Annotated in this window: 43 protein-coding genes and 1 tRNA gene (1 of these 44 running past the window's edge); 22 read left to right on the forward strand and 22 right to left on the reverse strand. The window is 68.9% G+C overall.

Annotation, left to right across the window (positions count from 1 at the left end):
• The first annotated feature begins 28 nt into the window (after positions 1-28).
• On the forward strand, positions 29-14,947 hold the full coding sequence (locus NMI01S_RS35105) for a type I polyketide synthase (RefSeq protein WP_218021137.1): 14,919 nt from the start codon (positions 29-31) through the stop codon (positions 14,945-14,947).
• Between the two features lie 44 nt (positions 14,948-14,991).
• Here NMI01S_RS35105 and NMI01S_RS28090 read toward each other — a convergent pair whose 3' ends face one another.
• Together NMI01S_RS28090 and NMI01S_RS28095 are read right to left on the reverse strand one after the other, a co-directional pair.
• Positions 14,992-15,747 (reverse strand): thioesterase II family protein, encoded by a 756-nt coding sequence (locus NMI01S_RS28090; RefSeq protein WP_063920893.1) that lies wholly within the window; start codon positions 15,745-15,747, stop codon positions 14,992-14,994.
• Positions 15,748-15,758: 11 nt separating this feature from the next.
• A complete protein-coding gene (locus NMI01S_RS28095; protein ID WP_439956308.1) occupies positions 15,759-16,574 on the reverse strand; it encodes an NADPH-dependent oxidoreductase in 816 nt (271 codons plus the stop codon).
• 395 nt (positions 16,575-16,969) lie between these two features.
• Here NMI01S_RS28095 and NMI01S_RS28100 point away from each other — a divergent pair.
• A tRNA-Met gene (locus NMI01S_RS28100) sits at positions 16,970-17,043 on the forward strand.
• Positions 17,044-17,181: 138 nt separating this feature from the next.
• Here the strand turns inward: NMI01S_RS28100 and NMI01S_RS28105 are convergent.
• Complete coding sequence (locus NMI01S_RS28105; RefSeq protein ID WP_063001737.1) at positions 17,182-17,580, reverse strand: aromatic-ring hydroxylase C-terminal domain-containing protein; 399 nt, start codon at positions 17,578-17,580, stop codon at positions 17,182-17,184.
• A gap of 236 nt (positions 17,581-17,816) precedes the next feature.
• On the opposite strand from NMI01S_RS28105, the gene NMI01S_RS28110 reads away from it, so the two are divergent.
• Positions 17,817-18,395 carry a TetR/AcrR family transcriptional regulator gene (locus tag NMI01S_RS28110; protein WP_063001823.1) on the forward strand — a complete coding sequence of 193 codons (579 nt, stop codon included), beginning with the start codon at positions 17,817-17,819 and terminating at the stop codon, positions 18,393-18,395.
• A 62-nt stretch (positions 18,396-18,457) separates the two neighbouring features.
• Here NMI01S_RS28110 and NMI01S_RS28115 read toward each other — a convergent pair whose 3' ends face one another.
• The 5 genes from NMI01S_RS28115 to NMI01S_RS28135 all read right to left on the reverse strand — a co-directional run bounded on the left by NMI01S_RS28115 (position 18,458) and on the right by NMI01S_RS28135 (position 22,128).
• Complete coding sequence (locus NMI01S_RS28115) at positions 18,458-18,958, reverse strand: nucleoside deaminase (protein WP_063001738.1); 501 nt, start codon at positions 18,956-18,958, stop codon at positions 18,458-18,460.
• A gap of 37 nt (positions 18,959-18,995) precedes the next feature.
• Positions 18,996-19,466: a cyanase gene (gene cynS / locus NMI01S_RS28120; RefSeq protein WP_063001739.1), complete on the reverse strand. Its 471-nt coding sequence runs from the start codon at positions 19,464-19,466 to the stop codon at positions 18,996-18,998.
• A 51-nt stretch (positions 19,467-19,517) separates the two neighbouring features.
• Positions 19,518-20,108 carry a carbonic anhydrase gene (locus tag NMI01S_RS28125; RefSeq protein ID WP_063001740.1) on the reverse strand — a complete coding sequence of 197 codons (591 nt, stop codon included), beginning with the start codon at positions 20,106-20,108 and terminating at the stop codon, positions 19,518-19,520.
• A gap of 99 nt (positions 20,109-20,207) precedes the next feature.
• Positions 20,208-21,092: a transcriptional regulator CynR gene (cynR, locus tag NMI01S_RS28130; RefSeq protein ID WP_063001741.1), complete on the reverse strand. Its 885-nt coding sequence runs from the start codon at positions 21,090-21,092 to the stop codon at positions 20,208-20,210.
• Positions 21,093-21,231: 139 nt separating this feature from the next.
• Complete coding sequence (locus tag NMI01S_RS28135) at positions 21,232-22,128, reverse strand: cation efflux transmembrane domain-containing protein (RefSeq protein ID WP_063001742.1); 897 nt, start codon at positions 22,126-22,128, stop codon at positions 21,232-21,234.
• Positions 22,129-22,285: 157 nt separating this feature from the next.
• Between NMI01S_RS28135 and NMI01S_RS28140 the strand changes: the two genes are divergently transcribed.
• The gene (locus NMI01S_RS28140) at positions 22,286-23,131 is read left to right on the forward strand and encodes an NAD(P)H-binding protein (protein ID WP_063001743.1); all 846 of its coding nucleotides are present in this window, start codon (positions 22,286-22,288) and stop codon (positions 23,129-23,131) included.
• 36 nt (positions 23,132-23,167) lie between these two features.
• On the opposite strand, the gene NMI01S_RS28145 is transcribed toward NMI01S_RS28140, so the two are convergent.
• Positions 23,168-24,205, reverse strand: coding sequence for a LysR family transcriptional regulator (locus tag NMI01S_RS28145; protein ID WP_063001744.1), 1,038 nt, complete (start codon positions 24,203-24,205; stop codon positions 23,168-23,170).
• A 71-nt stretch (positions 24,206-24,276) separates the two neighbouring features.
• On the opposite strand from NMI01S_RS28145, the gene NMI01S_RS28150 reads away from it, so the two are divergent.
• Positions 24,277-24,675, forward strand: a complete 399-nt coding sequence (locus NMI01S_RS28150; RefSeq protein WP_063001745.1) for a nuclear transport factor 2 family protein — start codon at positions 24,277-24,279, stop codon at positions 24,673-24,675.
• Positions 24,676-24,691: 16 nt separating this feature from the next.
• Here NMI01S_RS28150 and NMI01S_RS28155 read toward each other — a convergent pair whose 3' ends face one another.
• From NMI01S_RS28155 to NMI01S_RS28165, 3 genes are all read right to left on the reverse strand, one after another.
• A complete protein-coding gene (locus tag NMI01S_RS28155) occupies positions 24,692-25,414 on the reverse strand; it encodes a cyclase family protein (protein ID WP_063001746.1) in 723 nt (240 codons plus the stop codon).
• A gap of 73 nt (positions 25,415-25,487) precedes the next feature.
• Positions 25,488-26,705, reverse strand: coding sequence for a cytochrome P450 family protein (locus NMI01S_RS28160; protein ID WP_063001747.1), 1,218 nt, complete (start codon positions 26,703-26,705; stop codon positions 25,488-25,490).
• A gap of 10 nt (positions 26,706-26,715) precedes the next feature.
• A complete protein-coding gene (locus NMI01S_RS28165) occupies positions 26,716-27,924 on the reverse strand; it encodes a cytochrome P450 family protein (RefSeq protein ID WP_063001748.1) in 1,209 nt (402 codons plus the stop codon).
• A gap of 368 nt (positions 27,925-28,292) precedes the next feature.
• Between NMI01S_RS28165 and NMI01S_RS28170 the strand changes: the two genes are divergently transcribed.
• Positions 28,293-28,805, forward strand: a complete 513-nt coding sequence (locus NMI01S_RS28170; protein ID WP_063001749.1) for a mycothiol transferase — start codon at positions 28,293-28,295, stop codon at positions 28,803-28,805.
• Here NMI01S_RS28170 and NMI01S_RS33805 read toward each other — a convergent pair.
• Positions 28,802-31,420 carry a cytochrome P450 gene (locus tag NMI01S_RS33805; RefSeq protein WP_245717062.1) on the reverse strand — a complete coding sequence of 873 codons (2,619 nt, stop codon included), beginning with the start codon at positions 31,418-31,420 and terminating at the stop codon, positions 28,802-28,804. The genes NMI01S_RS28170 and NMI01S_RS33805 overlap by 4 nt on opposite strands.
• Before the next feature lie 65 nt (positions 31,421-31,485).
• On the opposite strand from NMI01S_RS33805, the gene NMI01S_RS28180 reads away from it, so the two are divergent.
• Both NMI01S_RS28180 and NMI01S_RS28185 read left to right on the forward strand, forming a co-directional pair.
• Positions 31,486-32,763 (forward strand): glycosyltransferase, encoded by a 1,278-nt coding sequence (locus NMI01S_RS28180; protein ID WP_063001750.1) that lies wholly within the window; start codon positions 31,486-31,488, stop codon positions 32,761-32,763.
• A 2-nt stretch (positions 32,764-32,765) separates the two neighbouring features.
• Complete coding sequence (locus NMI01S_RS28185) at positions 32,766-33,518, forward strand: ABC transporter permease (protein ID WP_063001751.1); 753 nt, start codon at positions 32,766-32,768, stop codon at positions 33,516-33,518.
• Positions 33,519-33,661: 143 nt separating this feature from the next.
• On the opposite strand, the gene NMI01S_RS28190 is transcribed toward NMI01S_RS28185, so the two are convergent.
• A complete protein-coding gene (locus NMI01S_RS28190; RefSeq protein ID WP_063001752.1) occupies positions 33,662-34,216 on the reverse strand; it encodes a GNAT family N-acetyltransferase in 555 nt (184 codons plus the stop codon).
• A gap of 44 nt (positions 34,217-34,260) precedes the next feature.
• Positions 34,261-34,980: a hypothetical protein gene (locus NMI01S_RS28195; RefSeq protein WP_063001753.1), complete on the reverse strand. Its 720-nt coding sequence runs from the start codon at positions 34,978-34,980 to the stop codon at positions 34,261-34,263.
• Between the two features lie 239 nt (positions 34,981-35,219).
• On the opposite strand from NMI01S_RS28195, the gene NMI01S_RS28200 reads away from it, so the two are divergent.
• Genes NMI01S_RS28200 through NMI01S_RS28210 form a run of 3 tightly spaced genes read left to right on the forward strand, consistent with a single transcriptional unit; the run spans position 35,220 to position 39,571 of the window.
• Positions 35,220-35,924, forward strand: coding sequence for a response regulator transcription factor (locus tag NMI01S_RS28200; RefSeq protein WP_063001824.1), 705 nt, complete (start codon positions 35,220-35,222; stop codon positions 35,922-35,924).
• Positions 35,902-37,488 (forward strand): sensor histidine kinase, encoded by a 1,587-nt coding sequence (locus NMI01S_RS28205; protein WP_063001754.1) that lies wholly within the window; start codon positions 35,902-35,904, stop codon positions 37,486-37,488. Before NMI01S_RS28200 ends, NMI01S_RS28205 begins: the two co-directional genes overlap by 23 nt.
• Positions 37,489-37,498: 10 nt before the next feature.
• On the forward strand, positions 37,499-39,571 hold the full coding sequence (locus NMI01S_RS28210; protein WP_063920895.1) for an ArnT family glycosyltransferase: 2,073 nt from the start codon (positions 37,499-37,501) through the stop codon (positions 39,569-39,571).
• Positions 39,572-39,796: 225 nt separating this feature from the next.
• Here the strand turns inward: NMI01S_RS28210 and NMI01S_RS28215 are convergent, their stop codons facing one another.
• Both NMI01S_RS28215 and NMI01S_RS28220 read right to left on the reverse strand, forming a co-directional pair.
• A complete protein-coding gene (locus NMI01S_RS28215; RefSeq protein ID WP_063001755.1) occupies positions 39,797-40,519 on the reverse strand; it encodes an alpha/beta fold hydrolase in 723 nt (240 codons plus the stop codon).
• A 142-nt stretch (positions 40,520-40,661) separates the two neighbouring features.
• Positions 40,662-41,609 (reverse strand): erythromycin esterase family protein, encoded by a 948-nt coding sequence (locus NMI01S_RS28220; protein WP_063001756.1) that lies wholly within the window; start codon positions 41,607-41,609, stop codon positions 40,662-40,664.
• A 171-nt stretch (positions 41,610-41,780) separates the two neighbouring features.
• On the opposite strand from NMI01S_RS28220, the gene NMI01S_RS28225 reads away from it, so the two are divergent.
• Positions 41,781-43,757 carry an ArnT family glycosyltransferase gene (locus tag NMI01S_RS28225; protein WP_063001757.1) on the forward strand — a complete coding sequence of 659 codons (1,977 nt, stop codon included), beginning with the start codon at positions 41,781-41,783 and terminating at the stop codon, positions 43,755-43,757.
• 217 nt (positions 43,758-43,974) lie between these two features.
• Here NMI01S_RS28225 and NMI01S_RS28230 read toward each other — a convergent pair whose 3' ends face one another.
• Together NMI01S_RS28230 and NMI01S_RS28235 are read right to left on the reverse strand one after the other, a co-directional pair.
• Positions 43,975-44,679 carry a DUF8020 domain-containing protein gene (locus NMI01S_RS28230; RefSeq protein WP_063001758.1) on the reverse strand — a complete coding sequence of 235 codons (705 nt, stop codon included), beginning with the start codon at positions 44,677-44,679 and terminating at the stop codon, positions 43,975-43,977.
• Positions 44,680-44,817: 138 nt separating this feature from the next.
• Positions 44,818-45,447, reverse strand: coding sequence for a TetR/AcrR family transcriptional regulator (locus NMI01S_RS28235; protein ID WP_063001759.1), 630 nt, complete (start codon positions 45,445-45,447; stop codon positions 44,818-44,820).
• A gap of 150 nt (positions 45,448-45,597) precedes the next feature.
• On the opposite strand from NMI01S_RS28235, the gene NMI01S_RS28240 reads away from it, so the two are divergent.
• Genes NMI01S_RS28240 through NMI01S_RS28250 form a run of 3 tightly spaced genes read left to right on the forward strand, consistent with a single transcriptional unit; the run spans position 45,598 to position 48,712 of the window.
• Positions 45,598-46,974: a flavin-containing monooxygenase gene (locus NMI01S_RS28240; RefSeq protein ID WP_063001826.1), complete on the forward strand. Its 1,377-nt coding sequence runs from the start codon at positions 45,598-45,600 to the stop codon at positions 46,972-46,974.
• The gene (locus tag NMI01S_RS28245; RefSeq protein ID WP_063001760.1) at positions 46,971-47,909 is read left to right on the forward strand and encodes an alpha/beta hydrolase; all 939 of its coding nucleotides are present in this window, start codon (positions 46,971-46,973) and stop codon (positions 47,907-47,909) included. The genes NMI01S_RS28240 and NMI01S_RS28245 overlap by 4 nt, the downstream gene beginning before the upstream one ends.
• A gap of 59 nt (positions 47,910-47,968) precedes the next feature.
• On the forward strand, positions 47,969-48,712 hold the full coding sequence (locus NMI01S_RS28250) for an SDR family NAD(P)-dependent oxidoreductase (RefSeq protein ID WP_063001827.1): 744 nt from the start codon (positions 47,969-47,971) through the stop codon (positions 48,710-48,712).
• Here the strand turns inward: NMI01S_RS28250 and NMI01S_RS28255 are convergent.
• The 3 genes from NMI01S_RS28255 to NMI01S_RS28265 all read right to left on the reverse strand — a co-directional run bounded on the left by NMI01S_RS28255 (position 48,709) and on the right by NMI01S_RS28265 (position 51,482).
• Positions 48,709-49,137: a DUF6508 domain-containing protein gene (locus NMI01S_RS28255; RefSeq protein WP_157126412.1), complete on the reverse strand. Its 429-nt coding sequence runs from the start codon at positions 49,135-49,137 to the stop codon at positions 48,709-48,711. The two genes, NMI01S_RS28250 and NMI01S_RS28255, sit on opposite strands and share 4 nt — an antisense overlap.
• A gap of 83 nt (positions 49,138-49,220) precedes the next feature.
• Positions 49,221-50,726, reverse strand: a complete 1,506-nt coding sequence (locus tag NMI01S_RS28260) for a bifunctional phosphatase PAP2/diacylglycerol kinase family protein (RefSeq protein WP_063001762.1) — start codon at positions 50,724-50,726, stop codon at positions 49,221-49,223.
• Positions 50,727-50,774: 48 nt separating this feature from the next.
• Positions 50,775-51,482, reverse strand: coding sequence for a MerR family transcriptional regulator (locus NMI01S_RS28265; RefSeq protein ID WP_063001763.1), 708 nt, complete (start codon positions 51,480-51,482; stop codon positions 50,775-50,777).
• A 323-nt stretch (positions 51,483-51,805) separates the two neighbouring features.
• Between NMI01S_RS28265 and NMI01S_RS28270 the strand changes: the two genes are divergently transcribed.
• From NMI01S_RS28270 to NMI01S_RS28300, 7 genes are all read left to right on the forward strand, one after another.
• On the forward strand, positions 51,806-52,228 hold the full coding sequence (locus NMI01S_RS28270; RefSeq protein WP_146161363.1) for a hypothetical protein: 423 nt from the start codon (positions 51,806-51,808) through the stop codon (positions 52,226-52,228).
• Between the two features lie 45 nt (positions 52,229-52,273).
• The gene (locus tag NMI01S_RS28275; RefSeq protein WP_063001765.1) at positions 52,274-53,164 is read left to right on the forward strand and encodes an ROK family protein; all 891 of its coding nucleotides are present in this window, start codon (positions 52,274-52,276) and stop codon (positions 53,162-53,164) included.
• A 225-nt stretch (positions 53,165-53,389) separates the two neighbouring features.
• Positions 53,390-54,541: a GAF domain-containing protein gene (locus tag NMI01S_RS28280; protein WP_281186783.1), complete on the forward strand. Its 1,152-nt coding sequence runs from the start codon at positions 53,390-53,392 to the stop codon at positions 54,539-54,541.
• An 86-nt stretch (positions 54,542-54,627) separates the two neighbouring features.
• Complete coding sequence (locus tag NMI01S_RS28285) at positions 54,628-55,638, forward strand: conjugal transfer protein (protein ID WP_245717064.1); 1,011 nt, start codon at positions 54,628-54,630, stop codon at positions 55,636-55,638.
• A gap of 18 nt (positions 55,639-55,656) precedes the next feature.
• The gene (locus NMI01S_RS28290) at positions 55,657-55,926 is read left to right on the forward strand and encodes a hypothetical protein (protein ID WP_036509625.1); all 270 of its coding nucleotides are present in this window, start codon (positions 55,657-55,659) and stop codon (positions 55,924-55,926) included.
• Positions 55,916-56,443, forward strand: coding sequence for a hypothetical protein (locus NMI01S_RS28295; protein WP_063920896.1), 528 nt, complete (start codon positions 55,916-55,918; stop codon positions 56,441-56,443). The genes NMI01S_RS28290 and NMI01S_RS28295 overlap by 11 nt, the downstream gene beginning before the upstream one ends.
• On the forward strand, positions 56,443-57,671 hold the 5' portion of the coding sequence (locus NMI01S_RS28300; RefSeq protein WP_063001767.1) for an ATP-binding protein. 1,300 nt of this gene lie beyond the right edge of the window; 1,229 of the gene's 2,529 nt are visible here — the first part of the coding sequence; its start codon is at positions 56,443-56,445; its stop codon lies beyond the right edge, outside the window. Before NMI01S_RS28295 ends, NMI01S_RS28300 begins: the two co-directional genes overlap by 1 nt.

The raw sequence follows: 57,671 nt of genomic DNA on the forward strand, positions 1-57,671 counted from the left end.
CCATCTCATCCTCGAACAGGCGCAGAGCGTGGCGGCGCCGGTGGAGCCCGCACGCACCGCTCCGGCAGGCGGAATCCTGCCTTGGGTGTTGTCGGCGCGCAGTGCGCAGGCCCTCGCCGGCCAAGCCGACCGTCTCGCGACCCATATCGATGACGAGCACGATCCGATGGACATCGGCTTGTCGCTGGCGTCCACCCGGAGTGTGCTCGAGCATCGCGCCGTCGTCCTGGCGGGCGACCATGCCGAATTACTCACGAGCACAGCGGGATTGGCGGTCGGCGAGCACTCGCCGAGTGTGGTGTCGGGTCGGGTGGTGCCGGGTTCGACGGGTGTGGTGTTCTCGGGTCAGGGTGCGCAGTGGGCCGGTATGGCTGCCGGGCTGCGGGCGTTCCCGGTGTTCGCCGAACACTTCGATGTGATCGTCGGCATGCTGGAACCGCTTCTGGGACAGACAATTTCGCTGCTCGAGGCTCTGGCGGATGATGATCTGGTCGACCGTACCGTGTTCGCGCAGGCGGGTTTGTTCGCGTTCGAGGTGGCGTTGTATCGGCTGCTGGAGTCGTGGGGCTTCCGTGCGGATGTGGTGGCTGGTCATTCGATCGGTGAGGTCGCCGCTGCGCATGTCGCGGGTGTGTTGTCGCTCGAGGACGCGTGTGTGCTGGTGGCGGCACGCGGGCGACTGATGCAGGCACTGCCCGTCGGCGGGGCGATGATCGCGGTCGGTGCGTCCGAGACCGACGTGCTGACCCTGCTGAACTCCGGTGTGGTGCCGGCCGGTGACGTGTCGATCGCCGCGGTGAACGGTCCCGCGGCGGTCGTGCTCTCCGGGGCCGAGGACCAGGTCTGCGCCCTGGCCGATGCCGGTGCCGAGCGTGGTTGGCGCACGCATCGCCTGCGGGTGTCGCATGCGTTCCATTCGGCGTCGATGGAGCCGATGCTCGCCGAATTCGCGTCGGCCATCGACGGTGTGAACTTCCGACGTCCGGATGTCGCACTGGTGTCCACGGTGACCGGAGCGAGGGTGACCGATGAGATGTCGGTCCCGACGTACTGGGTGCGCCAGGTCCGGGATACGGTGCGCTTCGCCGATGCGGTGACCGCGATGGCGGCGCTGGGAGTGTCCCGCTTCGCCGAGGTCGGCCCGGATGCGGTGCTGGCCCCGATGGTCACACAAACCCTCGAACACCATGCGACACCGGTGCCCACGACGTCGGGGCCGGTCGTGGTGGCGGTGGCGCGCCGGAATCGTGCCGATGCCCGCACGGTCGCGGCCGGCGCCGCCGGACTGTTCGTCGCGGGCGCGAAGGTCGAGTGGGCCCGCTGGTACGCGGGGACCGGAGCACGGCGAATCGACCTGCCCACCTATGCCTTCCAGCGCCGGCGCTACTGGCTGGGACCGAACGCCGGCGTCGGCGGTGACCTCCGGGCGATGGGCCTGGCGGCCACCGGACATCCCCTGCTGTCGGCGGTGGTGTCGCAACCGGAGTCCGATACGGCGACGTTCACCGGCCGCCTGTCGGTGCCGGCCCATCCGTGGCTGGCCGATCACCGGGTGATGGACACGGTGCTGTTCCCCGGAACCGGCTTCGTCGAATTCGCCCTGCACGCCGGGGAACGAGTCGGTACTCCGATGCTCGACGAGTTGGTGCTGCACGCACCGCTGGTACTGCCGCACATCGGCGGAGTCGCGGTACGTGTGGTGCTCGGCGAGCCGGACGCGGCGGGCCGTCGTGCGGTCCGGATCTTCTCCTGCCCCGACCGTGATGTCGACGCGACGCCGTCGTGGACGATGCATGCCGAAGGCGTTCTCACCCCGGACGAGGCCGAGGAATTCGAATCGGTTCCCTGGCCGCCGGCCGGCGCCGCCGCTGTCGACGTCGACGGCGTCTACGACGAACTCTCGCAGCTCGGCTACGGGTACGGCCCGGAGTTTCGAGGTTTGCGAGCGGCCTGGCAGCGCGGGCGGGAACTGTTCGCCGAGATCGCGCTCCCCGACACCGGGCACGCCGACGGGTTCGGCATCCATCCGGCGCTGTTCGATGCCGCACTACACGCCGGAATCGTGCACGGCTTCCGCAGCGGCGACATCGGCGATTCCCCGGCGTTGCCGTTCATGTGGAACCGGGTGGCACTGCACGCGACCGGCGCCACGGTGCTGCGCGTGCGGATTTCACCGGACGACGACGGATTCGGTGTGCGAATCACCGACCGGCACGGGCAGCCGGTGCTGTCGGTCGGCGCTCTCGTATCGCGGCCCGTGCCCGCCGAGCGCCTGACCGCGCATCCGAGCTCGGACTCGCTGTTCGGCGTGGAGTGGATCGCCGCCGCGCCGGCGTCCGCGACGGTCGAACCGAACCGCATCGCGGTGGTGGGTTCCGGACCGAACTCCGAAGGTCGGCCACGTCATCGCGATCTCGCGGCACTGATCGCCGAACTGGACGCGGCCGAGGATACGGTCGCACCCGACGTCGTCGTTCTCGAATGCCCCGACGACGAGTCCGCACCCCCCGCCGCGGCCCGGCGGATCGCCGCCGCAGTCCTCGAGGCCGTGCAATTGTGGTTGCGCACGTCGCTTTTCGCGAGCTCTCGACTGGTCGTTGTCACCAGGCATGCCGTGTCCGTCGGCGGGCCCGAACAGGTGAATCTGGCGCAAGCGCCGGTGTGGGGTCTGGTGCGCGCCGCGCAGGCCGAGCACCCCGGCCGTTTCCAGCTCCTCGACCTGAGTCGTGACCAGGATCCCGTCGCCGCGCTGACCGCGACGGCGCCGGACGCCACCGAGCCGGAGGTTGCGGTGCGCGGGACGGACGTGCTGGTACCGCGGTTGCGCCGGCACGGCACCGGGGCGGCCGTTCCCTCGATCGCACCCGGCACCGTGCTGGTCACCGGCGGAACCGGTGGCCTCGGAGCCTTGATGGCCCGGCACCTCGTGATGAAACACGGTGTGGCGCAGCTGGTTCTGGCGTCGCGCAGCGGACTGGACGCGCCCGGCGCCGAGCAGTTGCGTGACGAACTGGTCGAGCTGGGCGCGCAGGTGCGGATCGCGGCCTGCGATGTGTCGGACCGCGAGGCGTTGGCCGCGTTGATCGACGATATTCCGGACGAGCATCCGCTGGTCGGCGTGGTGCATGCGGCGGGCGCCGCCGACAACGGACTGGTCGAATCGATCACGCCGGATCGGATCGGGCCGGTGTTCGCACCGAAGGTCGACGCGGCCTGGCATCTGCACGAGTTGACGTGTGATCGGTCGTTGTCGCTGTTCGTGGTGGTGTCGTCGGCCGGCGGTTCGGTGCTGGCGGCCGGGCAGGCGAACTATGCCGCGGCGAACGTCTTTCTGGACGCCCTGGCCGCCTACCGCCGCGCCGCAGGTCTACCCGCGACCGCCATCGACTACGGACTGTGGGCGACATCGACCGGCCTCGGTTCGATGCTGTCGGACGGGGACGTCGAGCGAATCCGGCGGCAGGGGCTTCCGCCGCTGAGCGAGACCGAAGGGCTGGAGCTGTTCGATCTGGCGATCGCCACCGAATCCGCGCAGCTGGTGGCATTGCGGATCGATCCGGCGGCCCTGCGCGACCGCGGCGACGCGCTCCCGGCGCTGCTGCGTGGCATCGTTGCCGCCCCGATACGCCGCCGGACACGAAATGAGCATCCGGAATCCGCATTCGCCGATACGCTGGCGGGTTTGTCGGAGGGGGATCGGCATGCGGTGGTGTTGGATGTGGTGCGGTCGGTGGCTGCGGGTGTGTTGGGGCATGTGTCGGTGGATGGTGTTGAGCCGGGGCGTGCTTTTTCGCAGTTGGGTTTTGATTCGTTGGGTGCGGTGGAGTTTCGGAATCGGTTGTCTGTGGCGACGGGTTTGAAGCTTCCGGCGACGTTGATTTTCGATTATCCGAATGCGGAGGTGGTGGCGGAGTTCATCGGGTCGGAGCTGGCCGGCGGGCAGGTTGTCGAGGAAGGGCCGGTCGGCCGGGTTCGGGTTGATGATGATCCGGTTGCGATTGTGGCGATGAGTTGCCGGTATCCGGGTGGTGTGGCGTCGCCGGAGGATTTGTGGCGGTTGGTCGCCGAGGGCATCGACACCACCGGGGAGTTGCCGGTCGACCGTGGCTGGGATGTCGACGGTATCTACGACCCCGAGCCCGGAAAGCCAGGCAAGACATACGCGCGCACCGGTGGATTCCTGTATTCCGCAGCCGATTTCGACGCCGACTTCTTCGGTATCAGTCCCAATGAGGCCATGGTGATGGATCCGCAGCAGCGCTTGCTGCTGGAGATCTCGTGGGAGGCGCTGGAACGGGCCGGGATCGATCCGGCCGTGCTGCGCGGCAGCGCCACCGGTGTGTTCACCGGTGTCATGTACCACGACTACGCACAGGGCACCGGCAAGGCCGGAAGCGCCGGCGGCAGTCTGGTCTCCGGTCGGATCGCCTACACGCTGGGGCTGGAAGGTCCTGCGGTGTCGGTGGATACGGCGTGTTCGTCGTCGCTGGTGGCGATGCATCTGGCCGCGCAGTCGCTGCGGTCGGGCGAATGCGATCTGGCGTTGGCCGGCGGTGTCGCGGTCATGGCCACGCCGGATATGTTCCTCGAATTCGGCAGGCAGCGTGGATTGTCGCCCGACGGCCGGTGTAAGTCGTTCGCGGATGCGGCCGATGGCGTGGGGTGGGCCGAGGGCGCGGGAATGCTCGTGCTGGAGCGGCTTTCCGATGCTCGCCGCCATGGTCATGAGGTTGTGGCGGTGTTGGCGGGTTCGGCGGTGAATCAGGACGGTGCGTCGAACGGTTTGACGGCGCCGAACGGTCCGTCGCAGCGACGGGTGATCCGGCAGGCGTTGGCCAATGCCGGTCTTTCGCCCGCCGAGGTCGACGCCGTGGAAGGCCACGGTACGGGTACGACGCTGGGTGATCCGATCGAGGCCCAAGCGCTGCTCGCCACCTATGGTCGAAATCGGGGCGCCGCCGATCCCCTGTGGTTGGGCTCGTTGAAATCGAATATCGGCCATGCTCAGGCCGCCGCGGGCGTGGGTGGTGTGATCAAGATGGTCATGGCGATGCGCCACGGCGTGCTGCCGAAGACACTGCATGTCGACCGGCCGAGTACGAAAGTCGATTGGTCCGAGGGCAGTATCCGGTTGCTGACCGAGTCGGTCGAGTGGCCGCGGGTGAATCGGCCGCGTCGCGCCGGTATCTCGTCCTTCGGACTCAGCGGCACCAACGCCCACCTCATCGTCGAACAGGCGCCGGACGTCCCGGCCTCCCTACCGGAGACCAGGACCGCTCCGGCCGGCGGGGTCCTCCCGTGGGTGATCTCGGCACGCGACGGTGCGGCCCTGGCCGAACAGGCCCGACGTCTGACCGCCCGGATCGGCGACCGGCATGCGGTCGACGTCGGTTACTCGCTCGCGACCTCGCGAGTGGTGTTCGACCACCGCGCCGTGGTGCTGGCCGCCGAACGCGACGGCCTGCGGACCGGTACTCAGGCCCTCGGGCGCGGAGAGCCCCTTCCCGGCGTGGTGTCGGGTCGGGTGGTGCCGGGTTCGACGGGTGTGGTGTTCTCGGGTCAGGGGGCGCAGTGGGCCGGTATGGCCGCGGGACTGCGTGTGTATCCGGTGTTCGCCGAGCATTTCGATGCGATCGTCAACCTGCTGGAACCCGGTCTGGGACAGACGGTTTCGCTGTCGGATGCGCTGACCGACGAGGAACTGATCGACCGGACGGTGTACGCGCAGGCGGGTCTGTTCGCCTTCGAGGTGGCGCTCTATCGTCTGCTCGAATCGTGGGGATTCCGTGCGGATGTGGTCGCAGGTCATTCGATCGGTGAGGTCGCGGCCGCACACGTAGCGGGCGTTCTGTCGCTGGCGGACGCGTGTGTGCTGGTGGCTGCGCGCGGGCGACTGATGCAGGCGCTGCCGGCGGGCGGAGCGATGGTCGCGGTGGGCACTTCCGAGGCCGCGATGCTGACGCTGCTGGATTCCGCCGGTGCGGCGGCCGGTGACGTGTCGATCGCGGCGGTGAACGGCCCGTCCTCGGTGGTGCTGTCCGGTGTCGAAGCCGATGTGCGGGCGATGGCCGATATGTGTGCCGGAAAAGGTTGGCGCACACATCGTTTGCGGGTGTCGCATGCGTTCCATTCGGCGTTGATGGAGCCGATGCTCGCCGATTTCGCCGCCGCGATGGACGCGGTGGCGTTCGGGCGTCCGACTGTGGCTGTGGTGTCGACGGTGACCGGCGCCAGGGTGACCGATGAGATGTCGGTTGCGTCGTATTGGGTGAATCAGGTTCGGGATACGGTGCGGTTCGCCGACGCGGTGACGGCGATGGCGGAGTCCGGGGTGTCCCGTTTCGCCGAGCTCGGGCCGGACGCGGTGCTGACCCCGATGGTCACCCAGACCCTCGACGCCACATCCCCGGTGGTGGCGGCGTCGTCCCGCCGCCACCAGGCGGATCCGCCGACCCTGACGGCCGCACTGGCGACCCTGTTCGTCTGCGGCGCGGACGTGAACTGGGGCGCCCTCTACTCCGGAACCGGCGCCCGGCGAATCGACTTGCCCACCTACGCGTTCCAGCGTCGGCGGTATTGGTTGTCCGACGAGCCCACGGCATCCGGTGGCGCCCGCGCGATGGGCCTGGTCGCCACGGAACATCCGCTGGTCTCGGCCGTGGTCTCCCAGCCGGACGCCGACGGTGCGGATCTCAGCGGCCGCCTGTCACTGCGGACACATCCCTGGCTGGCCGATCACGCGGTCATGGACACCGTCCTGTTCCCCGGCACCGGTCTGGTCGAACTCGCCCTGTACGCCGGTGAACAAGTCGGCTGCGCTCACCTCGAACAGTTGGTCCTGCGCGCCCCGCTGGCGCTGTCGGAAACCTCCGGCACCGCGGTGCGCGTCGTGGTCGGCGCCCGGGACGAGGCCGGTCGTCGCGCGGTGCGGATCTTCTCCCGCCGCGAGGACGACGCCGACGCCCTGCCGTCCTGGACGGTGCATGCCGAAGGCACACTCACATCCGAAAATGCCGGTGCCGCTGTCGAATTGCGGCAGTGGCCGCCTGCGGGCGCGGTCGCGGTGGACATCGACGAGGTGTACGACGCCCTCGACGCGCAGGGATACCACTACGGTCCCGCGTTCCAGGCGCTGCGCGCGGTCTGGCGAGCGACCGGCGACGTCCTCTACGCCGAGGTCGCGCTGTCCGAGACCGTCGGCTCCGACGCCCAGCGGTTCGGCATCCACCCGGCGCTGCTGGACGCGGCCCTCCATGCGTTGCGATTCGCCGACGCGCGGCCGGACGGACCGGCGTTGCCGTTCGAGTGGTCCGGAGTCACCGTATACGCGGCGGGGGCCGATGCGCTGCGGGTGCGGCTCACCCGCGTGGGGGAGCGCGGCGTAGCGCTGGATCTGGCGGATACCACGGGTGCTCCGGTGGCGACGGTGCGTCACCTCGCCTCCCGTCCTGTCGATCCCGCGCAGCTCACCACCGGCGCAGCCGTCGGCAACGCGCTGTTCCGGATCGACTGGACACCGATCGGGGTGGACGTCGCCGAAATCGCCACGGCCACATGGCCGCAACTCGGTGACGAGGTACCGCCGGTCGTGGTGCTGGACTGCCCTGCGGGCAACGATCCCGCCACGATTCACGCCGCGACACACCATGTGCTCGAGGTCCTGCGGTCCTGGACGACGAGCCGGCGATTCACCGAATCGGTCCTCGTGGTCCGGACGACCGGTGCGGTGTCGGTGGCCGGAGAGGACATCACGAATCCGGCCGGCGCCGCCGTCGGTGGCCTCGTGCGCTCCGCGCAAGCCGAGCATCCGGGTCGCATCGTTCTGGTCGACACGGATGCCGACCTCGATGATCTGCTCGGCGGCATCCTGGCCGCGGCCGAACCGCAGGTGGCCGTGCGGGCCGGACGAGTGCACGCCGCACGGCTGGTGCGGGCGGCTCCCGCCGCGGCCGCGGCCGCCGAGTTCGATCCGGACGAGACGGTGCTGGTCACCGGCGCCGGCGGGCTCCTGGCTGGGCTCTTCGCCCGGCATCTGGTCGCCACCCGCGGCGTCCGCCACCTGCTGATGCTGAGCCGGCGCGGCGAATCCGCCCCGGGTGCAGCCGCATTGCGGGCCGAACTCGGCGACCTCGGCGCCGACGTCGAATTCGCCGCCTGCGATGTCGCCGACCGCGACGCGCTGTCCGGCGTGCTGGCGGGTATACCCGCCGAGCGCCCGCTGACGGGCGTCTTCCATCTGGCCGGTGTGCTCGACGACGGCGCCGTCGCGTCGCTGACCCCGGCGCGGATGGATACGGTGCTGGGGCCCAAGGTCGATGCCGCATTCCATCTGCACGAGCTGACCGCCGACCTGCCCCTGCGGGCGTTCGTCCTGTTCAGCTCGGTGGCCGGTGCGTTCGGCAACCCCGGCCAGGGCAATTACGCCGCGGCCAACGCATATCTGGACGCGCTCGCCACGCACCGCGCCGCGACCGGTAGGTGCGGCACCTCCCTGGTGTGGGGTCTGTGGGACGGCGGTATGGCCGGGCAACTCGGCGACGTAGACCGGCACCGCATGTCCCGCTCGGGCCTGCTACCGCTCTCGGCCGATCAGGGTCTGGCGCTGTTCGACGCCGCGACCGGGATCGATGTGCCGGTGCTTGCCCGGCTCGACACCGAGAGCATTCGTCACTCCGGAAACGCCACGCCCGCACTGCTTTCCGGACTGGCGCCGGCTCGTCGCAGTGTGGCATCGGGTGCGTTCACGGCGCTGCGCGCCCGGGTCGCGAGCACTCCCGACAGCGAGCGCTTCGGGGTGCTGGTGGAGATCGTGCGCGGACAGATCGCCGCGACCCTCGGCCACGAGGACCCGAATTCGATTGCGGCGCAGCGGGCTTTCAACGAACTGGGCTTCGATTCGATCACCGCCATCGAATTCCGCAATGCCCTCAAAGCCGTCACGGGCCTGCCGCTGCCCGCCACCCTGGTGTTCGACTATCCGACGCCGGAGGCGCTGGCACGACATCTCGCCGAGGAGTTCACCGGAACCGCACGAGACAGCGAGGTCACCGCGACCCGGGCGGTCGGCGACGACCCGATCGCGGTGGTCGGCATGGCGTGCCGGTACCCCGGCGGGATCACCTCGCCCGAGGACCTCTGGGATCTGGTGCGCACCGGCGCAGACGGCATCACGACGCTCCCGGCCGACCGAGGCTGGGACATCGCCGGCATCTACGACCCGGAACCCGGCCGCGCGGGCAAGTCCTACACCAGGGAAGGCGGATTCCTGCACGGCGCAGCCGATTTCGATCCCGAGTTCTTCGGTATCGGCCCCAACGAGGCCACCATGATGGACCCCCAGCAGCGGCAGTTGCTGGAGACGACCTGGGAAGCGCTGGAGCGCGCCGGTGTCGACCCCACGATGCTGCGGGGCAGCTCGACCGGTGTCTTCGCCGGCGTGATGTACCACGACTACGCCCAGGGCAGCGGCAACAGCGCGACCGGCAGCCTGGTCTCCGGGCGGATCGCCTACACGCTGGGGCTGGAAGGTCCTGCGGTGTCGGTGGATACGGCGTGTTCGTCGTCGCTGGTGGCGTTGCATTTGGCCGCGGGTTCGTTGCGGTCGGGTGAGTGTGATCTGGCGTTGGCCGGTGGTGTGACGGTGATGGCGACGCCGGAGACGTTCGTGGAGTTCAGCCGCCAGCGTGGGTTGTCGCCCGATGGGCGGTGTAAGTCGTTCGCGGACGCGGCTGATGGTGTGGGGTGGGCCGAGGGTGTGGGTGTGCTCGTGTTGGAGCGGCTTTCGGATGCGCGGCGCAACGGCCATCGGGTTGTGGCGGTCGTCGCGGGTTCGGCGGTGAATCAGGATGGTGCGTCGAATGGTTTGACGGCGCCGAATGGTCCGTCGCAGCGGCGGGTGATTCGCCAGGCGTTGGCCAATGCGGGTTTGTCGCCGACGGATGTGGATGCGGTCGAGGCGCATGGTACGGGTACGACGTTGGGTGATCCGATCGAGGCTCAGGCGCTGCTTGCCACTTACGGTCAGGACCGTGGCGCAGATCGTCCCCTCTGGTTGGGGTCGCTCAAGTCGAATATCGGTCATGCCCAGGCTGCTGCGGGTGTGGGTGGTGTGATCAAGATGGTCATGGCGATGCGGCATGGGGTGTTGCCGAGGACGTTGCATGTGGATCGGCCGAGTACGAAGGTCGATTGGTCCGAGGGTGCTGTCGAGTTGTTGACCGAGCCGGTGCCGTGGCCGGAGGTGGGTCGTCCGCGTCGCGCGGGTGTGTCCTCGTTCGGAATCAGCGGCACCAACGCGCACGTGATCATCGAACAAGCACCGGCCACCGAGACCGCGCCGGCGGTGACCACCGTCCCGGCCGTCCTGCCGTGGCCGCTCTCCGCGCGCAACGATGACGCACTCACCGGCCAGGCGGCCCGCCTCGCTTCGCATGTGGACGCGCACGATCCGGATGCCGTGGATGTCGGCTTCTCGCTGGCGTCCACGCGTGCGGTGTTCGAGCATCGGGCCGTTGTCGTGGGCCGGGACCGTGACGGACTGCTCGCGGGAGTGCGTGCGTTGGGGGCGGGCGAGGCCGCGCCCGGTGTGGTGTCGGGTCGGGTGGTGCCGGGTTCGACGGGTGTGGTGTTCTCGGGTCAGGGGGCGCAGTGGGCCGGTATGGCCGCCGGGCTGCGGGCGTATCCGGTGTTCGCCGAGCATTTCGACCGTATCGTTTCCGAGCTGGAACCCGCTCTGGGACAGGATGTTTCGCTGGTCGCGGCGTTGGCGGACGATGACCTGGTCGACCGGACGGTGTTCGCGCAGGCGGGGTTGTTCGCGTTCGAGGTGGCGCTGTATCGGCTGCTGGAGTCGTGGGGCTTCCGTGCGGATGTGGTGGCGGGTCATTCGATCGGTGAGGTCGCGGCCGCACACGTAGCGGGCGTTCTGTCGCTGGCGGACGCGTGTGTGCTGGTGGGAGCGCGTGGTCGCCTGATGCAGGCGCTGCCGGCGGGTGGGGCGATGATCGCCGTCGGTGCGTCCGAGGCCGATGTCCTGGCCGTGCCGACCGGCGACGTCTCCATCGCCGCGGTGAACGGTCCGTCCTCGGTGGTGCTGTCCGGTGTCGAAGCCGATGTGCTGGCGGTCGCCGAGCGGTGTGCGGAAAAGGGTTGGCGCACACATCGTTTGCGGGTGTCGCATGCGTTCCATTCCGCATCGATGGAACCGATGCTGGACGAATTCGCCTCGGCGATAGGCGCTGTGACGTTCCAGCGCCCGGATATGCCGCTCGTGTCCACCGCAACCGGAACCAGAGTGACCGGCGAGATGTCGGACCCGTCCTACTGGGTGCGCCAGGTTCGCGACGCGGTGCGATTCGCCGACGCGGTCCACACGATGGCGGAATTGGGAGCGACACGCTTCGCCGAGGTCGGGCCCGACGCGGTGTTGACACCCATGGTCGCCCGAACCCTCGATGCCGCAACCACGATCGCCCTCACCACCCGCCACCACGCGGACCCGGAGACCGTGCTGACCGGGCTCGCCCGCCTGTACGTCGCGGGTGCGCCGGTGGATTGGGCCGGCTGTTACGCCGGCTCCGGAGGCACCCGGACGGATCTGCCGACCTATCACTTCCAGCACCGCCGCTTCTGGGCCACGGGCCGGCTGCACGCCGGAGAACCGTCGGCGCTCGGCCTACGGTCCACCGAGCACCCCATGCTGGGCGCGTTGGTCGCGCAGCCCGAAGGCGGCGGCGTCCGCCTCACCGGGCGGTTGTCCACGGCCACGCATCCGTGGCTGGCCGATCACGACGTCCTCGGCGTGGTGCTGCTGCCCGGAACCGGATTCGTCGAGTTGGCGGTCCACGCCGGAGAACAGGTCGGCTGTCCGGAACTGGCCGATCTCACACTGCTCGCGCCGCTGACGTTCAGCGGGCCCGGCGGAGTGCAGATCCAGGTGGTCGTGGGCGATGGTGACCAGACCGGTCACCGGCGGATCGACATCTACTCCCGCCGGGACGAGGACGATCCGGCAGTCCCGTGGACACATCACGCGCAAGGGCAGATGAGCCCGAGCGGGGAGACCGGCGAACCGGCGGACTGGGCCGATTTCGTGCAGTGGCCGCCGGTCGGCGCCACGGAGGTCACGGTGGACGGCGCGTACGACGAACTCGCCGACCACGGATACCGGTACGGTCCCGCCTTCCGCGGTCTGACGGCGGTGTGGCGGCGCGGCGACGACCTCTTCGCCGAGGTCGCGCTGCCGGAGCAGACCGCCGCACGGGGTTACGGCATGCATCCGGCCCTGCTCGACGCGGCCCTGCACGCGCTCACCGTCGGCCTGCCGCGGGGCACGGACGACGAGGACGAGCGGCAGACCCTGGTTCCGTTCACCTGGTCGTCGGTGCGTCTGTATGCCGACGGCGCCCGCCGGGCGCGGGTGCGCCTGACCGAACCCGACGAGGGCGCGGTCACGGTCGCGCTGGCCGATTCCGCCGGTGCGCCGCTGCTTTCGGTGCGGTCGCTCGCATTGCGTCCGCTCTCACCCGAACTGCTCGCGGCATCGTCTCGTCCCTCCGGCGACGCGCTGTACGAACTCGCGTGGCGGCCCGGCCCGCAGCCGCGCCCCGCGGCGGAGAATTCCTGGGCCGAGTGGGGTGCGCCGGAGCCGGCCTCGGTCCTCGTCTACCGGCCCCCGGTCGACGAGGTCGCGGTACCGGTGCGGCTGCGCACGGCTCTGCACGACACACTCCGTGTCGTTCAGGAGTTCCTGAACGACGAACGTTGTGCCGCAAGCACTCTCGCGGTCGTCACCGACTCCACCGGTGATCCGGCCGCGGCCGCGGTATGGGGCCTGGTACGCGCCGCGCAGGCGGAGAATCCGGGACGAATCGTGCTCGTGGAGGCGGACGGGAGCACCGCGACGCACGACCTCGTGGCCGCTGCGGCGACCGGTGAACCGGAACTGGCCGTCGACGCGGCCGGGATTCGGGTGCCGCGACTCGTCCGGGCCGCGGCTCCCGCGACGACGCTACCCACCGCGTGGGATTCCGAACGGACCGTCCTGATCACCGGTGGCACCGGCGGGATCGGCGGCCACCTCGCCCGGCATCTGGTGCATACGCACGGGGTGCGCCATCTGGTGCTGGCCGGTCGGCGCGGACCGGCCGCCGCCGCGGATCTCGTCGCGGAACTCGGCGCTTTCGGCGCCCGGGTTCGGGTTGCGGTGTGCGACGTCACCGACCGGGACGCGGTGCGGCAACTGCTCGACTCGATCCCCGCCGAGCATCGGCTGGGCGCGGTCGTGCACGCGGCCGGGGTCGCCGACAACGGCCTGGTCGACACCTTGACCCCGGGCCAGATCGATCACTGCCTGAGCGCCAAGGCCGATGCCGCCTGGTACCTGCACGAGCTCACCCGCGACGCCGGACTGTCCGCGTTCGTCACGATCTCCTCGGTAGCGGGGTCGATCCTGCCCGCCGGCCAGGGCGGATACGCGGCGGCGAACCTGTTCCTCGACGCGCTCGCGACCCATCGCCACGCCGAAGGCCTACCGGCCACGTCACTCGCCTACGGCATGTGGGATATCGACACCGGATTGTCGCAGTGGCTCGGCGAGGCCGACCGGCAGCGCATGCGGCGCCAAGGCTTTTCGCCGCTGCCCGCCGACGCCGCCCTCGAATTGTTCGACGCGGCACTGTCTTCCGGCCGTCCGGTGCAGGTGCCGGTGGCGATCGACCACGCCGTACTGCGTGCCCGCGACGCGGTCCCCGCACTCCTCAGGGATCTGGCCGCGAAGCCGGGACGGCGGCAACGGGTCACGACACCCGACGCCGCGGCACTGCGCAACCATCTGGCGCAGTTGGCTGAGCCTGACCGGGAACAGTGGCTGCTGACGCACATCCTCGAGCATGCCGCCCGGCTGCTCGGCCACGGCGGCACCGATGCGCTCGACCCGGAGCGGGACTTCCTCGAATCGGGATTCGACTCGCTGGCCGCCATGGAGTTGCGCGGCGCGCTCAACGCGTCCACCGGGCTGGCGCTGTCCACGGCAGCGATCTTCGACCACAAGACGCCCGCCGCGCTGGCCCGGCACCTCCGCGAGGAACTCGGCACCGCGCCCCGCCCGGTCGACAGCCCTGCGGACGTGGACGATTCCCTGTACGGGATGTTCCGGGGCGCGGTGACGACCGGTCAGGCCGGTAAGGGCTTCGCCCTGCTGCGGGCGGTAGCGGAACTGCGGGACCACTTCACCGCCGACGACCGACCGGAACGGCTGCCGGCGCCGGCCCGGCTCGCCGCGGGCTCGGCCCTGCCCCGGATCATCTGCCTCAATCCGCCGCTGGCCACCGGCGGTGCGCACCAGTACGCCCGGATCGCATCGCAGCTGCGCACCGGCCGCGACGTACTGGCGCTGCCGCTGATCGGTTTCGGTGCGGGCGAGCCACTCCCGGCGACACCGGTCGCCGCGCTCGCTGCGGCGGCGCGCGGCGTGCTGGAGGCCGCGCAGGGCGAGCCGTTCGTCCTGCTCGGGCACTCCTCGGGTGGTCTGCTGGCCTACCTGGTCACCGAATATCTGGAGGCGGCAGGCGGTCGGGCTCCCGCCGGCGTGGTCATGCTGGACGCCTACCCCGCGCACGAGGGCGCGGAATGGCTGCTGCGAGAGATGGCCGAACACATGGTCGCGAACGAGGCCACATTCGGTCGGTTCGACCAGGCCCGGCTCACCGGAATGGGCCGGTATGTGCAGGTGCTGCACGAGCTGGTGCCGGGTTCCGTCGAGACACCGGCACTGTTCGTCCAGTGTGCGCGGTCGTTCCTGGACGGCTCCGCGGAGCGTGCGGATTGGCAGACCCGGCCGTGGGACGCGACTCATACCGTCGTGCCGGTGGCGGCCGATCACTTCACGATTCTGGAGGACGGCGCGGCGGAGGTCGCCGAGGCGATCGAGGGCTGGCTCGTACGCTGACGGCGGCGACCGGGCGGGCTCGAACGCTCGCCCGGTCGTTCTCGCTACCTCGACAGCGCTCGCGAACTGTGCTGGGAAATCAACTGCGCCACCGCATCAGCATTGGCGTCGAGAAAGAAATGACCGCCGGGAAATGTGCGGGCGAGGAAATCTCCGGTGGTGTGCGAGCGCCAAGCCTCGATATCGGCGAGACTCGCATCGGCGTCGCGATCACCGGCCAGTGCGACGAGGCGGCATTCGACGGTCGCCCCCGGGGCGCAGGCGTAGGTTTCGATGGCCCGGTAGTCGTTTCTGGTGACCGTCAGGATCATCTCGCGCATTTCCGGATCCTCGAGCAGAGCTGCCGGGGTGCCGCCGTAGTTCAGGAGATGATCGGCCAGCGCGCGGTCGCTCAGCGTGTGCATCACCTCGGTGCCCTGTTGCGACGGGGCACGGCGGCCCGAGGCGAACAGTACCGCCGCCCGCGCCTCGGTCTCCCGTTCGAGGCGCAGGCAGGTTTCGAATGCGACCGCGGATCCCATGCTGTGGCCGAACAGGGAGAAATGCGATGCGTCGGCGAGCGTTTCGGTCAATTCGGTGAACAGGCCGTCGACGAGATCGGAAATGGTATCGACGAGCGGTTCACGCCGGCGGTCCTGCCGCCCGGGGTATTGCACGGCGACGACGTCGTATTCCGATCCGAGGCGTTTGGCCAACGGCCCGTACGAGATGGCGGATCCACCGGCATGGGGGAAGCAGACCACCGTGTGCGATCCGTTCTCCGGAGCGGGGGACAGACGACGCAGCCAGCTATTACCCACGAGCCGAAAGCCTACACCGACGGAAAACCCTGACGTCGCAGATGTTCTCGCAGGTGGTGCCTGCCTTTGAGACTGTCGCGGTCGGCGAGGCGGTGGAGAACGGTGGCGATCCAGCCGATCGAACGACCGTGTTCGGCATTGTATTCGGCCAGCCGGATGTCGTAATCGTCGATCACGGCATCCCCGGTGGCGTCGTAGACGTCGTGGTGCAGGACCGCGCGTTGCGGAAGCCGCGGTTTCACACCGGCGGATTCGGCCGGGTCGGGGACACCGACCGCCAGCCCGAAGGCGGCGAACACTCGGTCCGGCAGATTCAATTCGGCGGCGACGCCGTCGGGGTTGTTGCGGATACCGCCCACGAAGACGGTGCCCAGACCCAGTGATTCGGCGGCGATCACCGCGTTCTGCGCCGCGAGCGACGTATCCACGAAACCGAGGATCGTGGACTCGAGGTATTCGGTCGCGTCGACTGTCGCCTGGCGGGCCGCCGCGAGCCGTGCGATCCGGCCCAGGTCGGCCAGCCACACCAGGAACAGCGGTGCGCGGCGGATGAAATCCTGATCGCCCGCCAGCGTGGCCAGTCGATCGCGGCGCGCCGGATCCCGCACCGCGACGACGCTCCACGCCTGCAGATTCGACGAGGTCGACGCCGACTGTGCCGCCGCGACGATCGCGGTCAGCTCCTCCTCACCCACGGGCTCGTCGAGAAAGGCGCGCACCGACCGGTGCGCGAGCTGCAACTCGATCACCGAATTGGTCCGCGCCAGCGAGGTCAGCTCCGGATCGCGGTAGCGGCCGCGCACGGGATGCAGGTTCGTCGTCGTCACCCGGACAGTGTGGCGTCCCGCGCCGGGGGAGCTCCATCGTTGCGATCACCGTGCGCCGATGGACCGCCGCGGTTGTGACCTACACCGAGGCCACCTCGCTCGGCGAATGGATGGGCGGATGCGGTGTCGGCGAAACGGTTTGGCCGCGTTGACGGTTGCGCTGGCGGCCGTCGGGAGGGTGTCCACGGTGACGGCCGCACGCGCCGAGCCGCCGGGGCGCTGGGAATCGATCTACTCGACCTCGTCGCCGGGGAGCTCCGTCGTCTCGTCGGCGGTCACCCTCGCGGCGGCGCTGCCACCGGACTACCCGACACATCCCGCGGATGAGCGATTCACACCCCGCCACCAGGCGTTTTGGTTTTCTCCGGACGGTTGCGTAGGGTTGAACATACCGACGCGGGGTGGAGCAGCTCGGTAGCTCGCTGGGCTCATAACCCAGAGGTCGCAGGTTCAAATCCTGTCCCCGCTACTAGGGAGTGCGGTCCCGGAACCACTGGTTCCGGGACCGTTTTTCGTCGGTCCGCAGTCGCGAGGAAACGCCGCGCCGGCATGGGCCGGGCGCCACATCCGGGGTGGCCGTCCTGGCTGCCGGCCGAGTGTTCCCGGATCAGGGACGCACGGCCCCGGCCGGGACGCCGGGTTCCACGGGCGCGCCGAACCAGGACCTCAGTGCTGCCCGCAGGCCGGATTCCGCGGTGTCCGCGGGTTCGCCGACGGTCGCGGCCCAGGCGGTGTGCGCATCCGGGCGGATGAGGAGGGCGTCGGCGGGCCGATCAGCGGTCTCGGCGGTGCGAATCTCGATGCGGTGCTTCCATTCTCGTGCCGCCGCGCGCAGCTCCGGCCGACCGGCCAGATCGAGCAGGACGGGCCGCGCGTCCTGCAGCAGTGCGGTGCTGCCTTCGCCGGTGCGCGGAGCCAGGTTCGGCGCGAAGGCACCGGTCAAGGCGTGACCGTTCGGGTTGGGCAGCTCGTAGCGGATGTCGGCGCCGGCGATGAGGGCGCCCATGCGTCGCAGGGGCTGGTCGTCGGTCAGGCGTTACCGGGCCCCGTGCCTGCCGTGCCGGGGCCACCCGCCCTTGGAATGGGTGACTGTGCGCGGAGGCACGGGGCGCGTGACGAAGCGCCGCCGGCCGGCCTGGGCAGGGAAGGTGGTGTGGTGCTTACGCATATTGTTACCGCCTCAGATGTAGTACTCTGACCGAAGTGTTTTGAACCGTAGTACTACAGATGGAGTGGTGTCAAGTGGTGCGTACGAATCCGGAACGCCGGCAGGCGCTGCTGGACGCGTCGATCGAGGTCCTGGCCCGGGAGGGGGCGCGCGGGCTGACCTTCCGGGCGGTGGATCAGGAGGCGGGAGTCCCGGCGGGCACGGCGTCCAACTACTTCCCCAATCGGGACGCGCTGCTCGTTCAGGTCGGCCACCGCTATTACGAGCGGCTGATCCCGAGCGAGGAAGCGATGGCGAAATCGCGCGGACCGCAGACCCGCGAGACCATGACCGAACTCATGACCGAGGTGGTCGAGCGCGTCTTCCATTTCCGCACCGGCTATCTCGCGATCCTCGAACTGCGGCTGGAGGCCACTCGCCGTCCCGAACTGCAGGCGCTGCTGACCGAACGAGTGCGCGCCGATCTGGACTTCAACATCGCCAACTTCCGTGAGTCGCAGCTGCCCGGCGACGAGGACGCAGTGGTGCTGCTGTACCTCGCCTTGAACTGGCTCATCCTCGAAAGACTCACGCTCCCCGGCATTTTCGACGAGCGGCGGGCCACCGAACTGGTCCGCACGATCGTGGAGCGTGCCATCCCCGCCGCGGGTTGATCGGCATTCGTCGGGGTGAACACCACTCACGGCTACCGACGCGCCCCGTGCCGCGGGGAGAATCAGCCGCCTGTCGGTGCTCCCGCCACCCGGCGCTCGCCGTTGTTGCGTTCCTGCCAGCGGCGGTAGACGTCGACCGCGTCGGCGCGGGACTCGTGGCGCATCGGCAGGCGGCGCTGATCCCACGGCTTGGCGAATTCGTCGTAGAAGGTGTTCAGCTCGAAGTACTTCCGGTCGTCGACGTAGTGCGGAGCGTAGGCCTCGCGGGTGGTGAGGAAGACGACCTCGTCGGGGGAGCAGTAGTACAGCGCGCCCAGGCACATCGGGCACGGCAGGGCGAGGATGTAGATCGTGGCTCCGGTCAGATGTTCGGTGCCGAGGGCGGTGCAGGCCTGGCGGATCGCGAGGATCTCCGCGTGTGCGGTCGGGTCGGCGGTCTGCGCGACCAGGTTGGGGCTTTCGGCGAGAATTTCCCCGTCCTTCACGATGACCGTCGCGAACGGCCGGCCGCCCTCCTCGACGTTGCGGCGGGCCAGATCGATGGTGCGTTGCGCGAAATCCATTGCACTCCTTGATGCGTCGTGGTCGAGAACAGGGTGTTCAGAAGGGTTTGGTGGGCAGGTACTTGCCGTCCAGCGTGATCACGGCGCGTTCGCCGCCCTCCGGATCGGGCACCTTGCGCACGTCGAGCTTGAAGTTGATGGCGCTGATGATGCCGTCGCCGAACTGCTCGTGGACCAGCGCCTTGAGCGTGGTGCCGTACACCTGCAGCATTTCGTAGAAGCGGTAGATCGTCGGATCCGTCGGCACGCCACCCGGAATCGACCCGCGGGTCGGGATGGTCTGCAGCAGCGCCGCCGCCTCGTCGCCCAGCCCGAGCAGTTCGGCCACGGCTTCCGCGGACTGTTTCGGCAGGGGGTGCTGCCCGAGGATCGCCGCGGTGACGAAGGCCGTCGAATAGCCGGCGGTATCGGCGATCTGCTGCCAGGTGAGATCCTTTGCGATCTTGGCCTCGACCGCTGTCGCGGCCAGCGCCTGGCGGGCGGCCGGATCGAATTGTGCGTGCACCATAGCGGTTCTCCATTCTTTCGGCCGCCGTATCACACGGCGGCACAGGGGTTTTCAGGCGGCGATGGTCCGGTCGCATCCGGCCGGATCGATCACCGTGACGGTGCCGGTACCGATGTCGAATACCCAGCCTTCGACGGTGACGGCTCCGGTCGACAACGCCCGCGCCACCGCCGGGTGGGTGGCCAGATTTGCTTGCTGGGCAACGACATTCGCGCGAATCAGCGATGCGGTCGCCTCCGAGCCCGGGCGGGCCGCGGCGGCATCGGCATGCCGCAGCCACGCCGCGACGGTCGGCATCGCGCTCAGATCGTGGCGTTCGGCCAGCGCCGTCATCGCCCCGCAGCCCGAGTGCCCGCACACCACGATGCGTTCGACGCCCAGCACCGCGACGGCGTATTCGATACTGGCCGCTACACCGTCGGCCCCCGGGCCGTATGCGGGGACGAGATTGCCGGCGGTGCGCACGACGAACAGCTCACCGGGTTCGCTACTGGTGATCAGTTCGGGCACGACCCGTGCGTCGGAGCAGCCGATGAACAAGGTGCCGGGGGTATGCGTCGTGGTGAGCTGGGCGAACAGCTCCGCCTTGGCGGGGAAGACGGCGTCGCGGAAGTGCGTGACGCCGGTGGTGAGGTCATGCATGAAGCGCTCCGTTCGGGGTGGCTGGGGGACTGGGGCCAGCCTGCATGACCAGTAGCTATAGGGTCCAATACTTGTATCGGATCGTGACTATAGATAGAATCAATAGTCGCGTGCGGTCGCGTGGATCGCGCTGGTGAACGCGCGGGCGGCGGCCGAGTGATAGGCGGTGTGGCGCCGCAGTACTTCCACCGTGCGGATCGGCAGGGGAGGGTCCAGGGGGATCGGGTGCAGATCGGCATGTGCCCGCGTGATCGCATCGGGCAATACCGTGGCGAGCGATCCGCGCCGGACGAATTCCAGCAGCGCGCTGATCGAATTCGCCTCGACCGCGATATCCGGAGCGACGCCGCATTCGTCGAAATATCGGTCGATGTGCAGGCGCGTGGCGAAGTCCGCACTCAGCAGCCCCAGCGGGATGTCGGCGAGGGCCCCTGCCGACAGTGGTCGCGCGGCGGCGGCGAACGGATGGTCCGAGCCGACGACCAGGCCGAGTTTCTCGGTGAACAGCGCGGTGTGCTCGACCCCCGCGGCGTGCGCGCCGGCGAAGGCGATCCCGAGATCGAGCCGGTCGGCGAGCAGATCCGCCTCGATCGCATCCTGGGTCGTCTCGCGAATGGTGAGGCTGATACCCGGATGCTCGGAACGGAACCGGTGCACGAGCGGTCCGATCAGATAGGCGGTGAAGGTCGGCGTCGTCGCCACCCGCAGATGGCCGCGCGACAGATCCTGGACCTCGTGCACCGCGCGTTCGCCGGCCTCCAGATCGCGCAGTGCGAGCCGGGCATGCCGCGCATACGCCTGCCCGGCATCGGTCAGCCGGACCGTGCGGCCGGAGCGGTCGAGGAGGACGACGCCCAGCACCCGCTCGAGCTGTTTGATCTGCTGTGACAGCGTCGGCTGTGAGATGTGCAGGGATTGCGCGGCGCGGGTGAAGTTGCCGTGGTCGGCGACGGCCAGCAGATACCGGATGTGGCGCAACTCCATCGGCCGACTATAGGCCGCGCCAATGGTGATGATGGGGACGGTGTCTTGGACACTATCGCTCCCACCCGCGCAGCCGATCGTCGGCCGCATCGTCTTCGCCACGAAAACATCCGTCCGACAGCGTCATTCACGTTGCCGGTCAACTCGCCCACTCCACCCAGTGGCGATCCGCGGTGAACACCACCGACGTCGAGTGGTGGTAGTTCCGCGCGTTCAGCTGGGCCTCGATATCGGCGCGAATGGCGTCGAAGGATTCGACGGTGCGTTCGGTGGTCCGGGGATCGAGGACGAAGGCGAGTTCCAGGTCGAGGCGGCTGCCCACGCTGGAGGCGCGCACGAAGGCTGCGGCGAAGCCGTGGTCGGCGCGGACCCGGTCGCACAGTCCCTCGACGTCGGTGACCACCGAGTGCGGGGCGGCCATGGTGAGAATTTCGCGAAAGGCGGAGCGGAACAGCCGGATCGGGATCCAGAGATAGGCCAGGGACACGATGATCACCAGCGCGGGGTCGACGTAGCGCGCGATGTCGTCGCGCCCGGCGGCCTCCAACGCCACCGCCGCGCCGAATCCGGCCAGGGTGATCAGACTGAAGGCGGCGTCGCCGCCCCATTCGGCGGCCTCCGCCCGGACCAGCCCCGAACCGGAGCGTCCGGCCCGCCACAACACCAGCGCCACCAGCACGCTGAGCAGTGACGCGGTGATCGCGTACACCAGCGCGGAGACGGCCGAGACGGCCCGGCCGCCGTGCAGGATCTCGCGCACAGCGTTCACCGATCCGTAGACGCACAGTCCGCCCAGGGCGGTCGAGCGCACCACGATCGCGACCGGCTCCCAGGTCTCGCGCCCCCACGGATACGACGCGTCGGCCCCCTTCGCGACGGTCCGCTGCGCCGCCACCGATATCGCCGAAAGCGCAATGCCCACAAGGGAATACAACCCGTCGAACACGATCATCTGCGATCCCGCGGCCAGCCCCCACGCCAGCGAGACCACCACGAACACCACCGAGGCCCACATCGAGAACACGAGCGCGCGCATGCGCTCACGCTACGACCCGGCTGTCACCGGCGGACCGATTCGCCCCGGGAACCGGGTGGGTGTCGCGGCCCGCGTTCGTTCTCGGTAAATCGTCGATTGACGGACTTTCGTTAGCCGCCTAATGTTTATTCGATAGGCGGCTAATGATTGGAGTGAAATGATACTGGTAACCGGCGCGACCGGACATATCGGCCGCGAGCTCGTGGCCGAACTCGACAGAACGGGTGTGGCGATGCGCTTGTTCGTCCGAGACCCGGCGCGCGCCGCGGATCTGCCGTCCACCGCCGAACGCGTGGTGGGCGACCTGGCAGACCCGGCGGCGTTGCGGGCGGCGTGCGAGGGGATCGACTCGCTGTTCCTGCTCGTTCCGGGACTGGCGGTGGAGCCCGCGCGGCATGCGGTGGTGGCGGCGCGGCAGGCGGGGATCCGGCATCTGGTGCTGGTGTCGTCGTACAACGTGCTGGGCGATCCGATGCCGGCCATGGGGCGCTGGCACCACGAACGAGAGGTCATCGTCGGTAGCTCGGGTATGTCCGCGACGATCCTGCGTCCCGGCGGATTCATGACCAACGCCCTGGAGTGGGCGCCCGATATCCGCGCCGGCCGGCCGGTATTCGATCCGACCGGTCCCGGACGCTACGCGCCGATCGACCCCGCCGATATCGCGGCGGTGGCGGCGATCGCGCTCACCGAGCCGGGACACGACACCACCTACTGCCTCACCGGCGAGCAGACCTTCACCATCGGCGAGCAGGTCGCGGTGCTGGCCGGTGCGATCGGCCGTCCGATCGCGGTCGAAACCGCCACCACCGCCGAGGAGGCCGTCCGCTCCCGCTATCCCCAAGGGGCGCCACCGGCGCTGGCGGCGGCGATCCTGGAGGGATTCGCCCTGATGCGCGCCGACACCGTCGGCCTGCGGACCGATACGGTGCGGCGGTTGCTCGGCCGCGCACCGCGAACCTTCGCCGACTGGTGCGACCGTAACCGCGACCGATTCCGTTGACGGGCAGCGGTTTCGGTGCGGCGAGGGCGGCTCGGGTTACGGCGGCGAGTTCGTTCGCGAACCCGCGGCGATCGGGCGCAGCCGTCCCCGCATCTCGCCGGCGAGGGCCGCCGCGATATCGCGCAACGCCTCGATGAACGCATCGGTCGCCGCCGAGGCCACGGTGCTCGGTGCTACTCGGGTCGCTGCGCTCGGTGCTACTCGGGTCGCTGCGCTCGGTGCTACTCGGGTCGCTGCGCTCGGTCCTACTCGGGTCGCTGCGCTCGGTGCCATCCGCACCACCCGGGTGGGACGCACCGCCGCCGGGTGATCGATCCTGACCAACGCGATATTCGCGGGCACCACCGGCGCCGCGATACCGGGTACGACGGTGATGCCCGAACCCGCCGCGACCAGACCCAGTTTCGCGATCCAATCCCGCGCGACGAAGGCGATATCGGGTTGGTGCCGGGAATCCTGCCACGCGCCCAGGAGGGTGCTGCCGCGCTCGGTACTGCCCGCGATCCAGCGTTCGTCACGAAATTCCGCCGGAACCGCACTGACCCGCCCGGCCAGCCGGTGGTTCGACGGCACCGCGACCAGCAGCGGATCGTCGAGCAGCAATTCCACCTCCATATCGGCGGCGAGCGTGCCGGTCTCGGTGACGACGGCCAAGTCCAGCCGGCCGCGCGCCACCGCGGTGAGCAGGCGCGCAGTGGTGCCCTCGCGCAACGGCACCCGCGCCGACGTGGCTGCCACCGCTCGCGGCACCAGTGCGGCCATCGCGGTCGAGAACGCGCCGACACGCACGGTCGCGGGCGGCCCCGCGGTCAGGCGATCCAGTTGATCGCGGGTGCTGTCGAGTTCGGCCAGCACCGCTTCGGCGTGCCGGACGACGATCTGCCCGGCCGCGGTCGGGGTGACGCCGCGCGCCAGCCGGTCGAACAGAGGATGACCCGCCGCCTGTTCCATCAGCGAAATCTGCCGCGACACCGCGGATTGGGTATAGCCCAGCCGGTCCGCGGCGGCCGAGAACGAGCCGCAGCGGGCGGCCTCGCGCACGACACGCAAACCGAGGATCGTGAACTCACCCATGCGAAATACTGATATCAGAGATGCGAGATCATCGCTTGTCGCATGGGTCGGCCGTATTTAGCGTCGGCAGGGTGAGTGTGAACGAGAACAGAGCGCTGGTGCGCGACATCTTCGACCGGATGGCCGCCGGCGAGACCCGGGCGCTGAGCGATGCGATGGCTCCGGAATTTCGCTGGACCTTCCCCGGACACTGGTCGTGGTCGGGGACGTGGGAACCGAAAACTGTTGCCGTGCAGGGCCTTCTGCGCCCGCTGATGGCGCAGTTCACCGAGTATCGAATCAGCGCGGACGCCGTCCACGCCGACGGTGACCGGGTGATCGTGCAGGCCCACAGCGCCGCCACGACGGTCCGCGGCGAGCCGTACGACCAGTACTACTGCTTCGTGTTCCGGGTCGCCGCCGGGCGGCTGCTCGAGGTGACCGAATACTGTGACACCGCCCTGGTGGAGCGAGTTCTCGAACCCCTGTGACGCCGCCACCGGCCCATCAGGATTCGATCAACGCGAAGATCGACGCCGGTGACCCCGAACCGTGTTCGGTGACGAATCCGCCTACGACGACGGTGAAACCGCGGTCCGGCAGATCAGCCAGGTGGGCCAGGATTTCGAGGCTGAGGCGGTGCTCGCGGTACAGCAGCTTCGAGACCCGGAAGGTGTCATCGATGCCGATATCGGGGCTGAAGGCGTCGGTGCCGAGGGCGCCGCGGCGGCCGAGTACGCCGTGGTCGAGCAGCCAGCGCACCGCGGCCGCCGAGAAACCGGGGTGCCGAAGGCGACCGTGTTCGTCGATCGAGGCGAAAGCATCGGTGCCCCAATATCTTTCCCAGCCGGTGCGCAAGAGGACGGCGGCCTCGGTGGGGAAGGGGCCGTGCCGATCCTGCCATTCGAGCAGATCGTCGACGGTGAGTGCGTAATCGCGATCGTGTTCGGCTCGCGCGCTGATATCGATGCGGACGCCGGGCAGGACGAAATCCTCGGGAACGAGCCGATCGGCCGTCGCCGCACCGGCGGTGAAGTGGGCCGGTGCGCCCCAATGGGTTCCGGTGTGTTCACCGACGGTGACCGCCTGCAGATGGTAGCCGTGTTCGTCGAATGTGCCGATGGTGTCGATGCGCGGGGCGGGATCACCGGGATATACCGAGACGACCTCGGCGGACAGCGGATGCGACAGATTTCGCACGGCCGAATACGCCATCGGTTCGCCTCCCATGTGCGGGCACTACCCGGACGAGTTCTCGCGGTTCCGCGCGGGCACCGATGCGCCGGCGCGGAACCCGCCGACACTATCGCAGGTACACCGGAACCGAGATGTGCCCGTTGGAGATGAAACTGCCCAGCGGCTTCAGCTCGGAGGGGTCGACCGCCAGCCGCAGATCCGGAAAGCGTTCGAACAGCGCCGGCAGCGCGATCGTGGCCTCCATGCGCGCCAGCGGAGCGCCCAGGCAGTGGTGCGCGCCGTGGCCGAAGGCGAGATGTTCCTTGTTCGCCCGGTATACGTCGAACTCGGCGGTGGTCTCGCCGTGCACCTTCGGATCGCGGCAAGCCGCACCGTAGGAGGCCAGTATCGCCTCGCCCTTCGGAATCCGGACCTCGCCGACCTCGATGTCCTCGACGGCGTATCGCAGCGGCAGATGCGCCACCGGCGCCTGGTAGCGCAGCGTCTCCTCGACCAGCTCCGCCCACGGCACCCGGCCCTCGACCACATCGGCGCGCTGCTCCGGATGGCTGAGCAACGCCACGATGGCCTGGTCGATCAGGTTGAGCGTGGTCTCGTGTCCAGCGTTGATCACCAGCATCAGGGTGTCGACGAGTTCGGTCTCCGAGAGCTGGGCGCCGTCCTCGTTGCGGGTGGCGATCAGCACGCTGGTGATGTCGTCGCCCGGGTTCTTCCGGCGAAATGCCACCAATTCACCGATCAGGCGCCCCATTTCGATGAAATTCGCCTGCGCCTGCTCCGGTGTGAACGAGGTGTCGAAGAAGCCGTCGACACAGGCGTGGATGGCCGAGTCCAGATGGTCGGGCACGCCCAGCAGTTCGCTGATCACCCGGATCGGCACCGGGTAGGCGTAATTCGGACGCAGGTCCACGACCTCGCCTGGCGCGGTCGCGCTCAACCGTTCGAGCAGATCCGCCACGATCGCCTCGATCCGCGGGCGCATCGCGGTGGTGCGGCGATGCGTGAACGCCGGGGCGACCAGTTTGCGCAGCCGCCGGTGCTCGGTTCCATAGGCGGTGAACATGTTCTGCGCCGCCACCCACGGTTGCAGCGGCCACGATTCGTTGATGTCACCGTTGATATAGGCCGACCAGTGCTGGCGCGGATCCTTCGACACCCGCGGATCCGACAGCAGATTCTTCAGTACGACCGCATCGGTCACCGACCAGGCCGGCACTCCGCCCGGCAACTCCACCAGCGCCACGGGACCACGTTCCCGGATGCGCTCGTTCTCGGCCTGGATATCGGCGCCGGTCAGATCGAGCACCAGTGGTTCCTGCTTCATCGGAAGCTCCTTACACCAGATTCAACGGAGGAGATGCGGGGAAGGTGACCGGCAGCGCTGCCATCGCACGGTGGAACGGCCCGGGACGCCAGGTGATTTCGTTCGGCTCGATGGCCAGGCGCATCTCCGGTAGCGCGTCGAGCAGCTGGTCGATCGCGTCCTGCACCACCAGGTAGGCCACCGAACGAGCCGGGCAGGCGTGCGGTCCGGCGCTCCAGGCCAGATGTGAGCGGTTGCCGGTGCGGTCGCCGCCCGCGATGACCGGATCGTTGTTGCACGCGGACAGGCTGATGACGACCGGCTGATGCGCGGGCAGCCAGGCGTTGTCGATCAGGATGGGCTGGCGCGGATAGCTGATGGAGAAGTTCGCCATCGGCGGATCCTTGAACAGCACCTCGTCCAGCGCGTCGCGGGTGGAGAGGCTGCCGCCCAGCATGCCGCCGCCGAACCGGTCGTCGGTGATCATCAGCAGCAGGGTGTTGGCGATCAGGTTCTGCTGGGGCTCGATGCCCGCCCCGTAGAAGCTGATCAGGTTGTAGAGCATCTCCTCGTCGCTGAGATTGGCCGGGTGGTGGGCCAGCCGCGAGGTGACGTCGTCGCCGGGGTCGGCGCGGCGCAGGTGGATCAGCTCCATCAGCGCCTGGCTCAGATGTTCCATACCCCAGGCCGCGTTCACGGTGTCGAACAGCGCCGCCATACCGGTGGCCACTCGCTGACCGAGCTCGGCCGAACATCCCACCATGCGGTTCAGCGATTCGAAGACCAGGGGGAAGGCGTACTGCGACACCAGATCCGCCGATCCGGCTTCGCAGAAGCTGTTGATCAGCGGGACCGCGATCTTCTCCACCGTGCTGTGCAGCGCGTGCAGGTCGATGCCGTCGACGGCTGCCGTATACGCCTGCCGGTAGCGCAGGTGGACATTGCCGGCATTGCGCAGGGCGTTCGGATACCACTGCATCATCGGCCGCACCGGGCAGTCCTCGGGAATCGTGTCCTGCCACGCCCGGGGGTCGGCCGGGAAATGCTCGGGATCGTTGAGGATTCGCAACGCGGTGTGGTAGCCGATCACGAGCGTGGCCGGGACGCCGGGGGACAGCTCGATCGGGACCAGTGAACCGTAGCGGCGGCGCATCTCCCGATACGTGCCGTGCGGATCGGCGGCGAATTCCGGTGTGTCCAGCAGAATGCGGGGACCGTCGGTGTCGACCGGGGAGCCCATGTGCTGGACCGGGCAGGTGGCGGGACCGCCCGCGCCGGGGAGTGCGGACAGTGCAGAACGTGGTGTGGTCAAAAGATGTGACTCCAGAGAATGAACTGTCGAGCGCGACGAAGAATTCCGCTGTCGGTATGGTCCTACAGCGTCACCCCACATCTGTTGTAGGACAAGAGGCTTGGTTAGCCGCCCGGCCGGACATCCGTAACCGGACTGTCGACCAGGGTAGCAGGAACGTACCGAACTCTCTGTCTGTCTTCCACTCTCGGCACCCCGGTGCGGGCCGGCGGGGGAATCACCGTGAAACACCTTGTGAGCGGGGATATTGACACCGGTTCCGCCGAACTGTCGGTGCGGTGTGTTTGCATACCACCATGACGAGCACCGATCTGCTGGTAGACGCCTTCGGGCGGATCAAGGAGAACGTGCACGGCGCGGTCGCCGGGCTCACCCAGGAGGAACTGGCCGCCCGGCTGGACCCCGGGGCCAATTCCATCGCCTGGCTGATCTGGCATCTGACTCGCGTGCAGGACGACCACATCGCCGATGTGGCCGGCACCGAACAGGTGTGGACGACGGCCGGCTGGTCGCGCCGCTTCGATCTGCCCTTCGACGAGTCGGCCACCGGGTACGGCGACGATCCGGACGAGGTGGCGGCCCTCGGCGGCGTCTCGGCCGAATTGCTGCTGGGCTATCACGACGCCGTCCACGACCGCACCGTCGACTACGTCCGCACCCTCGCCGACGCCGACCTGCCGCGGATCGTCGATACCCGCTGGGATCCGCCGGTGACCCTCGGCGTGCGGCTGATCAGCGTGGTCGACGACGATATCCAGCATTCCGGGCAGGCGGCGTTCATCCGCGGGGTGCTGCTGCGCCGCCGCTAGCGCCGGTGCAGGGTCACCGGAATCGCCGACGGCGAGAGGACGAAGTCCCGGTTCGAGGCCCGCACGACGTATGCCGGATCCGGCTCGGGCCGCCACCGCGCCAGCAGCGCCGCCGAGGCGAGCGTGATCTCCAGCAGCGCGAAGTGATCGCCCAGGCAGCGCCGGCGGCCGACACCGAAGGACAGGTTCGCCTGCTTGTCGATCTCATCGGTGCGGGCGGGCGACCAGCGGTCCGGATCGAAGGCCTCGGGATTCGGGAAGTGGCGCGGATCGTGCTGGACCAGATAGGGGCTGAACATGATGGCGGTGCCGTCGGGAATGGTGAGCCCGCCGACGGTCACGGGCCCGGACGCGTTTCCGGCGCTGATCCACGGCCCCCAGAACCGAAGAGTCTCCGAGACAACCTGTTTCAGGTAGATGAGCTTGCCGATGTGTTTCGCGCGGACCGGTCCGGCGCCGACCACATCGTCGAGTTCGGCTCGCACCCGTTCGGCGATATCGGGACGCCGCATCACCTCGTGCCACAGCCAGCCGGTGAGCGAGGCCATCGACCCCACCCCACCCGCCAGCATCAGAATGGCTTCGTCGATGATGTGGTCGTCCGACAGTCGCGCACCGGTCTCGGGATCGGTATGGCGGATCAACGCCGACACCACATCGTTGAAATCCTCGTCCCGGCGGCGGTACTCGGTGATCGCGGCGCCGATCGCGGCCCGCAGGTGGCGGGCCTTGCGCTCCCAGCGCCGATTCGCGATCACCCGCAGGCGGCGGATCTGGGGCGGCAGGGCGGTGCGCAGAATGACCTGGCTCAGCAGCCACGGCACGTTGTCGCGAATCCGGTGCCGGGCCGCCGCGCTGAATTCGGCGGTGAACAGGGTCGAGGACACGGTGTCGAGAATCAGGCCGTGCGCCTCGTCCATCAGGTCGACCCGGCCTCCGGCGGGCAGCGCGGCCGACCAGGTGTCGGCCAATTCGGCCGCGGTGACCGTGTATTCGGCGAGCCGGCTCTGCCGCAGTGCGGGCGCGATCATGCGCCGGCGCAGTTTGTGTTCGGCGCCGCGCAGCACGTTCACCGAACCGCCGGCCACATCGGCGATCGCTTCCCGCAGATCGTCGCGATTCAATTCCGCGTCGCCGAGGCCGACCTCGCGCACCAGCTCCGGCGTGGTCAGCACATAGCCGGTTTTGCGGCCGAACCGGATGCGCACGATCGGGCCGAGCTCGGCGAGCGAGCTCACGAAACCCGGTGCGTCGCGCAGGGCGCGCAGGCTGTGGCCGATCAGCGGCAGGGCGCCGGGCGCGGTGGGTACCTCGGACAGCCGTCGCGGCACCGGTCGCTGTGCGGCGGGCTCGATGTCGGCCCGTGCCTGCTCATAGACCTCGACGATCGCCTCGATGCGGCCGGACTGTCGCACCGAATCGCGATGACGGGTCATCTCGGCGCGCATCGCGAGCAGCCTGCCGCGGTCGGTCGCCAACACGCCGATCGCCTCCGCCAGGGCCGCGGGGGAGGCGTCGCCGGCGCGCAGACCACCGCCCGCCGGAACGGATTCGGCCAGGTCCGGATCGCAGTACAGCACGGGCAGGCCGGTGGCGATCGCCTCGAGCAGCACCATGCCCTGGGTGTCGAAACCCCACGACGGAAACAGCAAAGCGTCCGCAGCGGCCATGGCGTCGAGGCACTGCTGCTGAGAAACTCTGCCGTGCAGCGCGATTCGATTCGAGAGCCCGTGTTCGGCGACCACCGCGGCGGCGCGCGCGGACAGCTCGCCCTCGCCGTACACGTCGAGGGTGCAGTCCGGGACGCGCCGCACCGCCTCGATCGATTCGAGCAGTCGCTTCTCCGCGGAGAGCCGCCCGCACCAGATCAACCGCAGCGGACCCTCGGTGTCGCGGGCGGCCGGGCGCCGCCGGCCGTCGAACAGTGCGTCGTCGACACCGTTGGAGATCACCCGGATCGGCCGGGTGAGGCCGTGGTCGAGCAGCAGATCCGCGAAATGGCGGGTCGGTGCGATGACCCGGTCGGCGGCCTGCGCCTGGCCCACGATGGTGTGCCACGCGTGCCGGGCCGCCGGGCTCTGCGTGCCCCGCGGCATCCGCGCGGGATGGGTGACGAAGCGGCCGTGCAGGATTCGCAGCGCGAGCGCCGAGAGGTAGGGCGCCGGCGCGGTGTGCTCGATGAAGGCGTCGTCGCGGCTCTGCGCGGTGTGCACCAGCGGAATGCGATGCCGCCGTGCGGCTTTCATCCCCGCGATCGCCACACCGTAGGTGGTGTGGGTATGGACGAGATCGACGGGGCCGCGGGCCGCGAAGGCGGCATCGATCAGCGCGGCGTTGCGCGCGGTCGGCAGCACCATCGGGAAGCCGTTCACCACCGCGCCGGCCAGGGGAGCCAGTTCCACCACCCCGTCGCCGGATGCCGCGTCCGGTGGCATCGCGGCGCCCGGCAGTGGTGCCACGAACAGCGTCACCCGATGTCCGGCGCGTTCGAGGCCGTGGCGCAACGCCGCCACCGCGGTCTGCACCCCGCCCAGCGTCGCCGGGTGATAGTCCATGAACATGGCGATGTGCACGCCCGGCACGTTACCCACGCGCCCGGTTGTTCGATATCCCATAGTGTCCCCATCGGGTTTCTCGGCCGAAAGTGTTGCGCTCTCGGGAAAAGGGGAGATAACTCGACATGAGAATCGCCATTCCGCTGACCGGCACCCGCGGCGACGTGCAACCGGTGCTGGCCCTGGGGCTGGAATTGCGGCGCCGCGGCCACGACGTGGTGCTGGGCGCGCCGCCGAATCTGGTCGATTTCACCACCTCGGCGGGGCTCGCCGCGCGCCCCTGCGGGCCCGATGTGCAGCAGCTCTACAGCTCCGAGGACGGGCAGCGGGCCCTCGCCGCGGGCAATACGCTGCGGCTGATGCAGCTGGTCGCCCGGCAGATGGCCGACTATGCCGATCGGATGAACCGCGAGGTGGTCGAGGTGTGTGCGGGCGCCGACCTGATCGTCGCGAGCACCGTCACCGAGGACCGGGCCTGCTCGGTCGCCGAGGCGATGGATGTGCCGCTGGTGAGCCTGCACTACTACCCGGCGCGGGCGAACGGGGTCTATCCCTTTCCGGGTGCGCTGCCGGCGAACTGGGCGCCGCCCGCGCCGGTGAATCGCGTGACGTGGGCGGTAGCGGAGAATCTGCGGCGCATCGTGTTCATGCGCTATCTGAACGATCTGCGCGGCATGCTCGGTCTGCCGAAGTCGCGGGCGAGTATCGCGGCGGTGCTGGCGCGGCGGCGGGTCCCCGAAGTGCAGATCTACGATCCGGCGCTGGTGCCCGGGCTGCCGGCGCAGTGGGACGGCCGGCGCCCGTTCACCGGCTTCCTGACGCTGGATCAGCAGACCCGGCACGCGGTGGGCGAACTCGGCGACGACCACACCGACATCCTGTCCTGGGTGCACGCGGGGCAGGCGCCGGTGTTCTTCGGATTCGGCAGTATGCCGATCAGCGATCCCGCCGCCGTCCTGGCCATGGTGCGCGAGGTGTCGCGGCGGCTCGGCGTGCGGGCATTGGTGAGTGCCGGCTGGAGCGGTATGGAAACCGCTCGTACACAGGGTGATTCGACGGTGAAGGTGGTCGGTCCGTTCGCCTACGACCTGGTGTTCCCGTATTGCGCGGCCGCGGTGCATCACGGCGGGATCGGCACGCTGTTCGAAAGTCTGCGGGCCGGTCTGCCGACGTTGGTATGTTCGGTGTCGTTCGAACAGCCGATGTGGGGCGGGCAGGTGGACCGGCTCGGACTCGGCGCACATCTGCGCTTCACCGACCTCACCACCGAACGACTCCTTCGCGGCGTGACCACGCTGCTGGAACCCGAACGCCGCGCTCGCGCAGGGCGATTCGCGGCCACGTTGCGCACCGAGGGCGCCGCCGCGCATGCCGCCGATATCGTCGAGGCGGCAGCCCGGTGAGGATGATCGCCGCGGATTCGGCGGTGATGTTCCGCCGGTGCGCCCGGCACACCCTGCGCAGTCCGGACACGCTGATCATCTCGCTGCTCATGCCGATCCTGGTGATGCTGCTGTTCACCTACGTCTTCGGCGGCGCGATCGACGTCGGCGGTTCCTATCTCGACTACGTGGTGCCCGGAATCATGTTGTTGTGCACCGGATTCGGCGCGTCCATCACCGCGACCGCGGTCTCGGCGGATATGACCAGAGGCAGTATCGACCGGTTCCGGACGCTGCCGATGTTCCGGCAGGCGATCCTCGCCGGTCACGTCGGCGAAGGGGTGGCGCGCAACCTCGCCGCCATCGCGATCGCGGTGGCCGTGGCCGTCCTGCTCGGCTATCGCCCGCACGCGGACGCGCTGGGCTGGCTGGGGGCGCTGGCCATGATCATGCTGTTCGTGGTGGCGATCTGCTGGATCGCGGTCGCGCTCGGGCTGGTGGCGAGGAATCCCGAAGCGGCCGGCGGGATGACCTACGCGATCATGTTCATCCCCTACATCAGCAGCGCGTTCGTGCAGACCTCCACCATGCCCGGCTGGCTGCGCGGCTTCGCCGACTATCAACCCGCCACACCCGTCGTCGACACCGTGCGCGGCCTGCTGAACTCGAGCGGGACCGGCGCAAGCGCTGCATCGGCCCTCGTCTGGTGTGCGGGCCTCGCGATACTCGGTTTCGGCGCGGCCAGTGCGATATTCGATCGGCTCTCCCAGCGATAGGCGACCACGGTTCGGTGCGGGCGGTGTGCGTCGACCGCGTGCCGGACGACGGCCGTGCATCCGGTGCCGGGGCCCTCGGCAGTGCGTCGGCGATGCGGCAGGGACGGATCGGATAACGTCGGGCCGCGGTGAGTCCGCCCGGCTCAGTGCGCGCTGCGGTTGTCGCCCGCGAGGCGGCCGCGCCGGATCAACGCTCGTTTGGCGCCCGGTGCGATCGGCGGCAGCGGCGCCTCCGAATCCTGTTCCGGCTCAGCGGGATTAGGCCGGACGAACAAGGTGACCGAGGCGGCCGGACTGAATCCGCTGCGGGTCATCAACGTGGCCGAGGCGGTGTTGCTCTGCTCCACGTCGGTCACGATGCGCCGGGCCCCCCGCGCGAACAACGCCTCCGAACAGATATCCACCAGTCGCCGCGCCAGTCCGCGCCCCTGCATATCCGGTGCCACCGCGACCCATTCGAGGTATCCCCAGTCGTCCCGGAGTTCGAATTCCATGGATCCGAGGACGAATCCCACCACCCGATCCGAATCCAATGCCACCCAGCAGGCGTTGTCGGCCGAATCGAGGTGCTCGGCCACCGACGTCAACGACCACGACGTGTAGGGCTTGACGTCGGTGTCGAACACCTCGTGCCCCAGATCCAATACCTGCCGTAAATGCCCCAGACCCATGGGCACGATCACCGCATCGCTGTCCATTCGCTCAGTTTGCCAGAGGTGTGCCGGACGGCCGGAGTGTGAAATCAGCCGTTGGGCTGATTCGGAGCGCCGTCCATCGGCGGTGCCATGCCGGGGCCGCCGCCCTGTCCGGGAGCCGCACCACCCGGACCGGGACCGTTCTGCCCCGGATCACCGCCCTGCGCCATCCCGCCGAATCGGCTCGACCGTCCGGTGCGGCCACCCATCTGAGCGGATTCGGTGCCGCTCGTGATCGCCGTCGCGGTCGCGGTCCCGTTCGCCTCCGTGCCCTGAATGCGCACGGTGTCACCGACTTTCACCTCCGAATGCTGGGTGGTGCCGGAAATCGTGTAGGTCTGGCTGAAGTTGTCGGCGCTCTTCGCGGTGATCGAGGTGTCCGAGACCGCGGTCACCGTGCCCGTCTGGGTGATCTCGGTGGTGTAGCCGCCGTTACCGTCGGAGATCACGAACTGGCCGTGCAGGCTCGCGCCCGTCGTGCCCATACCGCCGGGACCCGAGGCATTGCGCCCGCCACCCCAGCTGGTCCCGGGGCCACCCGGCCCGCCCGGACCGCCGTTGTGCTCACTGCCGCCGGAATGGGTGGCCGCGTAGACGACGCCGCCCCCGGCCGCCGCGATCACCGCGGCGATGCCGACCGCGGCCAGCGACTTCTTCGTCGACCAGGTGGCGGCCGGCTGGGTGTGCGGTGCGCCCCAGGTGTGTTCCGGCTCGGCCGGAGGCGGTGGGGTGGGCTCGGCCGGCGGCTGTGAGGTGGACTCCGTCATCGCGTACTCCTTGTCGTCGAAGACGATCGCGGGACGTCGATGCCGCGATCGCGTTGCTCGGTCAACCCTGCGGTGCGAAGCTGGGTCTGCGCTGTGGACTCGTTCGGTACTCGCTGTGGTGCGCGGGTCACGACCGCCGCACTCACAGCCGACCCCCAGACACGCCACAGCGGACGCATAGCGGCCGTCCCCAGACTGGGGTCATGACCACCACGAACACTCCGGCCGAACGCGTCGTGATGCGCCGCGCGGACGGCAGCCCCGTGACCGTCCTCGTCGTCGACGACGAACCGGTGCTCGCGGAGATGGTGTCGATGGCGCTGCGTTACGAAGGCTGGCAGGTCGTCACCGCCGCCGACGGCCGCACCGCGGTGACCGCCGCGCGCCAGAACCGCCCCGACGTGGTGGTTCTCGACGTGATGCTGCCCGATATGACGGGGCTCGAGGTGCTGGCGAAGCTGCGCCGCGATCTGCCGTATCTGCCGGTGCTGCTGCTGACCGCGAAGGATTCGGTCGAGGACCGCATCGCCGGGCTCACCGCCGGCGGCGACGACTACGTCACCAAACCGTTCAGCATCGAAGAGGTCGTCCTGCGCCTGCGCGCGCTGCTGCGCCGCACCGGCATCACCACCGTCGACAACGACGCTCAGATCGTGGTGGGTGATCTGATGCTCGACGAGGACAGCCACGAGGTGACCCGCGCGGGCGAACCGATCACGTTGACGTCCACGGAATTCGAACTGCTGCGCTATTTCATGCGCAATCCCCGCCGCGTGCTGAGCAAGGCGCAGATCCTGGACCGGGTCTGGAGCTACGACTTCGGCGGACGCTCCAATATCGTCGAGCTCTATGTCTCCTATCTGCGCAAGAAGATCGACAGCGGGCGCGAACCGATGATCCACACGCTGCGCGGCGCCGGATATGTCCTCAAACCCGCCGGCTGAGGCCGGGCCGCGGCCCCGCCGGTGGTGGTCGGCGCGCGGCTGGTCGCTGCGGGCGCGACTGCTCGTCGGGCAATTGCTGTTGCTGGTGGTCGTGGTCGTAGGTATCGGCGCCGCAACGGAATTCGCGTTGCAGCAGTTTCTCGTCCATCAGCTCGACACCGAGTTGGCCGATGTGCAGAAGCGTTCCCTCGGCGAGGCCGGTGGTGGCCCGAGTCTGGGCCCGCCACCCGGCGCTCAGGACCACGGCAACCGGCCACCACCCCCGAACCACGGCGGTCCGGGACCGGATTTCCTCGACCGCCGCGGCATCCAGGCCGATACCGTCGGCGCCAGTATCGACGGCACCGAGATCACCGCCGCCAAAATCGATGCCGACGGGACCCAGACGCGCCTGTCGGCGGCCGCCCAGCGGCAGCTGGCCGAGGTGTCGTCGGACGGCACTCCCGTCACCGTCGATCTCGACGGGCAGGGCTCCTATCGGGTGGTCGCGAATTCGACCTGGTCTGGAGCCACGGTGGTGACCGGTATGCCGTTGACCGCGGTCCATGCCACGTTGATGCGGGTCCTGCTGATCCTGGTGGTGGTCACCGCGGTGGTGTTCGTCATCGCGATCACCGTGGGCATCTGGGTGATCCGCCGCGCACTCGCGCCGCTGGACCGTGTGGCCGCCACCGCCTCCCGGGTGGCCGATCTGCGGCTCGATCGGGGCGAGGTCGAATTGCCGGTGCGGGTTCCGGCCGACGACGCCGATCCGCGCACCGAGGTCGGACAGCTCGGCTCCGCGGTCAACCGCATGCTCGATCACATCGACAGCGCCTTGTCGGCCCGCCACGCCAGTGAGACGCGGGTGCGGCAGTTCCTCGCCGACGCCAGTCACGAACTGCGCACCCCACTGGCCGCGATCCGCGGCTATGCCGAACTGGCACAACGGAAACGGGCCGAGGTGCCCGGCGACGTCGCCAATGCGATGAGCCGGGTGGATTCGGAATCGCGGCGGATGACGGCCCTGGTCGAGGACATGCTGCTGCTGGCCCGGCTCGATTCCGGGCGCGGCCTCGAACACGAGCCGGTGGACGTGACGCGGCTGACCGTCGACGCGGTGAGCGACGCCCATATCGCGGGCCCGGACCACCGGTGGGATCTGGATCTGCCGGACGAACCGGTCGTCGTCACCGGTGATGCGGCGCGACTGCACCAGGTGCTGGCCAACCTGCTCACCAACGCGCGGGTGCATACCGGACCCGGCACCACGGTCACGGTCTCGCTGGGGCGCGAGGCCGGCGGCGGCGCGATCTGGCGGGTCGCCGACAACGGTCCCGGCATCCCCGCGGCACTGCAACCGGAGGTGTTCGAGCGGTTCGCGCGCGGCGATTCCTCACGCTCGCGGCGGGCCGGAAGCAGCGGTCTGGGTTTGGCGATCGTCGCGGCCGTGGTGAAATCGCACGGCGGCACGATCAGCCTCGACAGTGCCCCGGGCCATACCGTCTTCACCGTCCGGCTGCCGGATCAGTCCTCACAGCAGGCACACAGCGAAGCCCCAGGCGGCAACCACCTCGGTCGATGACGATCGACGTATGACGACGACTGTGCTGGACACGCCCCCGATCGCGGTGACCGAACCGCCACCGCCGCGGACCGCGAGCCCGCGGTGGCGGCAGCTGTCGCTGGTGGCGCTGCTGGCGGCCACCGCGCTGCTGTACGTGTGGGATCTCGGTGCCGGCGGTTGGGCCAACGAGTTCTATGCCGCGGCCGTACAGGCCGGATCGCAGAGCTGGAAGGCGATGCTGTTCGGATCCAGCGATGCCGCCAACGCGATCACCGTGGACAAGACGCCCGGCGCGCTGTGGGTCATGGACATCTCCGCGCGCGTCTTCGGCTTCAACTCGTGGAGTCTGCTGGTACCGCAGGCGGTGGAGGGCGTGGCCGCCGTCGCCGTGTTGTACGCGGGGGTGCGGCGGGTCGCCGGTCACTGGCCCGGCATCCTGGCCGGCGCGGTGCTGGCGCTCACGCCGGCCGCGGCGCTGATGTTCCGCTTCGACAATCCGGATGCCCTGCTCGTGCTGTTGCTGACCGCCGCCGCCTACTGCGTGCTGCGCTCCATCGAAAAGGGCAGTGCCGCATGGTGGTTGCCATTGGCGGGGGTGGCCGTCGGATTCGGATTCCTGGCGAAGATGATGCAGGCGTTCATCGTGCTGCCGGTGTTCGCGGTGGTGTATCTGCTCGCGGCCCAGGTGCCGTGGAAAACCAGGGTTGTCCGCTCCGTGTCGGCCGTGCTCGCGATGGTGGTGTCCGCGGGCTGGTATCTGGCCGTCGTCGCGCTGTGGCCGGTCTCCTCGCGGCCCTTCATCGGCGGTTCCCAGCACAACAGCGTGCTCGAATTGACCTTGGGCTACAACGGTTTCGGCCGGCTCACCGGTGACGAGGTCGGTGGGCTGGGCAATATGAACCACGACGTCGGCTGGGCGCGGCTGTTCGGCTCCCAAATGGGCGGCCAGATCTCCTGGTTGATCCCCGCGGCGCTGATCCTCGGTGTGGCCGGTCTGTGGCTCACCCGCCGCGCACCCCGCACCGACCCGGCGCGCGCGGCGCTGCTGCTGTGGCTGGGCTGGCTGGTGCTCACCGGCGGGATCTTCAGCTTCGCGAGCGGCATCCTGCACCCCTACTACACGGTGGCGCTGGCCCCGGCCGTCGCCGGCAGTGTGGCGATCGGCGCCCGGCAACTGTGGTTGCGGCGCAACGACCTTCGCGCGACCGCCGTACTGTCGGGCACGCTGGTGGTGACGACCGTCCTGGCCTGCATCCTGCTGGCGCGCACCAGCGAGTGGAATCCGTGGCTGCGTCCCGTCATCGCGGTGGTCGGTGTGGGCGCGGCGGCGCTGCTGCTGGTCGTCTCCCGGTTGCCGCGGGCACTCGGTGCGGCGGTGGTGGCCGTCGCGCTGGCCGCCGGACTGGCAGGACCGACCGCCTACGCGGTGGCGACGGCGTCGACTCCGCACACCGGGGCGATCCCGTCCGCCGGGCCGTCCAGCGGGCGCTTCGCCGGGATGCCGCCGGGTGGTGCGCCCGGTGGACAGGGTGGAAATGCCTCCGGCAGTGGGCGAACCGGGCCCACGAACGGCGCGCAGCCGGGGTCTGCCGCCGGTGGTTCGCAATCGTCGCCCGGCGCGCAAACCGACACCGGAACCAGCCAATCCGGCACGGGGAACAGCCAATTCGGTGCGACGCCCGGTGGGCAATCCACGAGCGGTGCGACTGCGCACGCGGGCGGACCGATGGGCGGGCTCCTGGGCGGTATCACCGTCGGCTCGAATCTGGCTGCGGCACTGAGCGACAACGCCGGCGCCTACACCTGGGTAGCCGCCGCGGTCGGCTCCAACAGTGCCGCCGCCTACCAACTCGCGACCGGCGACCCGGTGATGGCGGTCGGCGGATTCAACGGCACCGATCCGTCGCCGACCCTGGCGCAGTTCCAGCAGTACGTCGCCCAGCACGAGATCCACTACTTCATCGGCGGTGAAGGTATGGCCGGAATGCGCGGTGCCGCAGGCGGCGGCAGCCACGAGGCCTCCGACATCGCCCAGTGGGTAGCGACGAACTTCGCCGCCCGGACCATCGACGCAGTGACGGTCTACGACCTGACCGCCTGAACTCCGGCCGCGGGTTGCCGCATTCCGTGACGGATGCGGCCATCCGCGGCCGGACGCCTATATCGGCCGGACGATGCGACTGGTCACCGCCGGAGCGAGTCGGCCGGTGTTCGTCCGGGCGGCCCGTTCGTGCACGATGTGGCCGGCAATGCGGATGAAGGGCGATGCGCTTGCGCGTGCTGGTAGTGATTCGCATGCCGTGTGCCGGGTGGTCCTGCGTGCGGGTCAGGACAGTTCGGCGAGGGCGCCGGAGATGACCGCGACCACCTCGTCGGGGTGGGTGTGCATGACCAGGTGCGGAGCGTCGAGTTCGACGACCTTGCGCAGGCCGGCCCGCTGGTAGCCGAAGCGTTCGACGTCGGGATTGATGGTGTGGTCGGCGGCGGAGACGATGCCCCAGCCCGGTGTGGTCTTCCATGCCGCGACCGACGCGGGCTCGGCGAATGCGGATGCCGCCAGCGGGCGCTGCGAGACGGCGAACACCCGCGCCCGGGCCGGATCGACTCCCGCTGCGAAAACTGCCGGAAAGGCGTCGATCTCGACCGACACGTCCGTGCCCGGCTCGGCACCCTCGACGGGGAACGGGGAGTAGACCAGATGAGCGGCCAGGTCGGAATCCGGGAAGCCGCCCTGCAGTTGGCCGAGACTTTCCCCTTCCTCGAGAGCGTAACCGGCGACATAGACCAGCCCGACGACATTCTCGGCCGCACCGGCGACGGTGATGACCGCGCCGCCGTAGGAGTGACCGGCCAGCAGCACCGGACCGTCGATACTCTCGGCCACCGTGCGGACGGACGCCGCGTCCGCGGCCAGGCTGCGGTTGTACACCGGCGGCACGAGCACCGGAATGCCCTGTGCGAGTAATCCTTCGGTGACGGGCGCCCAACTGGCGGCGTCGGCGAACGCGCCGTGGACCAGAATCACGGTCGGGGTGCTGGAGGCGGACATGGGGTTTTCCTTTCGGTGGAAACTCGTCACACCGGATCTGGCGTGCGTGTCGAGTCTCGGCCGATCGAACGCCGTGCGCCCCTCGGTGCAGGTCGCGAATCCCTCGGATCAGGACACCGCCACCGCCGTCTCATCCACGGTGTCACCCGAGTGGCCGAATGGACGTCACCGTCCGGTGGTGGACGACGAGGTCGAACCATTCGCCGAGAGACCCGCCCGAGAGGTGGAACGCGTCATCGTTCTCCGAGGCGTACACGGGCCCGATCAAACGAGTCTTCGCGGGCTCGGTGAGCCAGGTGCGCACCGAGTCCGGGCCCGGGGTGCGTAGATCCAGCAGATAGGCATCCAGATCGACGCGGCCGAGTACGGCTTCGGCGAAGTCGGCCGGCGGAGACGGGAAGGTGTGGGCGGTCGAGCCGTGGTCGAAGGTCATGCCCACCGAGACATATCCGGCGCCATAACGCTGCCGGAGATGGCTGCCGGCGCTGCGGCGGGTGACCCGGTGATCGCCGAGCAGCACAGTTCGCGCCGCCGCGTCGACCGTGTGCGTCGTCCCGCCCCAGTAGACCACTTTGTGACCGGTGCGTTCCTGCCAGCGGATCACATTGTCGGCCAGCATCTTTTCGATGTCGCCGAGGTCGCCCGACTGCGCCGTCACGTGCCGATCGGCTTCCGGATGGGCGATCCGCACCGGATCGCCCGGATGCTGCCGGTTGTATAGACGCACCCATTCCACGACGTCGAGCAGTTCCTCGGTGCGCCAGAACGATCGGGCCGCCGCCAGCAGGGCGCGCGGATCACCGGCCCCGGTGCGCACGTACGTGTCGATCGCGGTGCTGGTCGCGTCGTCACCTTCCAGCACCAGGCTGCGAAACCCCAGGTACTCCACGAGATAGCGGAGCATGCGGTGGGCGAGGACGGACAGTTCGTGGGTGTCGCGGGTCGACATGCCCAGCGCGACGACGGTGGCGGGACCGGCCATCTCCCGCAGCGGCGCCAGATCGGTCACCGGCCCGCTCGGGTCCGACACGGTCAGGGGATGAGCGTGCCGCTCGATCCACAGTGTTACGGCGCTCGTGGAAGTCGTCATGCGACCACCGTCTTACCTCGAGTGTGGTTCAGGTCAAGTCGTACCGCTCGTTCCGGTTCTTCCCTCACAGTCGGCGCATAGGTTCGGCAAAGAGCCGACCCACCTCCGGACGCGATCCTCGATGCAACGGCCGCGGCAGACAGCCCGGCGAGCGAGGCGGAGGAGAACCGTATGACGATCACAGAGGCGCCGCGCCGGCAGGCCGAGCCGACCGGGTCGCCACCGCAGCCCGCGCGGTGGGGAGCTCTCTTGTCGGGCCCTTCCGACCAACCGCGATGGGCGCGGCCCGGGCTACTGGTGCTGCTCGGCGCGACCGCGTTGCTGTACCTGTGGGGTCTGAGCGCGTCCGGATGGGCCAACGACTTCTATGCCGCCGCGGTGCAGGCCGGCACGCAGAGCTGGAAGGCGCTGCTGTTCGGATCGCTCGACTCCGGTAACGCCATCACCGTCGACAAACCGCCCGCCGCGCTGTGGGTGATGGGCTTGTCCGGTCGGCTGCTCGGATTCGGTTCCTTCTCGCTGCTGCTGCCGCAGGCGCTGATGGGTGTGGCGTCGGTCGGGCTGGTGTACGGGGCGGTGCGGCGCTGGAGCGGTCCGGCGGCCGGTCTGATCGCGGGTGCGGCGCTGGCGCTGACTCCCGTCGCGGCGCTGATGTTCCGGTTCGACAACCCGGACGCTCTGCTGGTCCTGCTGCTGGTCGCGGCGGCCTATTGCACCGTCCGCGCCACCGAGAAGGGCAGTGGCCGCTGGCTGGCGGCGGCCGGGGTGGCGGTCGGTTTCGGCTTCCTCACCAAGATGATGCAGGCCTTCCTGGTGTTGCCCGCGCTGGGCCTGGTGTTCCTCGTCGCCGCGCCGATCGCGTTGCGCGCCCGGATTCTCAAACTCCTGGGAGCTGTTGTCGCCCTGATTATCTCGGGCGGTTGGTTCGTCGCACTGGTGAGCCTGTGGCCCGCCGATTCGCGCCCCTACATCGGCGGCTCCACCGACAACAGCCTGCTCGAACTCGCCCTGGGTTACAACGGTCTCGGCCGTGTGATGGGCGGCGAGGGCAACGGCGGTGGCCCCGGTGGCGGCGGCAACACCGGATTCGGTGGCAGCACCGGCATCACCCGCCTGTTCGGCGACTCGATGGGCACCGAGATCTCATGGCTGCTCCCGGCGGCGCTGATCGGGCTGGTGGCCGGCCTGTGGTTCACCCGGCGCACCCCCCGCACCGGACGCATCCGCGCGGGCCTGCTTCTCTGGGGCGGCTGGCTGCTGGTCACCGGCATGGTCTTCAGTTTCATGCAGGGCACCATTCACCCCTACTACACCGTGGCCTTGGCGCCGGCGATCGCCGCGCTGGTCGGCATCGCGGCGGTGGAACTGTGGCGCGGACGTGAGTTTCGTTCGGCGCGTGCGGCATTGGGTCTGATGCTGGCGGCGACCGGCGTCTGGAACTTCGTCCTGCTGGATCGCACACCCGGCTGGTATCCGGCGCTGCGCTGGATCGTGCTGGTCGGCTCGATCGTGGTCGCGGCGATCCTCATCGCCGGCGCGCACGCCCTCGGCAAGATGACCCTGGTGGTCGCCGCGGCCGGACTGCTGTTCGGATTCGCCGGTAGCACCGCCTACGCCCTGGAGACCGCGGCGACCCCGCACAGCGGGTCGATTCCGACCTCCGGGCCCAACAGCGGCCACGGCATGGGCGGGTTGGGTGGCATGCCTCCCGGCGGAAACTCCGGGCGTGCGCCCGGCAGTGCCGACTCCACGGGCTCATCGACCGGCACGCGCAACAGCGGTCCCGGTGGAGGCGCCTCCGACAACACCGCCCTGAGGGAACTGCTGAAGAGTGCGACCAACCGCTGGGCGGCGGCCACGGTCGGCTCGCAATCGGCGGGCAGTCTCGAATTGTCCACCGGCACATCGATCATGGCGATCGGCGGTTTCACCGGCAGCGACAACTCGCCCACCCTGGCCCAATTCCAGGACTACGTGAACAACGGTGACATCCACTACTTCTTCGCGGGCGGCGGCCCGGGCGGCCGCGGCGGCCCGGGCGGCGGTTCCGGCAGCGCGAGCGAGATCACCAGCTGGGTCGAATCCCATTACACCGCGATAACTGTGGGCGGGACGACCGTCTACGACCTGACCCAACCCACCAGCTGACGACGGAATCGGGCCCCGCGATCGATCGCGGGGCCCGATTCGCGTTCGGCGACTTTACTTCGAAACACCCGCCCGCTCAACCGAATTCGAGTGCCGTCCAGGGGATGGCGATCGGAAAGGGATGGTCGAGGCGAACCGTGCTGTTCAGCGCCGCGGCGGGTGGTTGTCCGGGGCGCAGGGGGCGTGTGCGGCGGTTCGCTCACGGCCGATCGCTGCCTCAGTTGCTGTCGTTGTCGTGGGTGTGCTGTTCGTACGGCTGATTCATGGTGTGCTGGAACTTGATTGCCGAGGCGATGCCGACGGGGACGCCGAGGAGGGCGGCGCCGAGAATGGCGCCCATACCGCCGAGGACGCCCGCTCCGGCCAGGCAGCCGGCGATGAGGGTGAGTCCCGCGGCGTCGAGGACGGGAGCGCCGAATACCGCGCCCGCTACGGCGCCGACTCCGCAGCCGACCGCGAGGCCGATGAGGCCGCCGGTCATCGTTCCGACGCTGGTGGCCAGGCCGAATTCGTTGATGGCCGCCTGGATCGCGGCATCGAAACGTTCGGTCTGCGGATCGCCGTCGATGTTGTCCAGGTGCAGTTCCGGCGTGGCGGCGCGGGCCGCTGCGCGCACCTCCGGCGCGGCGTGCGTGGCGGCCAGAGCCTTCGGCTCGACCGCGAATTCGGGGACTCCAGCGACCGTGGCGCCGGAGGCGTCGCGCACCTGGAATTGCCCTCCCGCGGTGACGAGGGTGGCGGTGGCGGTCTCGATCACCACGGACTGATCCGTGGTGGAACCGGTGTACTGCACGCCAGGCAAGATCTCGGTGCTCAGGACGTGATCTGCCGGCGTGGGGGCGGCCGATGCGATAGCCGATCCGGCGCCCAACGCGCTCACCACCGTCATCGCCGTGACGGTCATGCGGGTGATCTTGTTCATCTGATCTCTGTTCCGTTCTGTGTTCTGCGCAGCGCTCGATGGAGCGGGCTCAGACATTAACGGAAATGATTTCCATTTTCCATTCGGCAGGGGGAGCCGAGTGGCGTGAAGTGGGCGCGGCAGCGCCGAATGTCCTGGTCAGGTCGTGCGGCGGCTCCGCTGGGAAGTGCCGCCGGGAGCGTGGCGCAGAGCGGGCAGAAGGTAGGTGTTCAGGTGGTGCGACACCGCGGTGGGGTCGTCGGGGTCGATGGTGTCGCCGGGGACGGTGCCGAGGCTGATCAGGATCCGGGCCACCCACTCGGCGACTTCGTCCAGGTCGTGTCCGGGATGTACTTCGCCGCGCTCGGCGGCGCGATCGATGTAGGGGCGCCAGAACGCGGCCAGGGCGGGGACGAGGGCGGTGACGCCGGCGCCCGCGCAGGCCGCGAACTCCTCGGGTTCGGAGGAGCGCAGGCGCATGAGCAGCGCGCCCGGGTCGTCGTAGGCGCCGCGGCCGATGCGCACGCCGATGGTGAGTTGTTCGGCGAAGGTGTCGATGCGGTCGAGTTCGGCGCGCGCGTCGCTCCACCAGGTGTCGGTGAGCCGCACGATCGCGGCGCCGATCAGCGCGGGTTTGTCCGGGAAGTGCCGGTACAGCCAGGCGCGCGAGACGCCCGCCTCCTCGGCCACCTCCATCATCGTGGTGGCTCGAATTCCCTTGGCGGCCAGTAATTTCTGTGTCGCCTCCAAGAGCCGGTCGACCACCGTCGTGGTTGTCGTCTCGCTCATCCGCCGCCCCTTTCGCCGCACACCCGCACCGGTCCGCTGCCGACCGGTTTCGGGAAAACCCTAGCAATGTGTGGACAGATCTGAGAATGTGTCTACTAGTAGACACTATCAAGAATCTGTCTACACGCCCATGGCGTGAAAGGAGTGGTGATGTATCAACCGCGTACCGCGGTCATCGGCGCCGGGATCAGCGGTCTGACCGCCGGCAAGATGCTCGGCGACTACGGGGTGCCGTATGTGTGCTTCGAATCCTCGGACCGAGTCGGCGGCAACTGGGCCTTCGGCAATCCGAACGGGCACAGCAGCGCATATCGCTCCCTGCACATCGACACCTCCAAACATCAGCTGTCGTTCCGCGACTTCCCGATGCCCGAGGAATTCCCGGACTTCCCGCACCACACCCAGATCAAGCAGTATCTCGACGATTACTGTGCCGCCTTCGATCTCTACCGTTCCATCGAATTCGGCAACGGTGTGGAACACGCGCGGCGCCTGCCGGGTGGCGGCTGGGAGTTGCATACCCAGCGAAACGAGGTGCGCCACTTCGATTTCCTGGTCGTCGCCAACGGTCATCACTGGGATCCGCGCTATCCGGAATTCCCGGGTGAATTCACCGGCCGCACCATGCACGCCCATCACTACATCGATCCGCGCACCCCGATGGACTTCTCCGATCAGCGCATCCTGGTGGTCGGACTGGGTAACAGTGCCGCCGATATCGCGGTGGAACTGTCGTCGAAAGCGCTGGGCAACAAGCTGACGTTGTCCACCCGCTCCGGCGCCTGGATCGTGCCGAAATACATCGCCGGTAAGCCGGCCGACAAGTACTACCGCACCAGCCCGTACATCCCGTTCTCCTGGCAGCGCAAGGTCGCGCAATGGGGACAGCCGCTGACGGCGGGGCGGCCGGAGAACTACGGCCTGCCCAAGCCGAATCACAAATTCTTCGAGGCGCATCCGACCCAGTCGGTGGAACTGCCGCTGCGGCTGGGTTCGGGCGATGTGATCCCGAAACCGAATATCGACCGATTCGACGGCGCCACCGTGCATTTCGCGGACGGCACCGCCGACGATTTCGACATCATCATCTACGCCACCGGCTACAACATCACCTTCCCGTTCTTCGACCCGGAGTTCATCAGCGCTCCGGACAACAAGATCGACCTGTACAAGCGGATGTTCCTGCCCGGGATCGAGGATCTGGCCTTCGCTGGATTCGCTCAGTCCACCCCGACTTTGTTTCCGTTCGTCGAATGTCAGGCGCGACTGATCGGAGCGTATGCGGTGGGCCGCTACCGGTTGCCGTCCGCGCCGGAGATGCGGCGGGTGATCGTCGCCGAACAGCAGCACTACACCGGCCATATGGTGCCCAGCGCCCGGCACACCCAGCAGGTGGACTACTTCCTCTACGAGCACGATATGCGGGCCCGCGAGATTCCGGCCGGCGCCGAACGAGCGCGGGTGGCGGGGCCACCACCGTGGGCGCGGGTGGCGGAGGCGGATCGACCGGTGGGAGTGGCGCAGTGACGACGTATCGGCAGGTCGACTTCACCTCCGGCGGAACCACCTGTGACGCATGGTTTTTCGAGGGCGCGGCGGACGGCCCGTTCGACGGTCCCGAGGGCCGGCCGGTCGTGGTGATGGCACACGGATTCGGTGGGACGAAGGATTCCGGATTGGAACCGTTCGCGCAGCGCCTCGCCGCGGCCGGACTCGCCGTATTCGCCTTCGACTACTGTGGTTTCGGCGCCTCCGCCGGTGAACCTCGGCAGCGGGTCTCGATGGCCGCGCAGGCCGAGGACTACCGTGCCGCCCTGTCCGCGGCCGCGCGACAGCCCGGTGTGGATCCGAATCGCCTGGTGGCATGGGGCATCTCACTGGCCGGTGGCCATGCCCTCACTGTCTCCGCGGATCGCTCCGACATCTGCGCGGTCGTGGCTCTGGTCCCGCTGGTGAACGGATTGGCCGCGGGCCGAGTCGCTTTCGCGCAGGTCGGCGCGGCGGCGATCGCGAAATCCACGGTGTCGAGCGTGCGCAGCGCCCTGGCCGGGCGGTTCGGCGGCAATCGGGTGATGATGCCGCTGGTCGGCAGGCCCGGCGAGCATGCCGCTCTGACCGCGGACGGCTATTACGAGAGCTATACCGCACTGGCCGGTCCGACCTGGCGCAACGAGGTCGACGCGGCGATCGGGCTGGAACTGGGCAACTACCGCGCCGATCGGCGAGCCGCGCGCATCACCGCGCCGGTGCTGATGCAGATCGCCGACTTCGACCGGGCCGCGCCGGCCCACGCGGCGGCCAAGGCCGCCTTCGCGGCACGTGCCGAGGTGCGCCATTATCCGTGCGACCACTTCGACATCTTCGCCGGCAACGAGTGGTTCGAGCCCGCCGTCGACCATCAGGTGCACTTCCTGACCCGCCATCTCGCCGCGCAGCGCGCGACCACCCGGGAGGCGCAGTGATGAGCACACCCGGCGCCGCGGCGAACGTACCCGAAGCCGCGGCGGGCACACGCGGCGCGATGGTGATCGGCGGTGGCTCGGGCATCGGCCGCGCCACCGGACATGCGTTGGCGCGCGACGGTTTTCGTGTCGTGGTCGCGGATGTGAATCTCGAGGCGGCACGGACGGTGGCGGCGGAGATCGGCGGTGTGGCGAGCGCGGTGGCGCTCGACGTCACCGACGAGGCCTCGGTGGCGGCCGGCTTCGACGCGGCCGGCGACCTCCACGCGGTGGTGAACTGCGCGGGGCTGTCACTGCCCGGCCCGATCACCGAACTCGAACTGGCGCACTGGAAGACGACCGTCGACGTCTGCCTCACCGGATCGTTCCTGGCGATCAAGTACGCGGGCCGCCACCTGGCCGACGGCGGATCCATCACCTGCATCGCCTCCCTCAACGGCCGCCAGCCCGGCACCGGAATGGCCGGTTACTGCTCGGCCAAGGCGGGTGTGCTGATGCTGGTGGAGGTCGCGGCGCTGGAGTTGGCCGAGCGCGGCATCCGGGTGAACGCGATCAGTCCGGGCCTGGTCGACACCCCGCTCGTCGCCGGTATCGCGTATGTGCCGGGGTTGACCGAGGAGTACCTCGAGAACACCCCGCTCGGGCGCAGCGGCCGGCCCGAGGAGATCGCCGAGATGGCGGCCTTCCTGGCCTCCGATCGGGCGAGCTGGATGACCGGTGCGGCCATCGATCTCAACGGCGGCGCACATCTGAAGCGCTATCCCGACGTCCTCGCCCGAGTGCGCGCGCTGGCCGAGGGTTAACGTCCCGCGTGCGGGTAGGTGTGCTGGTGCAGGCGGTGCAGTAACGCCTGCATCAGCCCCGACTCGAGGGCCGACGCCAGCGTGCCCTCGGTGAAGCGGTCCGCGCGGACCAGCAGGGTGAGATACTGCAAGCACTGCTGGGCCGTGCAGGTCGCCAGCGCCGCACGGTCGCGGCGCTGGATCGCCTGTTGCCCTTCTTCCCAAGCGCCCCAATTGAAGTGGGCCAGCAGCAGATGCCGATCGACCAGGAAGCGCACCACCTCGTCCAGTACCGGCGCCTTCCGTGACCGGGCTGCGGCGGCGGTGCCGGAGGCGGCTTTGTCGACCCGGCACACCAGATCGGTGAGCACTCCGCGATCGTGTGCGGTGAGCCGCGCCAGTGCGGCCTCGGCCGATTCGACCGTCATGGGATTGGCCTGCGTCACGATCCGACACCTCCGTCATGTGAAAACTAGGGATTTCATACCATGAGGTGTGTACTTCTTCGCGGCGCAGTCTCCGGTGCCGGCTAGCGGCGGGGCCTCGAATCGCGGTCGGCAACCCGGAATACCGGCAGTGTCGCCGGATCACCGATGAACTCGAAAGACGTACCGCGCGTGTCGACTTCGCCGTCGGTGGCCAGCGAAATCGGCGGGCCGTCCACGCGAACCCGCAACTTGTCCGCACGCCGATGGACGTAGGTGGGCGAATCGCCGAGGGTTCCGGTGAGCGAGGCCCAGATCAGCCGCGACCGCGAGAACCGCCGATCGGCCCGCAGATACCGGATATCGAGGCCCGCGCCGTGCAGATCGGTTCGGGCCGTGGGTACTTGGTCGCCGGGGCGGTAGGTTCCGTTGCCCACGAACAACATCCACACCGAGGCCGGCTCGCCGTCGATGGTGGCGCGCAGCGGCTGGGCGCGCACGAGCACGCAGACCATCGCCACCGCGGCGGCCGGCCATTTGCCGATGCGATGTTCCCAGCGTTCGCGCAGCCGGACGAAATCCGGATAACCGCCGAGGCTCGCGGTATTCACCAGCGTGCGTTCGCTGCCGTCGTCCAGGCGCACCCGCGCGGTGTCGGCGAGCGCCAGCTGGCCGGAGGAGAGCGCGATCACGGTGGCGGCGATATCCTCGACCCCCACATCGCGCGCGAAATGGTTCAGGGTGCCGCCCGGGAAGACGGCCAGCGGGAGCCCGTGCCGCACAGCCGCTTCCGCGACCGCCGAGACCGTGCCGTCCCCGCCCAGAACGCCGAGCGCGCGAATCGAGCCGGATCGCACCCGGGTGTCGATCTCGGCGTCCAGGTCGATGTCGTCGCCGAGTTCGAGCAGGACCACCTCCGGCAGCTTCCGGATCAGATCGGCCAGGAGTCCGCCGCCGTCGCCGCTACCGGCATTCGGATTCGCGACCAACAGCAGGCCCTCGCCGCCGATCAGGGGTTCGATCCGCTGTGCCGGGCCGACCGTCGCGGGTTCGTCGCGACGCACCGCCCACCACCGCCTGGTGCCCACCGCGACGGCGGCGCCGAGTGCCGCGCCGGCGAACACGTCGGTGGGCCAGTGCACGCCCACATGGACCCGCGAATACGCGACCGCCGCCGCCACCGGTGCCGCCGCGACCGCCAGCGCCGGCGATTCCAGCGCCACTCCGGTGACGAAGGCCGCCGCCGAGGCGGCGTGGCCGGAGGGGAACGACGAGGAGATCGGCGGCGAGATCAGGCGCCGCATCTGCGGCACCGCCTCGGCAGGGGGCCGGCGCCGCGGGAACAGTGGTTTGCCGACGCCGTTGGCCAGCCCGCTCGCGATGCCGACGGCGACGAGCCCGCGCGCCCCGGCACGGCGCTGGGCCGTGGTCCCGAAGGCGATGGCACCCACGCCCGCCGCGATCCACAGCCGATTGGCATTGGCGGCGTGGCTCAGCGAGCGCAGCACGGTATCGGCGGCACTGGGCCGCATCCGCGCGCTGCGGTCGACCAGTCGCCGATCCAGCGTGTTGATTCCGCGAACTCGCCGCGGGACGAGAGGCCTGCGCATTCCCAGAGCCTACCGGCCCGGTGCGCCGGACACAGCGAACAACCGGACTTATCGGGCGGGCTCGTTGGGCGCGGGCAGTTCGGCGTGCCGGGCGAAGGCCTGGTCGATGAGTTCGGAGGCGGCGCGGGTGACGATCAGGCGGGCGATGGCCACCTCGGTTTCCAGCCGCGCGCGGTCCTTGCTGTCGCGCTGGGAGCGCTCGTAGGCCTGCCCGGCCAGGCAGTAGAACAATTCGGTGGCATAGCGGTCGGCGATCTGGTTGCAGTCCGCGCGCAGCCGCTCGACGAGCTGGAAGGCGGTGGTGTCGGGCACCCCGCTGTCGATGAGGCGCGCGGCGAGGTCGCCGCAGCGCGGATTGGCGACCCGATAGGCATCCAAGGGGTCGGAACTGCCGGCCAGTGCCTGTTTGACGTAGTCGGGCAGATCCGCGAGCGGATCGTCGTTGTTCGGCTTCTCCTGTGCGGCAACGGGTTCGCGCTCGCCCGGAGCGTCGCTGACCCCGAGGACGTCGGCGAGCCCGTCGCCACGATCCCATGCCTCGAGCAGTTCGCGGATCCCGTTGAGCTTCATACCCCGGCTGAGCAGCCGGCTGATCGTGTGCAGCCGCTCCAGGTGATCGGATCCGTAGTAGCCGATGCGGCCCCGGACTTCCGGTGACGGCAACAGCCCCCGTTCGTGGTACACGCGGACACTGCGCACGGTGGTGTCTGCTGCCCGCGCCAGCTCGTCGATCGTGTACTCCGAGTGCACAGCCATACCTCTTAGGAAATCACAACTTACCCCGTAGAAAAACGGACCGTACAAAAACGTCCCGTTAAGTGACGATACATCCGTGCAACGACTTGGTCAATGTGCCGTTAAATAGCGGCGGAAGTGGTTGCTGCCGACCAAATCGTGGGTTAACGTGCCGAGTACAGCAGTTCGCTGCTGGTTGCCGGGGACTGTTGAGCAGCCCCGATGCCCGCCCGACCATGGGCCACGTCTGCGAACCACACGGTGATTGCACACGTGGGTCCTCGGCATCCCCGGAGACGGAAATGAGCACAATTCACTCGCGTCGGCTTCCCCTCGGATCCCCTGTGCCGACCGCACTTTCACCTCTACCCGCGCCGTCGGCGACGGTGCGCTCGGCGCACCGGCCACCCTGCGCGGACGGCCCCGACGACTGGGATCTCGACGTGGGCAACCCCGAATCCTGGCGTGCCGCGGTGCGGATCTGTTCCGGCTGCCCGCTGCTGACCGAATGTTCGCAGCTCGCACAGACTCTCATCACGCGCGGTGACGGCCCCCGCGCGATGATCTGGGCCGGAGTCGCCTACGACAGCGCGGGCAAGATCGTGGAGAACCTGGATCGCCACCGCACCGCCCCGATCGACCACAAACGCCCGCTGCGCATCATCCGTACCGGCGCGCGGCCGGTCTGTGCCGAACCCGCGCCGCCCACACCGCGGCGGCGTATCGTGCTCGGGCATCGGCTGCGGCCGACCGGGATCGGTGCGTGACGAACGCGCCGATGGATGGAAACGATTGTGGCGGTGGGTGACTGAATGACGGTTCTGGCTCTGCAGATCGGTGCGGACGGCTTCGCGGCGTGCCGGGTGGCCGACGATGTCGAGGAAGACGACGTCCGTCGCGTTCCGATACCGGTCACCGGCACCTGGGAAGTGTGCCGCGACCTGCTCGTCGAGGCGGCCGAGGGCCAGGACGTCACCGCGGTCGGAATCGCGTCGCCGGGCCCGATCGACATGTCCGCCGGTGTGGTGGCGCCCGTCGAGATACCCGAGTGGCGAACCGGTTTCGCGTTGACGCAAGCGGTGGGCAAACTGTTCCCGGCGGCGAATGTGCAGATCGGTCTCGACGGGGTCTGTATGTCGCTGGCCGAGCGCAACTTCGGCGCGACCAGTGACGTCATGGACGCGCTGTCGGTGCTGGTCTCCGACCGGATCACCGCGGGTGTATCGGTCGGCGGGTTCTCCGTCGTCGGGCGCACCGGCAACGCGGGACATTTCGGCCACGTGCTCGTTCCGGGCTTCGACGACCCCTGTGAATGCGGTGGTCGTGGCTGTGTCGAGGCCGTGGCCGGTGGCCGGTCGCTGCTTCGCTGGGCGCGGGCCCAGGGCTTCGGCGGCACGACGGTGGCCGAACTGAACGCCGCGGCGGCGGACGGGGATTCCGTGGCCACCGAGGGGTTGCAGCGGGCGGGTACCGCACTGGGCCGGGCCGTCGCCTCGGTGGCGCCCCTGCTCGACTTCGACCTGGTGGTGCTGGGCGGCACGGTGTCCAAAGCCGGTCCGGCCCTGTGGAAACCGTTGAACGCGGCGGTGGCGACGCACGCCCGCATCGGCTTTCTCACCGGGCTGCGGGTGATCCCGTCGGAGATCGACGACATCGGCGTGCTGGCCGGCGCCGGGGTGCTCGGCATCATGGCCGGCGGCTGAACCGGACCGTCCTCGTACCGAAGAGCCGATACCGGAGCTCGTTTCGTCCTATGGTGGGATGAAGTGCTCCGGTCGGTTTGTTATGCCTTCGGTCGGCTCACCTGCTACCTGCGGAAATGCCGAACCCTGTTGATTGAACCGCTATCTAACGGTACATTAAACAGGTAACGAGCTGACTCGTCGGAGTCAGATCCCCCGGAGGAACGGCTGGTACGGGCGAGCGCGATGCGAAGCGACGCAGTAATCCCATGGATAACCATTGAGACGTTGATGCCGGACGTGATGACGGTGGCATCGGTGGGGGAGACGCCGCGTGAGTTCGCGAGCTGGCAGCGGGTCGTGCAGCGGGTGCTGACGAAGATGCCGGCCGTATACGACAGCCTCACCACCGCGCGGCTGGCCGATGCGCTGTATTCGGCGCGGGACCGGGCCGAGGAGGTGGATCTGCGGATCCCGACCCGGGCCGGACAACACGAACTGAAGCTGCGGCCGGTCTTCGGCCCGGCCGGCGATGTGCACGGCCTGCGGCTGTGGATCGGACCGGCCGCGGCCACGGTCGCCGAGCCGCGTCCCGCGGTCGGCGCGATCTGGGATCTGGACTCCCAGACCGTGCAGCAGCCCAGCGGAATCACCCGGTTACCCGGCGTGGACGTGCAGGAATACGTGCCCCGGATGTCGATCGCCGAGGTGTTCCACCGCATGACGGCCTTCGATCGCCACTCGGAAGTGCTCGATCTGCTCTACGAGCCCAAGGCCGGCGCCAAGATGCAATTCGACGTGGCGGTGCCGCACAACTCCGGCAGGCCCGGCCGCTGGCGGGTGACCATCCGCGCGCGCGACGACGACCGCACCCGCGGCGCGTGGTGGCTGATCGAGGATGTGTCCTCCGATGATCAGCCCGCGACGTGGTCGACGCTCGAGCGCGTCGGGCTGCGCGAGGCGCATCGACGAGCCGGAACCCATCTGGCGGTCATCGAACTCGAGCACACCAGCATCTCGCACTGGCTCACCGATCCGGCGCCGTGGATGCGCTGGGACTACCTGTTCCGCCCGGTGGATGTCTTCCATCCCGACGACCGCGGCCGGCTGATCGAACTCAGCGGCCGGCTGGCGGCCGGGGACACGGCCGGAGTGACCGTGCGAGCCCTCAATTACGGCGGCGGCTACACGCCGACCTCGATGCTGCTGTATCCGTATCCGGGATATTCGACGCGGCAGCTGGCCATCGCGCAACTGGTTCGGGTCGCCGACGACGTCCCGATGATGGAACCGCATCGCGAGGCGTTCGCGGCGCGGCACCATCGGGTGCCGATCGGTTACGACGATCAACTCCAGCACCGGCTCGCCTTTCGCATGAATCGCAGTCCGGTGTATTGACGCCCGCGCCGGTATCGCCGGCGGAGTTCCCATCCGGGGGAATAGGTGAAACGGGTAACGTGGTGCAGCTCTCTACCATTTCGAGAGTGCGGACATCGGCTGGCAGACGGGCGGATTCGGGCGAGGAGTTACTTCGCCGGATGGCCGCTCGCCGCCGCCGCGACAACGCCGTATTCGCCGTCCTCGCCGTGCTGGCGGTCCTCGGTGGCGGGCACGCGGTACTGAGCTGGTTCGCCACACCGCCGCCGGGGCCTTCCGACGCCACGACCACCACGATCGTCGGAAATGCGCAATTGGCGGAATCGTTCGCGCAGGAATTCGTGGTGACCTATCTGTCGGCGACGAACGGGCAGCAGGAGAAGCTCGCCGAATTCGTCGACGCACAGCAGATGACACTCCCGTCGACACCGCGGCAGGTCTCCGATCCCATCGTCGTCTTCGCCTCGCGCAGCATCGGCAACAGCAGTTTGGACGTCTGGGCGGTGACGGTATCGGTCCGCGTCGCGAAAACCGGTGCGGCGGGCGGACTTCGCGAGTATTACCGCGTTCCGGTCTCGGTCGCCGCCGACGGCCGCCGCCGCGCGCTGGCACTCCCGTCGGCGGTCGGCGCGCCCGGCCGCGGCAACGATCTGGTGCTGAACTACGAGATCTCCTGCGGCACCGAGACGCCGCTGGCGCAGGTGGCATCCGGATTCCTGGCCGCCTACCTCACCGGCTCCGGCGACGTGGCCCGCTATGTCGCGCCCAACTCCGGGATCGCGGCCCTGCAACCGGCCCCGTACACGGCCGTCGAGACGACCACGGTGTCGTCGGAGGACGCGAGCTGTGGTGCGAGCGCGAACTCGGCGAAAGTGCTGGCCACGATCAATCCGAAGGCCGGCGCCGGCGCCGCCCCGACACTGGCCTATCCGCTCACGATGATCCGCAACTCGGGACAGTGGCAGGTGCAATCCATGGATGCCCTTCCGGCCCTGCGCAACCCGATGGCGGTCGTCTCCGGCGCACAGACGCAGGACTCCGCCAAGGCGTCCGCTTCCGGCACTCCGACCACCGCACCGTCGACCGCGGTCTCGGTCCCACCGGCGACACAGAACTGATCCGGAAAGGACGGCGTCATGGGAAGTCAACTCGGCTACATCCTCTTCAACATCCTGCAATTCGTGCGCTGGGCAGGCATCATCATCATCGCGATCGCGGGTATGACGCTGCTCATCTCCGAGGGGGTGAAATCGAAACTGTCCCCCGGAAAGGTGCTCGGCGTCGCGGCGTCGGCCATCGTGGCGGCGATCCTGTTCTGGATCCTGCCGACCGTGGTGAACTACGCCCGGGTGGACTCCAACCGCATCGTGCCGGACCAGCCCGTCGGCGGGGTGTATGGCCACTGAGCTGATCAAGGTCTACACGCCGATCAAACGTGTCCCGATCATGATCGGCAAGGCCCAGAACGGGCAGAAGCTTCCGTTCGGGCCGTACACCCTGCCGCAGATCATCTCCGGTGTGGTGGTGATCCTGGTGGCCTCCGTCCTGGCGATGGCGTTGCCGATCAACCCGGCGGTGACCTTCTTGATCGGGGTGGCCCTGACCGTCGCCGTGGTGTTCGGCATCGGCCTGATTCCGTACACCGGTGTGCGGCTGACGTCCCGCGTGATGTGGGTGGGACGGTTGATCCTGATTCGAAAGCCGGTGTCCGCCTCCGGAATTCCGGTGACCCCCGACTCCGCGCGGCACACGATGTACGTCGAGGAGAGCATCGTGGTGATCCTGCCCGATCGACGGGCCGACGCCGTGGAGCCACAACCACGGCGGACCCGTGCGCTGCCCGGGAATGTGCTCGACAGATGGAGTAGGACGTTGGCGAAGGTGAGCGACAACGACAGTGTGCCGGCCGGGGAGCGTGGCTGATGGCATTCGTTCGCGATCTACAACCGACCGCGGCGGTGCGCGGGAATCTCCAGTTCACGCACGCCGGACTGGTGACCGCCACCTATTTCATCAATCCCCTCGGCTACGGACTGCGCCGATCGGGTGATAAACACAACGTGAAGTCCGCGCACCACGCGCTGGTGAACAGCCTGCCCGCCGGTTCGCTGCTGCTGGGCATTCAGGCCCGGCTCAATACGCTCGACGTCCTGAGCAAAATGGTCGAGGGCGTGGACCTCGACGAATGCGAGGACTACGCCCTCGAGGTGGTCGCCTCCTACGAACGGGTGCAGGCGATTCTTCCGCAGACGCGGATATTCCTGCTGAGCATTCCGGTGGGCAATGCCGGCGCCGGGATCTCCGGGCTTTCCCGGATGTGGCGCAGTGGTTCCACGGCGGTCGACGTCTCGTCGATTTCGCGAGAGGCGCTCGACCAGTACGACGAGAAGGCCAACGAGATTTTGTCCCGCATCGGCGGTGACTTCGATCCGGTTCCGGTGCCGGCCGCGATATTCCAGTGGTTGTGGGAGCATTACCTTTCGCGTGGTGCAGCGGGTGATCCGGTCGCGCCCACGCGGGCGGGAGTGATCGACGACGCCACCGCCGCGGTGTTTCGCTCCGCCGCCCTCGACGAGGGGGCCCAGGCCGACAGCAGCCGCCGCGTGCGCCCGTCGTTCGTACCGGTGATCAAGGTGGTGCAGCCCGACTACGAATTCCGCCCGTCCTATCAGGCCATGCTCACACCGCACGCATTCCCCTACGGCGGCATGCCTTTTCCCGGTGGCAGCGAATTCCTCGGTGTGCTCGAAGGAATGGACGACGTCACGGTCGACTGGGCGATGCGGGTATCGACCAAGCCGGCCGAATCCGTGCTCAAGAGCAACGAACTGAATCTGCGCCGCCTCGGCGAACAGATGGATCAGCGTGACCAGGAGATCTCGTTCGCGCAGAACACGCTGATGTCCAAGGCGGCGATGCTCGCCGAGTACAACAATCACTTCGAGGTCAACAGCGGTGAGTCGGAGGTGTCGTTCACGACGGTGATCGCGGTCGGCAGCTCCTCACACGAGACCACGATGGACGCCGTCAACACGCTCAAGCGGCGCTACAAGCGTTTCCAGGTCGAGATGACCGCGCCGCTGGGAGCGCAGGTCGATCTGTGGTCGATGATGATTCCCGGCAGCCCGCACCGCCGGGCCTACGACGACTT

It is taken from the genome of Nocardia mikamii NBRC 108933, assembly GCF_001613505.1.
Taxonomy (GTDB): Bacteria; Actinomycetota; Actinomycetes; order Mycobacteriales; family Mycobacteriaceae; genus Nocardia; species Nocardia mikamii.

Bases quoted from the DNA above. Each gene is read 5' to 3' on its own strand.
- NMI01S_RS28105 (WP_063001737.1), bottom strand. From the start codon at position 17,580: ATGGGCGCCCTCATCGCCGGCGCCGACATCCGCTACGAGCTGCCCAAC.
- NMI01S_RS28115 (WP_063001738.1), bottom strand. From the start codon at position 18,958: ATGGATTTCGCGCAACGCACCATCGATCTGGCCCGCCGCAACGTCGAG.
- cynS (WP_063001739.1), bottom strand. From the start codon at position 19,466: ATGGTGCACGCACAATTCGATCCGGCCGCCCGCCAGGCGCTGGCCGCG.
- NMI01S_RS28125 (WP_063001740.1), bottom strand. From the start codon at position 20,108: ATGCATGACCTCACCACCGGCGTCACGCACTTCCGCGACGCCGTCTTC.
- cynR (WP_063001741.1), bottom strand. From the start codon at position 21,092: ATGGAGTTGCGCCACATCCGGTATCTGCTGGCCGTCGCCGACCACGGC.
- NMI01S_RS28135 (WP_063001742.1), bottom strand. From the start codon at position 22,128: ATGCGCGCGCTCGTGTTCTCGATGTGGGCCTCGGTGGTGTTCGTGGTG.
- NMI01S_RS28140 (WP_063001743.1), top strand. From the start codon at position 22,286: ATGATACTGGTAACCGGCGCGACCGGACATATCGGCCGCGAGCTCGTG.
- NMI01S_RS28145 (WP_063001744.1), bottom strand. From the start codon at position 24,205: ATGGGTGAGTTCACGATCCTCGGTTTGCGTGTCGTGCGCGAGGCCGCC.
- NMI01S_RS28155 (WP_063001746.1), bottom strand. From the start codon at position 25,414: ATGGGAGGCGAACCGATGGCGTATTCGGCCGTGCGAAATCTGTCGCAT.
- NMI01S_RS28160 (WP_063001747.1), bottom strand. From the start codon at position 26,705: ATGAAGCAGGAACCACTGGTGCTCGATCTGACCGGCGCCGATATCCAG.
- NMI01S_RS28165 (WP_063001748.1), bottom strand. From the start codon at position 27,924: ATGGGCTCCCCGGTCGACACCGACGGTCCCCGCATTCTGCTGGACACA.
- NMI01S_RS28170 (WP_063001749.1), top strand. From the start codon at position 28,293: ATGACGAGCACCGATCTGCTGGTAGACGCCTTCGGGCGGATCAAGGAG.
- NMI01S_RS33805 (WP_245717062.1), bottom strand. From the start codon at position 31,420: ATGGGATATCGAACAACCGGGCGCGTGGGTAACGTGCCGGGCGTGCAC.
- NMI01S_RS28180 (WP_063001750.1), top strand. From the start codon at position 31,486: ATGAGAATCGCCATTCCGCTGACCGGCACCCGCGGCGACGTGCAACCG.
- NMI01S_RS28185 (WP_063001751.1), top strand. From the start codon at position 32,766: ATGATCGCCGCGGATTCGGCGGTGATGTTCCGCCGGTGCGCCCGGCAC.
- NMI01S_RS28190 (WP_063001752.1), bottom strand. From the start codon at position 34,216: ATGGACAGCGATGCGGTGATCGTGCCCATGGGTCTGGGGCATTTACGG.
- NMI01S_RS28195 (WP_063001753.1), bottom strand. From the start codon at position 34,980: ATGACGGAGTCCACCTCACAGCCGCCGGCCGAGCCCACCCCACCGCCT.
- NMI01S_RS28200 (WP_063001824.1), top strand. From the start codon at position 35,220: ATGCGCCGCGCGGACGGCAGCCCCGTGACCGTCCTCGTCGTCGACGAC.
- NMI01S_RS28205 (WP_063001754.1), top strand. From the start codon at position 35,902: ATGTCCTCAAACCCGCCGGCTGAGGCCGGGCCGCGGCCCCGCCGGTGG.
- NMI01S_RS28210 (WP_063920895.1), top strand. From the start codon at position 37,499: ATGACGACGACTGTGCTGGACACGCCCCCGATCGCGGTGACCGAACCG.
- NMI01S_RS28215 (WP_063001755.1), bottom strand. From the start codon at position 40,519: ATGTCCGCCTCCAGCACCCCGACCGTGATTCTGGTCCACGGCGCGTTC.
- NMI01S_RS28220 (WP_063001756.1), bottom strand. From the start codon at position 41,609: ATGACGACTTCCACGAGCGCCGTAACACTGTGGATCGAGCGGCACGCT.
- NMI01S_RS28225 (WP_063001757.1), top strand. From the start codon at position 41,781: ATGACGATCACAGAGGCGCCGCGCCGGCAGGCCGAGCCGACCGGGTCG.
- NMI01S_RS28230 (WP_063001758.1), bottom strand. From the start codon at position 44,679: ATGAACAAGATCACCCGCATGACCGTCACGGCGATGACGGTGGTGAGC.
- NMI01S_RS28235 (WP_063001759.1), bottom strand. From the start codon at position 45,447: ATGAGCGAGACGACAACCACGACGGTGGTCGACCGGCTCTTGGAGGCG.
- NMI01S_RS28240 (WP_063001826.1), top strand. From the start codon at position 45,598: ATGTATCAACCGCGTACCGCGGTCATCGGCGCCGGGATCAGCGGTCTG.
- NMI01S_RS28250 (WP_063001827.1), top strand. From the start codon at position 47,969: ATGGTGATCGGCGGTGGCTCGGGCATCGGCCGCGCCACCGGACATGCG.
- NMI01S_RS28260 (WP_063001762.1), bottom strand. From the start codon at position 50,726: ATGCGCAGGCCTCTCGTCCCGCGGCGAGTTCGCGGAATCAACACGCTG.
- NMI01S_RS28265 (WP_063001763.1), bottom strand. From the start codon at position 51,482: ATGGCTGTGCACTCGGAGTACACGATCGACGAGCTGGCGCGGGCAGCA.
- NMI01S_RS28275 (WP_063001765.1), top strand. From the start codon at position 52,274: ATGACGGTTCTGGCTCTGCAGATCGGTGCGGACGGCTTCGCGGCGTGC.
- NMI01S_RS28280 (WP_281186783.1), top strand. From the start codon at position 53,390: ATGCGAAGCGACGCAGTAATCCCATGGATAACCATTGAGACGTTGATG.
- NMI01S_RS28290 (WP_036509625.1), top strand. From the start codon at position 55,657: ATGGGAAGTCAACTCGGCTACATCCTCTTCAACATCCTGCAATTCGTG.
- NMI01S_RS28295 (WP_063920896.1), top strand. From the start codon at position 55,916: ATGGCCACTGAGCTGATCAAGGTCTACACGCCGATCAAACGTGTCCCG.